This is a genomic window from Brucella rhizosphaerae (assembly GCF_002252475.1).
GTDB lineage: Bacteria > Pseudomonadota > Alphaproteobacteria > Rhizobiales > Rhizobiaceae > Brucella > Brucella rhizosphaerae.
In genome coordinates this window covers 173,015-230,685 of sequence record NZ_NNRK01000035.1, presented here as the reverse complement: position 1 = coordinate 230,685, position 57,671 = coordinate 173,015, and the positions used below count along the sequence as shown (strand labels likewise).

Here is a 57,671-nt window from a genome sequence, read left to right as displayed (position 1 = left end):
CGACATGCCTGCTGCGAAGTTACGGCCAGTCTGACCGATAACCACGACAACACCGCCGGTCATATATTCGCAGCCGTGGTCACCCACGCCTTCGACAACCGTAACAGCGCCGGAGTTACGCACCGCGAAACGCTCGCCTGCCACACCGCGGAAATAGCACTCGCCTTCAAGCGCACCGTAAAGCACGGTATTGCCTGCGATAATCGAGTCTTCAGCCACAATACGCGTATCTTCTGGCGGACGTATGACAATGCGGCCACCCGAAAGGCCTTTGCCGATATAATCGTTGCCATCGCCGATCAGATCAAACGAAATACCGCGGGCGAGGAACGCACCGAAGGACTGACCAGCCGTACCGCGAAGGGTAACGGCAATCGTATCTTCCGGCAGACCCTTGTGGCGAAAGCGCTTGGCCACCTCACCCGAGAGCATGGCACCTGCCGAACGGTCAACGTTCTTGATGTCGACATCGATTTTGACCGGCGTCTTGTTTTCGAGCGCAGGCAAGGCCTGAGCAATCAACGTGCGATCAAGAACGTGTTCAATCGGATGATGCTGACGTTCGGTCCAGTAGATTTCGTGCTTCTCGGCTTCTGGCTTGTAGAAGATACGGCTGAAGTCGAGACCCTTGGCCTTCCAATGATCAATCATGTCCTGCTTTTCCAGAAGATCGGTTTCACCGATAATCTGTTCAAGCTTGGTAAAGCCCATTTCAGCCAGCAATGCGCGCACTTCTTCAGCCAGATAGAAGAAGAAGTTGATGACATGTTCTGGTGTGCCCTTGAAGCGCTTGCGCAGAACCGGGTCCTGCGTAGCAACGCCCACAGGGCAGGTGTTGAGATGGCATTTGCGCATCATGATGCAGCCGGCAGCAATCAGCGGAGCCGTCGAGAAACCGAACTCGTCAGCACCAAGCAGTGCTCCGATAATCACGTCACGACCGGTACGAAGACCGCCATCGACCTGAAGGGCGACACGCGAACGAAGACCGTTCAGCACCAGTGTCTGGTGGGTTTCGGCAAGACCAATTTCCCATGGCGAACCGGCGTGCTTGAGCGAGGTCAGCGGAGACGCACCTGTGCCGCCATCATAGCCCGACACCGTGATATGATCAGCGCGTGCCTTGGCAACACCAGCCGCAACCGTACCAACACCCACTTCGGACACCAGCTTGACCGAAATATCGGCCGCCGGATTGACGTTCTTCAGATCGTAGATCAGCTGTGCCAGATCTTCGATCGAATAGATGTCATGGTGCGGCGGAGGCGAAATGAGACCAACACCCGGCGTCGAGTGACGCGTCTTGGCAATCGTCGCATCAACCTTATGGCCCGGCAGCTGACCGCCTTCACCGGGCTTTGCTCCCTGTGCGACCTTGATCTGGATCATGTCGGAATTAACGAGATATTCTGCCGTCACACCAAAGCGGCCCGAGGCTACCTGCTTGATTGCAGAGCGTTCAGGGTTTGGTGTGCCATCCGGCAACGGATAGAAACGGTCTGGCTCTTCACCGCCCTCACCCGTGTTGGACTTGCCGCCAATGCTGTTCATGGCACGCGCAAGTGTGGTGTGTGCTTCGCGCGAGATCGAGCCGAAAGACATGGCACCCGTCGAGAAGCGCTTGACGATATCAGCAGCCGATTCAACCTCGTCAATCGACACTGGCTCGATATCACGTCCCTTGGCGAAGCGGATATCGAACAGACCACGAATGGTTTTTGCCTGCGCCGACTTGGAGTCGAGCATGCTCGTATATTCGGTAAATGTATCCGGGTTTGACGTGCGAACGGCGTGCTGGAGCTTTGCAACGGCATCCGGCGACCAGAGATGCGCTTCGCCGCGCATACGGTAGGCATATTCGCCACCCACTTCGAGTGCGGTCAGCAGAACCGGGTCGTTACCGAATGCATCGGTATGACGACGCACGGTTTCTTCCGCGATTTCTTCCAGACCAACGCCTTCAATGCTCGTTGCCGTTCCGAAAAAGAACTGATCGACAAAGCGTGTCTGCAAGCCGACAGCATCAAAAATCTGCGCACCGCAATAGGACTGGTAGGTCGAGATGCCCATCTTGGACATGACCTTGAGAATGCCCTTGCCGATCGACTTGATGTAGCGCTTAACCACTTCATACTCATCGACTTCCGGCGGAAATTCACGGCGACGATGCATGTCGAGCAGCGTATCAAAAGCGAGATATGGGTTGATCGCTTCCGCACCATAGCCTGCAAGGCAAGCAAAGTGGTGTACTTCGCGCGGCTCGCCCGATTCAACAACCAGCCCAACAGACGTACGCAGACCCTTGCGGATCAGGTGATGGTGAACGGCAGCGGTCGCAAGCAATGCCGGGATCGGAATGCGATCCGGACCAACCTGACGATCCGACAGGATAACGATGTTGTAGCCGCCATGTACTGCCGCTTCCGCGCGGTCGCACAGACGCTCAATGGCTCCATGCATACCGCTCGCGCCTTCACCTGTGTTATAGGTAATGTCGAGCGTCTTCGTATCGAAGCGATCTTCCGTATGACCGATGGAGCGGATCTTTTCGAGATCACCATTGGTCAGGATAGGCTGACGCACTTCCAGACGCTTGCGGCGCGAGGTGCCAACCAGATCAAAAATGTTCGGGCGCGGGCCAATGAACGAGACAAGGCTCATCACCAGCTCTTCGCGGATCGGATCAATTGGCGGGTTCGTAACCTGTGCGAAGTTCTGCTTGAAGTATGTGTAAAGCAGCTTCGACTTGTCAGACATTGCCGAAATCGGCGTGTCCGTACCCATTGAACCAATGGCTTCCTGACCGGTGGTCGCCATAGGCGACATCAGAAGCTTGGTGTCTTCCTGGCTGTAGCCGAATGACTGCTGACGGTCGAGCAGGCTCACGTCCTTGCGCAGTGCACGTGGTTCGACCGGGTTCAGGTCTTCCAGAATGAGCTGTGTGTTTGCAAGCCACTGCTTGTAAGGATGCTTCTGCGCAATCTGAGACTTGATTTCCTCGTCAGAGACAATGCGGCCTTCTTCCATATCAATAAGCAGCATGCGGCCCGGCTGCAGACGCCACTTCTTGACAACCTTCTTTTCCTCGACCGGCAGAACACCCGCTTCCGAAGCCAGAATGACAAAGTCATCATCCGTCACAAGATAACGGGCCGGACGCAGACCGTTCCGATCAAGCGTAGCACCAATCTGACGACCGTCGGTGAAAGCAACAGCGGCAGGGCCATCCCATGGCTCCATGAGAGCTGCATGATATTCGTAGAACGCGCGGCGTTCGTCTGACATCAGCTTATTGCCCGACCATGCTTCAGGGATCAGCATCATCATTGCATGCGCAAGGCTGTAACCGCCCTGATGCAGAAATTCGAGCGCATTGTCGAAGCAAGCCGTATCCGACTGACCTTCATAAGAGATCGGCCAAAGCTTGGAAATGTCGTTGCCGAACAGTTCCGAGTCCACCGAAGCCTGACGCGCAGCCATCCAGTTGACGTTGCCGCGCAGCGTGTTGATTTCGCCGTTATGCGCAACCATGCGATATGGGTGCGCCAGACGCCATGAAGGGAACGTGTTGGTCGAGAAGCGCTGGTGAACGAGCGCCACAGCACTTTCAAAACGCGGGTCTTTCAGGTCGTTATAATAGCTGCCGACCTGATAGGCCAGGAACATGCCCTTATAAACAACCGTGCGCGCCGACATCGAAACGATGTAGAAGCCCTGATCGTCACCGTCGTTTTCCTGATAAATGCGGTTGGAAATGACTTTGCGCAGCACGAACAGGCGACGTTCAAAATCATCATCCGATTCAATCGTCGCGCTGCGGCCGATGAAAACCTGAACATGAAATGGCTCAGTCGCGGCAATATCGGGTGCCTTTGACAGCGAAGCGTTATCAACCGGCACTTCGCGGAAACCGATGAAGGTCTGACCTTCTGCAGCAATGACCTCCTTGACGATTTCCTCAATATGCGCGCGCAGTTCAGCATCGCGCGGCATGAAGAGATAGCCTACGGCATAATGGCCCGGCTGCGGCAGGTCGATGCCCTGACGCGCCATTTCTTCACGAAAGAAGCGATCCGGAATCTGGACAAGTATGCCCGCACCGTCCCCCATCAAAGGGTCGGCACCAACCGCACCACGATGGGTGAGGTTTTCAAGCATCTTAAGACCGTTCTCGACGATCTGATGCGACTTCTGGCCCTTCATATGCGCGATGAAGCCAACGCCACAGGCGTCACGCTCGTTGCGGGGATCATAGAGCCCCTGGGCGGGCGGGGTACCCGCGGAAGTTCGCGTTTTTCGGGTCGCAGCGGTGGAATTAGTCGCACCAGCTTTGACCGTTCCGTTCTGACCGTTGTGTAAATCCACATGCGATACAGATGGCGTCAAATGCGGCATCGTCATTCCCTCCAGTGAGCGCGCAACCCTGCGTGCGATACGATAATGAACCGGAACGGCTATTCGTTCCGTACTGATTTTCTCGCGCATCTGATCCGAAAACCGCTTCGCATTTTTCGGAATGCGCTTTAAACTTAGATATGTGGGAGCCTTATCGAAAAGGCGTTGGACGACGTTCCGTGGCCGACGGCTGAACCATCGAGAGGAATATTGTTTTGGCGCCTTAGTCTTTCAGGCTCGGACAAGCGACCTCAGCCCGCCATATGGCGCACCAAACTCCCCTGCCTCAAATGAATGCCGCCTGTTGCCGGGTTGTCCCGATCCGCACGGCACTCTCTTTCTGCGACTTTCGGAGACTCTGACCAGAAACCCAATCAGTCGCAGTGATGAATTGGACAGCAACGATGAATTAGTCAGCATTACTGTCCTAATCACGTATGACAGAATTCAAATTCGCTCACAAGATGGAAACATGATTTTTTCGACCCTATTGCGTAATAAAGTGTCGCAGACATTCATGATTTCATTATTTAATTGCGTTTACCGCCTGTTGCGTCAGTTTGGCGCGGCTGACGGCAGCTGTTGGAAGCTCCAAAAAGTCACAGCGCCTACGCGCTTTTTAACACCCGAAGGCCTTACACCTGTAACCGAGTCCGGTTATAGACCTCTCCTATAAGGTCATACTGCCAGCGGAGAACAACGTGCATTTTGCTTCAGACAACTGGGCAGGCGCCCACCCGAAAATCGCTGAAAGTCTTTCACTTCACGCCAATGGTTTTGCAGCGGCTTATGGTGCCAGCGAAATCGATAAGCGCGTGGAACAACGTTTCAACGAGCTTTTCGAACGTGAAGTGGCGGTCTTCTTCGTCGGCACAGGCACAGCGGCCAACTCATTGGCACTCGCAAGCGTCAACCGCCCGGGCGGTGTCTCGCTCGTCCATCGTGAAGCCCACGTGATCGAAGATGAATGCGGTGCACCCGAATATTTTACAGGTGGCGCACGCCTGCACCCGATTGATGGTGCAATGGGCCGCATCGATCCTGAATTACTCAAGCGCGAGCTCAAGCGTTTCAATCCTGCTTTCGTTCATGCTGGTCAGCCCATGGCTGTCAGCATCACACAGGCAACCGAAGTTGGTACGCTTTATCAGCCGGAGCATATTTCGACTATTTCGGAAATCTGTCGTGGTGCAGGTCTGCCATTGCATATGGATGGTGCACGCTTTGCCAATGCGCTTGTGTCGCTCGACATGACGCCCGCAGAAATGACGTGGAAGCAGGGTGTCGACATCGTCTCCTTTGGCGGCACCAAGAATGGTTGCTGGTGTGCAGAAGCGCTCGTCTTCATGGACCCCGCCCGCGCCAAGGACCTGCCCTTCATTCGCAAGCGTGCGGCACAGCTTTTTTCGAAAACACGTTTCATCGCAGCTCAGTTCGATGCTTATCTCGCAGATGATCTCTGGATTGATCTGGCGAAACACTCCAATGCGCTTTCGGCACGTCTCGCCCGCTATATTGATGCGTCGAGCCAGATGCGGCTTGCATGGAAGCCAGAAGCCAACGAGGTTTTCGCTATCATGAAGCAGTCTGTCTATGACCGCCTGCGCGACGCTGGCGCAATCTTCTACGACTGGAACCCGCCGCATTCCGAAGTCAATCGTATCAGCGAAGGCGAAATTTTCGCACGCTTCGTGACAAGCTTTGCCAATACTGAGGAAGAAGTCGACCAGTTCGGCAAGCTGATCGCTTAAGGATTTTCGGCATAAAGCGTGAGCTGGTTTTGCGCAGGAAAATGCGTAAAGACGCTCTCAAACAAAAGCGGCGCTGAATGCGCCGCTTTCTTTTTACACATCTCTCAGCAGTTAGTGGGCGGTCTTCGCCTCGATCTGCTGGGCATCAGCCGTCGATGCCTGGGTTACTTCAATCTTGCGCGGCTTCATCTGTTCAGGGATTTCGCGCTTGAGATCGATATGGAGCAAGCCATTTTTAAGGCTCGCACCGGCAACTTCGACAAAATCAGCAAGCTGGAAGCGACGCTCAAAAGCGCGCGAAGCAATGCCGCGATAAAGCACTTCACCGGCTTCCGAAGCGCCGTCTTCGGCCTTCTGGCCCTTGACAGTCAACTGATTGCGGTGGGCCTCGATCTCGATTTCGCTTTCTGAAAAACCTGCAACGGCCATGGTGATGCGATAGGCGTTCTCACCGGTCCGCTCGATATTGTATGGCGGATAAGAGGATTGCGACCCTTCCGGCGATGCAAGTGTATCAAGCATTGAGGAGAAGAGGCGGTCGAAACCAACGGTGGAACGATAGAGCGGGGAAAAATCAACGTGACGCATATGTAAGCCCTCCTTAAGAGCGACAAGAATGCATTATACTGGCGGCAGAACTCCCATTCTGGCGAATTCTTCATGCCGGCGGCCCCGTATTCGGCGACCGCAAAACTCATTTGGGAATGCTGGTTTTTCATTTCAAGGCCGGTTTGAAAGTGCTTTTCAGAAAACACCGCCAGCCTTGCTCGTGTAACAAGAGAATATAGTTACACGGCTTATCACCTGCCGTAACAACTCCTGATCGTTTGGGACCCGCAAATTGGGGGATTCGCTGTGCAATGAACCCAAAATGAACATCATCTTCGGCGAGCGTTCAGGTGCTTGGGGCTACACATAGGCCCAGAAATCACAATCGATTTCTGGGAAGCTCGATGTGTAGTTTCAAACATCAAAGCGTCCTTTGTGCGCCTGGAAGGACGCACGGCGCTCTGATGTCCCACTATGCCTGCTGAGAAGCGGGTTCATCAAAGGATTACGGTTATGAAAAAAGCTTTTCTTGCTTTTGCCGCACTTGCCACCGTCGCCACCGGGATCGCGACCACATCCCATGCAGCCGATAATGGGCTGCGTGTTCAGGTTCAGTATTACGACGATGACGGCTATCGCCCGCCGATGCCGCCGCGCGGTGGTCCACGCCCAGGCTGGGATGGCCCAGATCGCGGGCATGATCGTGGACCTGGCCGGGGACCCGGCCCAGGACAAGGCTGGGGTGATGATTATGGCCGCCGCGACACACTCGGACCGCGTCAGGTCGCTCGTTCGCTGCAACGCCGTGGTTACGATGTTGGCGATATCCGCCGTGATCGCGGCACCTACTTCGTGAGGGCCACCCGTCCGAATGGTCGTCGTGTGATCGTGGTCGTGGACGCTTTCAGCGGACGCATCATCGATGAGCGTCGTGCCGGGCGAGGCTGGTAGTTCAGCCAGCACCAACAGATCAACCCGTGTGACGTCCCTTGCACAGGTTGTTTCCTGAACCGGAAGTTTGCTCGCAAACTTCCGGTTACTTTTTATCATCCTTTATCCCATTATATGACTGTGTAGAATTTAACCTGGGACAACAGTTTGAATGCCAGATTTCCTTTTTGAGACCGATGCGAACCCCATACCGCCGGGAACGCAATCTGGCATGCTTGAAACCAGAGACGGCAAGCACTTACGTTATGCGCTCGTCAAGTCACAGACCAAGCCATCACGCGGCACAATCATACTGCTGCAAGGTCGCAACGAGTTCATCGAGAAATATTTTGAGACAATAACCGATCTTACCAGTCGCGGCTTCACTGTCGCCACGCTCGACTGGCGCGGACAGGGTGGCTCGCACAGGCTGCTTAAGGACCGCTTGCGTGGTTATGTCGGTCGTTTCAGCGATTACACCAATGATCTCGACCAGTTTCTGACAGATGTTGTCTTGCCTGACTGCCCCTCTCCCTTCTACGTATTTGCCCACTCTGCGGGGGCACTGATTGCCTATTCATCAATGCCTAAACTTGCCTCGCGCGTTACCCGCATGGTGCTTTGTGCGCCATTGATGGGGCTTGGAGGATCGCAATCAAGCGATGACAAGATGCGCCGCATCACAACCGGCTTGCGCTGGTTCGGCTTTGGCAGGCTGTATGCTGCCGCAGGGCGCAAAATGATTGACCGGCCTTTTGCAAACAATCCGCTGACCAGCGATGCAGCGCGTTTCACACGCAACATGGAAGTTGTCCGTAACAATCCTGATCTGGCACTTGGTGGGCCGACAGTGCGGTGGCTTGCCGGTGCACTCGAAACCGCTTCCCGCATCAACCGGCCCGATTTTTATCAGGGGCCAGCGATACCAGTCCTTATAATCGCCGCTGGGGCTGATCAGGTCGTTTCTACACCAGCGATTGAACGCTTTGCTGCTAGCACGCGCAATATATCACTGGTCGTCGTTGATGGCGGGCGCCACGAATTGTTGCAGGAAGCCGATTTCTATCGGGAGCAGGTTCTGGCGGCTTTCGATGCTTTCATCCCCGGAACCTCGGAAATCGATGCGCCAGCGCAAACCACAGAACCTGCTAATCCCGATCAGGCTTGAAGCATCTCGATCCGGCTGTACCGGATCGAGATGCTTTGACATTTTTCGGGATGGGTTTTGTTTAGCTATTTAGCAATTCAAGTGCTGCCTGATGCAAAGCAGGGGAAGCGGCGGCAACAATATCGCCGCCCTTTTCTGCCGGGCCGCCATCGCGCTGCGTTACAATACCACCCGCCTGCTCGATGATCGGGATCAGTGCCACGATGTCATACGGCTGGAGACCAGCTTCCACCACGATATCCGCGAAACCGCCCGCAAGCATGGCGAAGGCGTAACAGTCGACACCATAGCGTGACAGGCGCACAGCACTTTCCAGCCGATCAAAACCGTTGCGCAGATCACCCTTGAAGAGTGCAGGCGTTGTCGTGAACATGGTTGCGTCTTCAAGCTTGGCCTGAGACCGCACCGTCAGTCGACGTTGATCTCCACCATCGCGCACCAGATAAGAACCGTCACCGTCACTGTAGAACAGCTCACCCGTAAAAGGCTGTGACATCATCCCAGCCTTGGCATCACCATCGACTGTCAGGCCCACAAGCGTTCCCCATACCGGCAGACCCGATATGAAGGCACGTGTGCCGTCGACCGGATCGATAACCCAGACATGACTGCGATCAATGTTTTCCGGGCCGTATTCTTCCCCGAGAATGCCATGGTCTGGAAACTCACGTCCAATCACAGCACGAATCGCGCGTTCTGCTGCGCGATCAGCTTCCGTCACCGGGTCGAAGCCCGTGGTATATTTGTTGTCGATCGCCGTGAACTGGCGGAATCGCGGCAAGGTTTCAGCTGCAGCCACCGAAGCGACTTCGGAAAAAAATGCCCTATCGATCAGCAATCCCAATCTCCCGTTTCCATAAGATGATGCATTCGTATGCAACCTGTACTAATATTGCCTATAATTTGAGCCACATGTTTTTTAGCTCAAAAATTACGCGTAATTCCTTGACGCATAAGGCTTTGCAGCGTAGCTTAAAGGTCAGACAGGCTGTCCTGTCGGTGCCTTTCGGGGCATTTCCTCCCTAGTCTTTGGCCGCGCTTTCTTCATTGGAGCGCGGCTCTTTTTATCTGGTGATGAAGCGTTCGTAAGCGCGCGCTCCAATGAGCGCATTGCAAGTGGCTCGCACAAAATCAGCCACTATTCGGCCGCAAGCGGCGGCACGACGAGAAGCTCGTCCGGCAAGGATGTCAGATCGCTCAGGAATTGATAGAGGTCTGCACAAAGTGCCTCGAAGCCAGCCAGTTTCTGCAAGCTCTGCTCATTCATATAAAGGCTGCGATTGATCTCAATCTGCAAGGCATAGCAAGCCGCTGCCGGCCTGCCATAATGCTCCGTGATGAAACCGCCTGCATATGGCTTGTTATGTGCGACTGTATAGCCAAGCCCCTGAAGCAGCTCGATAGCTGCTTGCGTCAACTGCTCGCTGCAAGAGCGGCCAAAGCGATCACCAATGATGAAATCAGGTCGACCGCCAAGTTCACCCGATCGCGTGCCGCCCGGCATGGAGTGGCAATCAATAAGTACTGAATAGCCAAAACGCTCATGGGTCGACTGCAACAGACCGTCGAGCGTATTATGATACGGTTTGTAGAGGTCTTCGATACGATAGAAGGCCTCCTGCAGTGATATACGCCCGGGATAAATGAGCTGCCCTTCACCGACCAGACGCGGAACAGTCCCCAGACCGCCTGCCACACGAGCAGACTGGCTGTTGACGAAAGGAGGCAGAGGCTCCGCGAACATGCGTGGATCAAGTTCAAACGGCTCGCGATTCACATCAAGAAAAGCGCGCGGAAAATGCGCTTTGAGCAAAGGCGCGCCGAGGCGCGGCACATCTGCAAAAAGCTCATCAACATAGCAGTCTTCAGAGTGCCGGATCGCCAGTGAGTCGAGTCGCGATTCTTCAAGAAATGACTTCGGATAGGCCCGTCCACTGTGCGGAGAATTGAAAACGAAGGGAATTCGCTGCTGCGCAGGCGCACAGACCTCATAAGGGGGTATCAGATGAAAATCGCGTTCCAGACTCATACTTCAACCCGTCTCGACTGTCTTTTTTTGACCGGCCAGATGATAGTTCTGCTTTAAAAGCAGTACCTTATATCAATCCGGCCAGACACAATATCCGAAATTGCAGAGCCCGCCGCTCCCTCTATGGACCAGCCCGCAAAACTGTGAAAAGCTGTAACACATAACAGCTTGTTGCCAAACACTGGCCATAACAATTAACATTTGCGAGAGCATTCATTTCATATTTACCAAAAACGCGTTTTCTATTGCGAGAGCTGAGTCGTTACCTGTGCCGAAATGCGCGAACGAACGACATGAAATTCGGACGGACCAATGAAAAGAATTCTGCTAGCTGAAGACGACAACGATATGCGTCGCTTCCTCGTGAAAGCACTGGAAAAAGCGGGCTATCACGTCACCCATTTCGACAATGGCGCCAGTGCCTACGAAAGGCTGCGCGAAGAACCATTCTCGTTGCTGCTGACCGACATTGTCATGCCGGAGATGGATGGCATTGAGCTGGCGCGTCGTGCGACCGAGATCGATCCAGACCTCAAGATCATGTTCATCACAGGCTTTGCTGCAGTCGCGCTCAATCCCGATTCGGATGCGCCGCGCGATGCGAAAGTGCTTTCCAAGCCTTTCCACTTGCGTGATCTTGTAAATGAAATCGAAAAAATGCTGATCGCCGCTTAAGGCGACCAGCAGCTTTCCCGGCACTCGATAAGCTATTCAACAACAAAGACGAATAAACTTCGCAAAAGGGCATTGACGGGCGCAACGCGATATGGTGTATGCGCCACATCGAATGGGCGTATAGCTCAGCGGGAGAGCACTACATTGACATTGTAGGGGTCACAGGTTCAATCCCTGTTACGCCCACCATTCGAACCCCCAGCATTAAATAGCATCATATCTTCAAGCGCTTAGGCGCTGGTGCGTTTTCGCTTGTTTTTCATGACGGACTTTTCAAGCGCGCCAATTCTTTCTGCTCCGCGGCCTCAAAAACAGCAGACTAATTTTAGCTATCGCTTAAATATTTTGGAACAAATCCCAACCTGCTGCGTTATTGCGCGCGGAGGTATGCGCCGGAATATTGCTCATGCGTATGCTCCAATCTGAGGCGGAGTGAATTTCCTTAATGTTCCAAAAGACAATTTCAGGACGGTATTGGCGATTGAAATCGGCAACCGGTCCTCACCATAATCGAGTTGATATATTGTGCAGCGATCTGGCTATGCTGGGATCGGAAGCCTCATACAAAAGCTATCTGCAGGCAAGCCTCGCGAGCTGTCTCCTTTTGGAATCGATGCTGGAAGCAAGTCACATCGAAGCACTTGTGCCGGACTGGAATGAACGCAAGCTCGAACCGACACTGGCCAGCGACATGGACGACCTCGGTGGAGACCTGCCGTCCGATGTGCTGCGTTTCAGGCGGGCAACACAGCCCGTCGATCTGCCGTCCGTCATCGGAACGTTTTATGCCTTGGAGGCTTCTGCTATTCGCGCTCAGGAACGAGCCGATCAGGTGAACAAGCTCGGCTTCACCGGAGAGTTCGGCGCGCGGCATCTTGCCAGACAAATCAACAATTTGCGTTCGTGGCATCAGGCACTTAAGCTGATCGATATCACTCCCTTTGATGACGACGATGAAGAGCGTTGCACATTTGCAGCCATCGCCGCATTCGGTGCCTTTGAATATAATTATCAGAAGGTTTTCAACCATGTCGCCAGACAGCCCGCTTGATCAGACTGCCTGCGACCGCGAACCAATTCATATACCCGGATCCATCCAACCCCATGGGATGCTTCTGGTCGCGGACCTGACAAGCGGACAGATCGTCGGCGGGGCCGGACATCTCGAAAACTATTTCGGCGAGGCGTGGCCAGGTCAGAACATCGATTATCTGTTGCAATTTGACGTGCTGGCGATGACTGCCGAAGCCCCCCGGGCCGATGAAATCATTCTGGGCAAACTGATCATTGGCGAGGAATCCTTTGATCTGCTTGGCCATATTCTCAATCAATATCTGCTCGTTGAAATCGAACCTGCGTTACAGTCGTTTGTAACGCCCGAGCAATCGCTTTCAGGCCTTGAAACGATCGCCCATCGGTTTGAGGCCGCTCCGGATGTCCGGACCCTCTTTCAAAAATCCGTCGTGGCTTTCCGCAAGCTGACTGGCTTTGACCGTGTCATGATCTATCAATTTCTTGAAGATGGATCAGGCGTTGTTCTGGCTGAAGATGGCAACGATAATTATCCGACATTTCTCAATCATCATTTTCCAGCGAGCGACATACCCAAACAGGCCCGCGCGCTTTATTTGCGCAATCGTGTGCGCGTCATACCCGATTCCTCATACATACCTGCCCCGCTGAGATGGTACGAGGACGCGCCGCAACAGCCGCTTGATCTGAGTGATGTCGCATTGCGCAGCGTCTCTCCCATTCACCTGCAATATCTCCGGAACATGGGAGTGGCTGCGAGTGCATCGGTTTCGATCATCAGGGATGGGGTTCTTTGGGGCCTGATTGCCTGCCACAATGCAACCCCGCTCGCGATGCCCTTTGCAACGCGCACTGCGGCACGTGCGCTGGCTGCAAGCCTTGCCAGACAGATGAAGTCGAAAGACGATGCTGAGAACGCTCGTGAGCGGCTAAGGCTTCGCTCACACGAAGACCGTCTGGTAGCAGCACTCCTCATCAACGCGCCGTTGGAAGAGCGTTTCACCGAAACTGCCGATAATCTGCGACAGACGATGCTCGCGGATGGTTTTGCGGTTGTCTCCAACGGCAAACTGGTCGCGCAGTCAGGAACATCACCGGATATCGCTGATCTTCGTAGCATCCTTGCAATGATCCAGAACAGGTTCAGGGACGGCCTTTTCTACTCTCATGAATTTGGGCTTCAGAAAGAACTGCCTGCCCATATGATACCGCTTGCCAGCGGCATTGCTGTGCTCAAACTATATCTTGACGAGGATGTTTTTCTGGTCTGGTCACGCGCTGAAAAGGTGCAGATAGTCGAATGGGCTGGCAATCCGCATAAGGATAATTCCACTTCGGCCTCTGCGCCCTTGACGCCACGCGCATCGTTTGACGCATGGTCAGAAGAGGTGCGTGGCCGGTCACGCTACTGGAACTTCAACAAGATTGATGCGATGCACCGTATTGGCCGCATCATTCATGAGGCCTATCAACGCCGCCGGATCGACAAGCTGAACCGCGAGTTGCAGAGAACTCTGGAGCAACAGGACAAGCTTCTGGAACAGAAAGATTTTCTGATGAAGGAAATCAATCACCGGGTGCAAAACAGCCTTCAGCTCGTTTCGACATTTCTCGGCATGCAGATGCGCGAAACCGATGACCCATTGATCGTGCAATATCTCACAGACGCGCGCAGCCGCATTGCTGCAGTAGCGCTCGTGCATCGACGTCTCTATTCTGACAGCTATGTCGGATCTGTAGACCTTGCCCGTTATCTCGATGAGCTGTCGAACGAACTCTTTCAGTCGATGGGCGAGGAATGGCGTAGCCACCATACCAGTAAACTCTCGCACGTCCTGATCAATGCCGACCGTGCGATCAATATTGGCTTGGTTTACTCAGAGCTCGTAACGAATGCCAATAAATATGCTTATGACGGCGCGCCCGGACCAACAAGCGTGACGCTCGATCAGCATTTCAATCAGGCTCGTCTGGTGGTGGCTGACAGTGGCACAGGTAAGACCCGAAGCAGGGCAGGCTTCGGCAGTAAAATGCTCAAAGCGATTGTTCTGGGGCTTGGTGGAGAGATGGAAGAACTCGACAACAGTCCCGGCCTTAAGGTCGTGGTGACGGTGCCTATCGAGCTGTAGACTGAGATGGCTGGAATGTTCCAGCCACCTGAGTTTCACATTTGGATCAGATCAGAACTGAGTTGTGAGGCCGACCATAAAGGTACGCCCGCGCCCAGTCTTTGCAGCCATTTCCCCGGATACCGCCGGGCTATAAGCAACATCGGTCAGGTTTTCGACATTCATGAAAGCCGTGGCATGTTTGTTGAACTTGTAGGAAGCATAGAGGTTATAAAGCGTATAGGATTCCTTTTGCTCGGTATCGCCAAAGCCCACGGCATAGCGGCTGCCACCGACATAGTTCATAGTCCCACCGACAGTCAGGGCTTCTTCAAAGGCACGGACGCCGACATCGATACTGGCGTAATCTTCAGGCAGGAAGGTTGAATCGCCGTTACCGATACCTGCGCCCCAGCCAACCGGCTGGTCATTGCTTGTATGGGTGTAGGACAGGTTCACATAAGCAAACCGCGCATCATAACCACCCTCGATTTCAAAGCCGCGCGAATGTGTCGTGCCCGGTACGTTGACCCAGATTGCCCTTTCATAAGGATCACCTGGCAAGGTCAGAAGGTTGTTGACGATATAATTTTCGATATCATAGCGGAAATAATTGACCTTCAGTCGTAAAGCGTCGCCCGCCATCAGAAGATCATCTTTGATGACATTCGTGCCAAATTCCCATCCCTTCGATTTTTCGGGATCAAGATAGAAGTTGGAGAACTGCCCACCACCGATTCCCGCGCCAATCGGAACCAGCGCCCAGAGCGCTTCTCGCGCAGATGGTGGTCTGAATGTGTGAGCATAGGTGACATAGGGCTGCAACCAGTCGACCGGCTTTGCAGACAGAGTGATTTTCGGATTGAGAGCGTTTTCGTTGCGCGAAACGTCCACATTCCCACCCGTCGGCGGGCAGAAGCCAACATTGGCCGTACAAGGGCTTTGATGCCCGCTCAGCGTCCAGTAGTCGTAGTTCAGTCCCGTATTCAACTCGAAAATGCCCTGCGACAAGGTAATATCGGTAAAGGCACGCGCTTTCTGCATTCTGCCGGGAGGATTTGCACCGCGGTAGTTGTTGACCTTGTAGTCATCTGACGAATAGGCCGCGCCATATTCCCACCGGGCACTGAGTTCATCCGTAATGTCGAAGCGGCTCGTATTGGTGATGTCGAACCCATAACCGTTGTCCCGCGTCTGACGCTGACGATATGAGCCGCCCGTGGTCGGGTCATAAGACATATCCGTGCGATTATAATAGGCGTTGATCTTCAGGTCGATCCAATCGCTGTCGGGGTTATAGGCGTAGTTGGCGGTGTAAGTGGAATTCGTCACGCCCCACTCATAACCCGATACAAGAAAGTTGTTCTTGTACCAGCGCGCACCAAGTTTCAGATCATGCACATCGTCTGGCTGGAAATGGAACTTCAACAATCCTGAACCGGGCTTATTGCTCGCATCAGGCGTGTTATAGACGCCATCGCCTCTCCGATAATTGTCATGGTCACTATAGCTGAATGCGCCCACAATGGAGGCCGTTCCAGAACCCGGAATATTTGTCCGTGCGCCACCGGCAATCATCCCCGAAAGGCCATAGCCATTATTCCCGGCCTTCATGATGGTCTTGACGCCCTGATCCTGCCCTTCAAGAACGACATCATCAAAATCAATGGTTCGGAAGTTGACGGCACCCGCCAGTGCTCCCATGCCGTGAGCGCCATTGACAGCACCACGCTCTGCACCCACGCCTGCCAAAAGGTTCGTATCCATGTAAAGCAGCTCGCCACCCGTCGAAGCGTGGCCTGCCGTGTTTCTGAACATCTGCGGGACACCATCAATCATGGTGTTGACCCGCCCATCCGATTCAAAGCCACGAATATTGACCGCAACGCCCGGCTGGCTCGACGATATGCGTGTAAACGTGCCCGGCATGGAACGAACAATCGCATTGGCATCGCCGCCATATTTCTCCTGAACGATATTGCCATCGATAACGCTGACCCCGCCCGGTGTCAGGTATGGCGCGTCCATGTCGACGCCCGCACTGATGATAATCGGCTGAAGCTCAACAGCACCTGTCGTCTTCTTTGCCTGAGACTTTTCGCTCGCCTTTGCACTCTGTTCAGTATCATTGGCTGTCTGCGCATAGGACACGACAGTGCCCGCCATGAATGCGCTATAAGCCACGCCGATTAAAAGAATGCCGTAGTGTTTGGAGTGTATCTTCTTCACTGTTTCCTCGCAAAAGTGGAAATCAGTGGCTGGCTACCTGAGAACTATTGCTTGCTTCTGATATGCTTGGTCTGTCCGCAAAACAGTATTTGCTGTTTGCAGACGGACAATTTTCAAAGGTAAAGATTTGCAGCGATAACAATCACTGCAAATAAACCAGCATAGGCTACCCAGAATCCGTCTCCTTCGACAAACCGATGGAGCGCCGACTTCTGACTATCTTTGTTATACATGACATTACCCGCCGTCAGGGATTTCCCCCGCCGCAACTTCTAGTTAACATGATATTTTGAGTCAAGTTAAATTACTTAAATATTCCCCGCTAATTTCAGGTATCAAAACGGGCAAATATTTGGCCTCAGCGCACCACAAATAATACCCCGCTTTGTCAAAACTATTTGCGGCCCGCACCCCACTTATGAAAAGAGTTAGAAGTGCATCCCGAAAAGGGTGAAACGTTTTTCGAACAAGATGCGTGTTAAAAGCGCGTGGGAATTGATGCTTTGCAGCAGTCTCTCTCAAGGATATCCTGCCGCATGTCGCGACTGTTAAGGGCCAGTGAATGAAAGAGAATTTCGTGTCTGTCGATGAAGAGCAGGAACGCGCACGCGTGGCCTGGCTTTATTTCATCGGCGGGCAGACCCAGCAGGAAATCGCGCAGCGCCTCAACATTACCCGGCTCAAGGTCAACAAGATCATTGGGCAGGTGCGGGAATCGGGCCAGATACAGATCAGCGTCAGCCTGCCATTGTCGGATTGCGTCGAGTTGGCAGAAAAAGTTGCGACACGCTATGGCCTGGCGGATGCAGTGGTCGTCCCCGATCTTGATGATTTTCTGGAACAGAAGCGCGTTATCGGGGAAGCCGCCGGAACCATGGCGGGCGAGCTGATTGACGGGCGCGATATGGGTGTGGGGATAGCATCCGGGCGAACGCTGAGTTTTGCTGTGCGCAGTTTGCGCGCGAAGCCAAAGCCCGAAAGCTGGGTCGTCGGACTGACCGGTGGCGTCACCAGCGGCTCATCAACCAACACATTTGAAGTCGCGACAGATTTTGCCCGTGCGCTTGGTGTCGAGTGTCACTATCTGACCGCACCGATTTACTGCGCCAATCGCGAAAGCCGCAATGCGATCCTGTTGAGCGACGAGCTGACAGACGTGCTGGCAAGAACCGAAATCGCCGACATCGGCCTGGTATCCTGCGGGCCGCTGACCTCAGAAACCTCACTCACGCATATTCGCGTCGTGAAGGACAATCTCGATACGGTACTGAAACTTGGGGCTGTTGGAGAGTTTCTGGGCTATTTTCTCGATGCTCAGGGCCGTCCGATTGATCATTTTCTCAATGATTCAATTATTGCCCTGCCACCAGACAAGCTCAAACTCAAACCGGCATCCGTTCTCGTCTCAGGTGGGCTGAACAAGATCCCGATCATTCGCGCTATTTTGCGAGGCGGCTATGTCAATCGCCTCGTCACAAACGAAGGTGTGGCGCGTGCATTATTACAGGGGCCGCGTTAGAGCGCCGATCTGATTCTATCAGATTAAAACGCGCTCTGACTTCTTCTGGTTAAGCATAATCTTACCGATACTCGTTTCGTTCCGGTCGGATTATGCTCTGAAGCCCAGCCCCTGTAACACTAAGATTTAGGCCTTTGCCTGAAGGGCTTCGGCCATGGCGCGCAGCGTGACGAATGTCGAAGCCGCACCCGGATCGATATGACCTATGGAACGCTCGCCAAGCTTCGCTGAACGTCCGCGACGCGACTCCATTGCAGCTGTTGCCTTCATCCCGGCTTCTGCACCATCACGCGCAGCAATCAGCACGTCCAATGTCGACTTTCCGTTTCCGGCAGCCGCCATCGCAGCTTCAACTGCAGGTACCCATGCGTCGATCATGGTCTTGTCACCCGGATCGGCACGACCACGATCCCGAATGCCCTGCGAAGCTGCCGCCAGCCAATCAGCCATGCCTGTGCTGTCGAGATTGAGCCGATTGCCAACTGCCGTACCTGCCCGCAGGAATGCAGTCGCATAAAGAGGACCGGAAGATGCACCAACCGCATCAAGAAACGCCTTGGCCATGCGCTTGCAGATAGCCTCAATCGTCTCATCGCCCTGCTCATCTTCAAGAGCGTGCTGTACCGCTTTCCAGCCAATTTCCATGGTCACGCCATGATCGCCATCACCGATCACGCCATCAAGTTCAGACAGCCAGTCCTTTTCGGCGATAATCTGATTGCCGACATTCATCATCATCGCTTTGAAGAGTGCAGGCGTGACATCGCCATCGGTGATAAGATTGCGCGGTGCTTCCTGCGCTGCTTCCTTGTGCTCGGTTGCGCGAACTACTTTGCGATGGGTTGCAGGCTCCCTGTCACCTGCCTGCACCGCACCAACGGTCAGCGCAGGAGTGCGGCAAGGATGATCCAGCATGGTCTGCAACGTATCATCAAGCTTCATGAGCGTGATTGAAGCACCGGCCATCTCGAGCGAGGTGGCATATTCGCCAACCCATGAAGCGTGAATGAGAACGCCCCTGGCATCCAGCAACTGCTTCGCACGGCGGAATACGAGGTAAAGCTCGATCTGCGAGGTTGCGCCAAGCCCGTTGACGAGAACTGCAACGCGATCCCCAGCGTTAAGCGACAACTCGCCAATCAGCGCTGCCATCAACTCGTCGGTGACTTCGTCGGCAGGTGCCAACTTCTGGCGACGAATGCCCGGCTCACCATGCAGGCCCATGCCGATTTCCATCTCATCGTCACCGATGGTGAAATTCGGCTTACCCGTCTGCGGCAGCGAGCATGGGCTCAGCGCCACGCCCATCGAGCGGGTTGCTTCGTTAGCCGCCTGTGCCAGCGCTTCAACGCGCGAAAGAGATTCACCAAGATCAGCCGCAGCACCCGCTACCTTGAACACGAAGAAATCACCGGCAATACCGCGGCGTTCCGACTTACGATCAAGCGGCGCGGAAGCAACGTCATCAGCCACAGCGACATGGCGCACATCCATGCCGTCCTGCGCCAGTTCTTCTGCAGCCATGGTGAAATTAAGAACGTCGCCGGTGTAATTGCCGTAAAGCATAAGCACGCCAGCACCGCCATCAGCAGCACGTGCCGCTTCTGCGATGTGAGCTGGCGATGGCGAGGCAAAGACATTGCCCACGGCTGCAGCATCCGCAAGACCGCGTCCGACATAGCCCGCAAAGGCTGGTTCGTGACCTGAACCGCCACCCACCACAATACCGACCTTGCCTTCACGCGGGCCATCGACAGCAACGACCGCGCGACCGGTTTCGCCCTCAACACGCAGCATGTCCGGATGTGCACCAACCATACCTTCAATCATTTCTGCGATGATATTTTCAGGCGAATTGATCAGCTTCTTGGTTCTGACTTGTTCGTTCATATTTCCAGCTTTCTTAAACTCTTCGCGTGTTCAGGCGATTCAAATCTCTTGCTATTGATCAGTGGGCATCCCGGCGCAGATAACGACGCGAAATGGCATCGAACGAGATAGCCAGCACGACGATTGCACCCGAAACAATGCCCTGCCAATAAGGAGAGACACCGAACAGAACGATAATGTTTTCAATAATAGCGATGATACCAGCACCAAGGATAGCGCCAATCGGGCTGCCGATGCCGCCCGTGGTTGCAACACCGCCAATGACGGAAGCCGCAATTGGAGCCAGCACCCAGCTGTCACCAATGGATGGCTGAGCCGTGCCAAGACGGGCAACCATCAGCACACCAGCAAGACCGGCAATCGCACCCGCAGCACCAAACACCAGAAGACGCACACGATCCACCCGAATGCCCAACATGCGTGCGCCGTCGCGATTATTGCCGATGGCATACATGTAACGGCCAAATGGTGTTTTCAGCATCACGAAAGTCGCGATCAGCAGCACTGCAAACATGATTATGAAGGGCACTGGAATGCCGAAGAAATCGCCGCGTCCAAGGAAATGCACCTCACGCGGAATTCCCGTGATGGCGACACCACGCGTCAGCACCAGATTGGCACCGCCGAAAATGCCCGCAGTACCAATGGTCAGCACCAGCGAATGCAATCGCAGGAAGGTGACGAGAAAGCCATTGAACAGCCCAAGGCAAAGCCCGAGCAGAATGGCCAGCAACATCGCCGAATAAGGCTCTAACCCCATCCGCATCATCAGAATGCCGGATACGACACCGCTCAGTCCGCCAATCACGCCAAGCGAAAGATCAAGTTCGCCAAGTACCATCAGCATCGACTGGGCGATTGTGATGAGACCAACAAAGGCAAGCCCGCGCGCCACGACAGACAAATTATAGGGCGTCAGGAAGTAGGGCGACATGATCGCCGAAAGAGAAAATATCACCAGCAAGGCTACGAAAACGCCTGCCAGCGGTGTGCGGATGAGATTGGAAAAGGCTCTAGTTTGCATCGGCTTTTACCTCTGTTCCAAAGATCGCGCCCACGAGTGTTTCATTGTTGGTGTCGGTGGTTGAAAACTCACCGGTGATATGGCCGTTATGCATGGTGATGATCCGGCTCGCGCATTTCTGCAATTCGTTGATTTCCGAAGAAACGAGGATAACGCCCACGCCCTCCTCAGCGAGATTTTTCATGATGCGATAAATCTCGGATTTGGTTCTGATATCGATGCCCTTGGTCGGCTCATCAAAAATCAGCACGCGCGGGCGGGTGGCCATAGCGCGTCCGATAATCGCTTTCTGCTGATTGCCGCCAGAAAGTTGCGAGATCCGCTTGCCCATTCCGGAGGTGCGGATGCCGTAATCATCGATGATCTTCTGCACGATATTACGCTCGCGACTGTCGCTGATACCGAGTTTTCCACTGGTCAGAGACAAGACGGAAATACCGATATTTTCGCGCAACGACAGAAGCGGGAAAATACCGTGATGCTTCCGCTCTTCCGAAAGATAAAGCATACCGCCCGCAACTGAACGCGACGTGTCGTTAAGCGTCCAGCTTTCGCCTTCAACCTTCACTTCGCCGCCCTTGGCTTTAAGAAAGCCGAAGATTGTCTGCATCACTTCAGAGCGCCCTGCCCCGACCAGACCGGCAAAGCCCAAGATCTCGCCCTTGCGCAGATCGAAACTGATATCTTCAAACCGCGAGCCGGAAAGCCCGCGCACTTCCATGATGGTTTCAGCGGTGGGCGCGGACGGACGAAAATGCTCGTCAAAAGAAAGATCGCGACCAGACATGGCGCGGATCAGATTGGCTTCCGTAACGTCCTTGATGTTACCACTCTCAACCTTGGTGCCATTACGAAGAACCGTATAATCATCACCGATCTGGAAAACTTCTTCCATCTTGTGGCTGATGAAAACAATGGCATGGTCCCGATCGAGCAGACTACGGATAACCTTGAAGACGCGCTCTACTTCGACACGCGTCAAGGACGAGGTTGGCTCATCAAGAATAAGCACCTTCATCTGCTCATTGGTGCAGGCGCGCGCAATCTGCAAAAGCTGCTGATCAGACACCGAAATATTGGCAACCAGATCATCGGGCTGCGCTTCAATGCCGAAGCGGTTCAGATAGGATTTGGCCTCTTCCATCAACGCTTTGCGGTTGACGAGAAAGCCGCCATGCCCGGTCCGGCTGAATGGCATGAACAGGTTTTCCGCCACACTCATCTGCGGAAAAAGCGTCAGCTCCTGCGGAACATAGGCAACATTTTTATACAGAGCGGGCTCGGCTACCGGGTCGCGACCGTCAATCAGCACCTGACCGCGCGAGGCCTCGTCGGTTCCTGTGAGGATTTTAACCAGTGTGGATTTTCCGGCACCGTTTTCGCCAGCAAAAATGTGTGTGCGACCTAATTCAATTTTCAGGTCGACGCCGTCCAGCGCGGTCACGCCCGGAAAGTCCCGGCCTAATCCGCTTGTTTCAAGATAAGCCATGATGGACACCTTGCGTGCTTCTGGGTGCAGCCATCGAAGTCGTTCCGGTTAAAGCGATATCCGGACGCGTTTCGACAGAACAAGAAAGAATGGAGCACGGGAAAACCCGTGCCCCTGCAACATAATCGGAACGGATCAGTTGCCTACGTTTTCCTTGGTGAGGAATGCATTGCCAGTATCGATATAGCCCGGAACCGGCGCACCGGTTGCCTGTGCCCAAAGCACCATGACCGACCAGTAACCCTGAAGTTCAGGCTGCGAGGCGGACGAGCTGTCAGCAACACCATTGCGGATCATGTCGAGCATTTCTGGCAGATTATCGAGACCGACCAGCGTGACCTTGCCCTGCTTGCCTGCTTCTACGATAGCCTGACCGATGCCGATTGGACCAGCCGCATCCGATGCAACCCAGCCCTTGAGGTTTGGATTGGCCTGCATGATAGCTGCAGCCTGTTGCTGAGCAATTTCGATGCTGTCATTGTCGATGCCTTCAGCGACGACCTTGATGCCCGGATGTTCTTTGAAGACTTCGCGATGGCAATCAGCGCGGATAGAATGGTTTGGTGCGGTTGGCACGCCCATCATGATCGCGACTTCGCCTTCACCACCCAGAACTTCGACCAGACGACGAGCAGCAATCTTTGCCTGCTCGCAGAAATCCGATCCGATATGGGTGATAGTCATGCCTTCAGGCGGCACGGAATCGAACAGAACCAGTGGAATTTTCTGTCCCTGCGCTTCTTCAAGCGACGCACGGTTGCCTGACGGATCAAGCAAATCGAGTGCCAGGCCATCCGGACGTGTGGAAAGTGCGCTGTCGATAATCTGATTTTGCTGAACAACGTCTGCGCTCTGTGGAGCGGAGTAGACGATTTCAACATTCGCGCCGGTCTGAGCCTTGAGTGCAGCAGCGGCCTGCTGAGCACCGTCATTCACCTTGTCAAACCATGGATGAACGACCTTAGGAACGATCACGAAGCGATAGCTGTCCTTCTTCACCGTACCCGGCGCATCCTGTGCCATGGCGGAAACAGGCAGCGAAAAGGCAGCAAGAGCCGCCAGCGTAGCAAGCTTTTTCATAAATTCCTCCCTTGGAAACCAGACGAAACATCCTCCCGTCTGGCTGCTTGAAAGATCACCCGGGAAGGCTCCTCTGCCTCCAGCCCATAGCGAACTCGACTCTTGAATACATATGTATAATTAAAATTACAAGAGTAATTCTCGATGTGACGGCGAGCTGTGAACAGCTGCCTACGCAGCACTTCGGACAAAGCACTGACGGAATTGAATAATCGTGATGAGCAGACAGACGAACAAAATCGGCGGCAGACTTGCGCCCGCCGCCGATTGATTTTTATCGATTTCTATATGATCAGCTTGTGAAAGCGCCGGCTTTGGGAGCAGGCGTCTTTAAAGCAACGCTGGAATCACTTGCCCGCATAACCAGATTGGCACCCACCAGAATTTTGACCGGGGGCTGGGTTTCGGCCGTGTTGATCAGATCATCCAGTACGGTGACAGCCAGATTACCGATCTTGCGCTTGGAGACTTCAACCGTTGTCAGCCCCGGCTCCATGGTCGCACTTTGCGGCAAATTATCGAAGCCGATCACCGAAACATCGTCTGGAATGCGAATGCCTTTACCCTTCAGCGCCCGGATGAAGCCATAGGCAATAATATCGTTTGTGCAGAAATAGCATTCGGCCAGATCGAGCCCCGAATGCAGCATCGCGCACGTATCGCGATGCGCACCCTCATAGGTCGATTCAACCGAGAGTATGTCGCGCTCCTGAACGGCCAGGTCCAGACGCTGCATGTTCTTGAAAAACGCATCGCGGCGAAGACGGAAATTCGTCGTCTCTGTATGACTGGCGACGAAGCCGATGCGCGAAAAACCGAGCTGCTTGAAGCGCGACAATACCTTGAACACCGCATCTTCATTGTTCATGTCGACGAAGTTGGCTTCGATGACCTCATAGAACGTATCAATGAAAACAGTGGGCAGTCCGAGTCCCTGAATCATGTGGATATCTGCTGCCGACAATTCCGTGCCAAGCGCAATCACCCCACGGATCGGCGCACCAGCCAGCGATTCAGCGACCGCACTGATCGGCTGCCCTTCAAAGCTCACCACTTCAAGCGTGTAATTGCGGCGCGTCGCTTCCGACGACATGCCATCAATATAATCGGAAACGAAAACGCTGTGATCGCGATTGACCGTTAAACCATGCTTGGCAATTTTCAGAAAACGGATCGTCTCCCCACCGCCCGACCCGGTCTTGGCCGCGCGCGGCACGTAATTGAGACGGGACACCGACTCAAGAACCCGCGCACGCGTCTCCCCCGAAATCTCGCCTTTGCCATTCAGAACAAGCGAAACCGTTGCCGGCGAAACACCTGCATTCTCGGCAATATCTCTGATCGTAAAGGACTTTTTCTTTTTCATATTTTCCGAGCGGCACTTCGATATTAAGGGCGAATTGAACTGTCGTTTAGTAAACAGAAACACTGTGATTTAAAACGATTAGGGCAATTCCCTGTGTTAGGCAACCATAATTCCCCGATAATACGCTTGACAACCCCCAAGCTTGTGTTCATTTATTTAGTGAATAACAGTTTTGTTTACTAAACATGGTAGGAGGAGACCATGCAGAAGACAAGCAATCAGCTTGCTATGCTTGTTGTCATCAATCTCGGACTGCTCGCGCTTGGCGCGTATATTTCGGGAGGATCTTTCCTGTCGCTGTTCAACCTGCAATCGATGGCGGGTCAGGTGCCTGAAATTGGGCTTCTGGCGATCGGCGTCATGCTGGCCATGTGTGCGGGCAATGGTGGGATTGACCTTTCAGGTATTGCGCTGGCCAATCTTTCCGGCGTGCTTTCCGCAGTCATTGTTTCGATGTTCATCTCAAGTGCCGAGAACCAGCTTGGCTTCAGTCTCGCCTTCATGGGGCTGGCACTGGTGATTGGTCTCGCGGGCGGGATTATCAACGGAATCCTGATTGCCCGTTTCAACATCACCCCTATCCTTTGCACGCTTGGCACGCAGATGGCGTTTACGGGTCTTGCTGTTGTCGTTTCGAGTGGTCGCGCTGTCATGGTTGGCAGCCCCGATCTGTTGTCGCGTATCGGCAATGACATGTTTCTCGCCGTACCAATCAGCTTCCTGATCTTCATAGCGGTCGCTTTGCTGATCGCAGCGGTGGTGCGTTTTACCCCTTATGGCTATTGGCTGATGTTGATGGGCACCAACCCGAAAGCCGCAATCTTTGCGGGCTTTCCACGCAATGGCGTGCTGATTGCCACCTATGCAACGAGCGGATTTCTGGCAGCGATTGCAGGCATCATCATTGCTGCGCGCAACGTCAACGTGAAGTTCGACTATGGCAGCTCATATCTGCTGGTCGCAATTCTGATCGCCGTCATGGCCGGTGTTAAACCTGAAGGTGGCTATGGGCGCGTCATCTGCGTGGTGCTGAGCGCCGTAGCGTTGCAGCTGATGTCCAGCCTGCTCAACTTCGGCGGCCTTTCCAATTTCGTCCGCGACTTTGCCTGGGGCTTGCTGCTGCTCGCCTTCCTGGCAGTCGGCAAATACGACATCGCGGGATTCTTTACCCTCGGCAATCGCCGTCAGGGGACCATCGGTGCTCACCCCTCAGGCACCCGAACATAGACTCTGGGGGGATTGTAAGTGTGGAGGAAATCATGAAATCAATAACCAAGAAACTGCTCGCCGGCACCATCATTGGCGCAGCTATCGTCGCAGGTAGCGCAGGCACTCTCGTCGCGCAGGAAAAGCCGGTCATCGCAACAGTCGTCAAGATCAGCGGTATTCCCTGGTTCGACCGCATGAACACTGGCGTTGAAGCCTATCAGAAGGCCAACCCTGATGTGGTTGCAACCCAGAGCGGACCAGCAACTGCCGACGCAGCGCAGCAGCTTCAGATCGTACAGGACCTCGTTGCCAAGGGCGTTAACGCCCTTGCAGTCGTCCCAATGGATCCAGCTGTTCTCGAAGGTACTTTCAAGCGCGCCATCGAACGCGGCATCGTTGTTGTGACCCATGAAGCCGACAACCAGGTCAACACCATGGCCGACGTTGAAGCTTTTGATAATGCGGATTACGGCACGGCACTCAATGAGCGTCTCGCAGAATGCATGGGCAAGAGCGGCAAGTGGACGACTTTCGTCGGTTCGCTCGGCAGCCGTACCCACATGCAGTGGGTTGGTTCGGCTGAAGAAAATGCCAAGAAATATGCTGACATGCAGCTCGTTGATCCAAACAACGAATCCTTCGACGATGCCAACGGCACCTATGAAAAGGCCAAGGAAATTCTGCGCAAGCATCCTGACCTGAAGGGCTTCCAGACTTCTGCTGGCAACGACGTTCTCGGCGTTGGCCGTGCAATCGATGAAGCTGGTCTGAGCGGCAAGGTTTGCCTCGTCGGCACTGGCCTTCCGAACCCATCGGCTGATCTTCTTGAATCCGGCGCAATCACCGCAATCGGCTTCTGGGATCCGCAGAAGGCCGGCATGGCGATGAATGCGGTTGCCAAGCTTCTGCTCGAAAAGAAGGAAGTTACGGAAGGCACCGACCTCGGCGTTGAAGGCTATAACAAGGTCAGCGTTAAAAAGGGTGCCGGTGAAGGCCTTCTCGTCATCGGTAACGGCATGGTTATCGCTGACAAGAGCACTTACAAGGAACACCTGTTCTAGGCGTTTCTGCACAAGCTGACTGGCTCACAAGCTGACTGACTATCGTGCGGGGACATCGTTCAGCCTCGCGCGATAGTGTCAAAAGCCCGGATGCGCTCTGAATAGAGCTGCATCCGGGTGGCTGAACCCGGCTGATTGTCGATTAATTTATCACGGCAAATCATTTGCTCAGAGCGCATCTCAAAGCGTTAGCGCGGCAAGCCAAAGCCGACCGCTCCTACAGCTGTAGCGCCAATCGTAACCTCGCGCGACGGTGCAGCGACAAAGGAATTTAAAGTGTCAACTACGATGAACAATGCGATGGGCAATGTGACGAGCAATGACCGGTCTCCGGATCGCTTTCTCGAACTGCGCAACATCCATAAGCGGTTTGGTGGTGTTCACGCGCTGCGCGGCATTGATCTGACCATTGATCTTGGCCAAGCCTATCACCTTCTGGGCGAGAATGGCTGCGGCAAGAGCACCGTCATCAAGATCATGTCGGGCGCCCACGCACCCAGCGAAGGCGAGATCATTCTTGATGGAAAAACCTATACATCGCTGAACCCGATCCAGTCGCTCGCTGCTGGTATTGAAACTGTCTATCAGGATCTGTCACTTATCCCCAACCTGACCGTCGCCGAAAACGTAGCGCTGAATGAGCAGCTCGTTGAAGGCAATGGCCGACTGTTTCGCAGCGTCAAGCTTTCGCAGCTTCGTGAAACTGCAGAACGTGCGCTGAGCACCGTTGGTCTCCCGACAAACAAAGCTTTTCTCAACACAATCGTATCCGAATTGCCGCTTGCAATGCGCCAGCTGGTTGCGATTTCGCGCGCAATCGCGACACGCGCCAAGCTCGTCATCATGGATGAGCCGACTACATCGCTGACCCGCCGTGAAGTGGACAATCTGATTGAAGTGGTCGAGCGTTTGCGTGCTGAGCGCGTCGCCGTGCTGTTCGTCACCCACAAGCTTGATGAATGCTACCGCATCGGTGGCAATGCGGTGGTCTTCCGCGATGGCCAGTGCGTGGCACAGGGACCAATTGAAAACTACACCAAGAAACAGCTTTCAGAACTGATGATCGGCAGAGAAATCGATGCCGAGCGTTATCGCACGGGCCAACCGGGTGAAGCAGAACTTCTGACACTCGACAATCTGACGGCCTCCGGTTTCAAGAATATCGGGCTTAGCCTTCGCAAGGGTGAAATCCTTGGCATCACCGGCCTCGCCGATTCCGGGCGCAATGAACTTGCCATGGCGATTACCGGCGTCACTCCAGCCCATTCCGGCACGATCCGCCTTGAAGGCAAGACGACTGAGGTCAGAAGCCCCGCAGAGGCTATTAATCGCGGGATAGGCTATGTACCGGAAGATCGTCTGGCAGAAGGTCTTTTCCTCGACAAGTCGATCGTTGAAAATGAGATCGCACTGATCTTTAAGAAGCTCTGCAACAGTCTCGGCATTGTTGATCAGAAAAAGGGCCGGAATATCGCTGCATCGCTCATGCAGGAAATGCGGCTTAACACCACCAATCTTGACCTGCCGGTAGGCGCGCTTTCAGGCGGCAACCAGCAACGCGTGCTGATTGGCCGCTGGCTCAGCATCGGGCCGAAACTTCTGGTTCTTCACGGTCCGACCGTTGGCGTCGATGTGGGATCAAAAGATACGATCTATCGCGCAATTCAGGCGCTGGCTGAAGCTGGAATGGGCCTCATCATCGTCAGCGATGATCTGCCGGAGCTCCTGCAGAATGCAGACCGCATTCTCGTCATGAATGCCGGAAGTCTCGTTGCGGAATTCGATGCAGCACAGACAACCGAGGACCAGCTCTATCAAGCCATGATGTCGTCGCAGAAGGAACATGCCCAATGAGCGCGTCGCAATATGATCCAGATCTGGGCCGAGCCCAATCCTTCAAGCTGGGTGAGTTCATTCGCAAACGTCCGGAATCGATAACCTTCTTTCTGCTGGTCGCGATCTGCACGATTGTGTCCATCATCAATCCGGCCTTTCTGCAACCTTCGACACTGATCGATATTGGCCGTGCCAGTGTTGTGATGGGACTGTTCGCGCTTGGTGTATTCATCATCCTTGCGGCTGGTGGCATCGACGTTTCCTTCACCGCAATTGCTGCCTGCACGGTCTATTCGCTGACGCTATTGGTGCAGGCCTATATGCCGGAACTGCCAATTATCTTCATCATTCTGATGGCGATTGCCGGTGGTATTTTCCTTGGTATTCTCAATGGTTTGCTGGTGCATTACCTCAATGTGCCGTCACTGATCGTCACCATCGGCACGCAATATCTGTTCCGTGGCTTCCTGCTGGCTTTTGTCGGCACAGTCTGGATCATGTCCCTGCCGCCGACAATGGGCGCTTTTGGTCGCCTGCCGCTGTTCCAGCTTGAATCAGCAACAGGCGCCACCATCACCATGCCATTCTATTTTCTGGTGCTGCCTGCGGCTGCAATCCTGACATGGTGGATATTAAACCGCACATTGATGGGTCGCGCTATTTTCGCCATGGGCGGCAACAGCCAGATCGCCAGCCGTCTCGGATATAATCTGCGTACCATTCATATCTTCCTGTTTGGCTATGCAGGTGGTCTGGCAGGCCTTGCAGGTATCATCCATGTCTGCGCCAACCGTCAGTCGAGCCCGTTCGATTTTGTCGGAACTGAAATCAGTGTCATCGCAGCCGTTGTTCTCGGTGGTGCGCGCATCACTGGTGGTACCGGCACAGTGTTCGGCACCATCCTCGGCGTGCTTCTCATCGTCGTCATCAACAGTGTTCTGGTGCTCGTGGGCATCCCCAGCACGTGGCAGCGTCTCGTCGTCGGCTGCTTCATCCTGCTGGCTGCTGCCTTCTTCGTCACCCGCCAACGCAAGAAATAACCCGATACTCTCAAGAGGAAATCATGAAGAAATTCCTGAACGATCCCGTCAATTTCGTGGATGAGATGCTCGAAGGCATCTATCGGGCGCATCCCGAGCTTACTTTTGTCGATAACGACAAGCGCTGCATGGTCACAGCCAACATCAAATCCGGCAAGGTCGGCATTGCGACCGGCGGCGGCTCGGGCCATCTGCCACTGTTTCTGGGCTATATCGGCGAAGGCATGATCGATGGCGCGGCTGTCGGCGGCGTATTCCAGTCACCCAGCTCTGAACAGATGTATCAGGTGACCAAGGCTATCGATCAGGGTGCCGGCGTTCTTTACATCTACGGCAATTACAGCGGCGACATTATCAATTTCGATATGGCCGCAGAACTTGCTGATCTCGATGGCATCGCTGTCAAGCAGGTTGTTGGCAATGATGACGTCGCTTCATCTATTGTCGGCGAAGAACATAAGCGTCGCGGCGTTGCCGGTATCTTCTTTGTTTACAAGGCAGCTGGTGCAGCAGCGGCCAATGGCCTGTCGCTTGATGAAGTGACACGCCTTGCCGACAAGGCACGCCTGCGCACCCGCACCATGGGCGTCGCACTTTCGAGCTGCGTTGTGCCGGAAATTGGCCATGCAACCTTCTCCATTGGCGAAGACGAGATGGAAATCGGCATGGGCATCCATGGCGAACCAGGCATCAGCCGCAAGAAGCTTGCAAGCGCCGATGCAGTCATCGACGAGCTGATGGAGCGCATTTTCAATGAGCAGACCTATGCGAAGGGCGACGAAGTTGCCGTTCTGGTCAATGGCCTTGGCGGTACGCCGCTGGAAGAGCTTTACATCATGTTCCGTCGCGTTTCGCAGCTCTTTGATGAGCGTGGCGTAAAGGTCAAGCACGTCTGGATCGGCGAATTTGCCACTTCGATGGAAATGGCTGGCGCTTCGGTTTCCGTTCTGCATCTTGATGAAGAACTCGAGCCTCTCGTGGCCGCTTCCGCAAACACGCCATTCTTCAAGCACTTTGCCGGTTGAGGTCCGCTTATGAACGTCATTACAGCATCTGATCTGATTGATCTTTTCGACAGCTGGAAGCAGCTTTTCGCAGAACAGCGCGAATTCCTCATCGCGCTTGATGGAAAAGTTGGCGACAGCGATCTCGGCATCACCATGAGCAAGGCTTTTGCGGCGGCCTCTGAAGCCGCCCATGCAGAAGGCGAAGCCTCTGGCATCTCAAAACTGCTGCGTGTGGCCGGAACCACAATGGCACGCGTTGCGCCATCCACCATGGGTACATTGACTGCCACCGGCTTTTTGCGAGCAAGCAAGGCCTGCGACGGTGTCAACGAGCTGGGAACCGCAGAAATTGCGGCTTTCTGGCGCGCTTATCGCGATGGCATTGCCGAACGTGGCAAAGCCAAGGTCGGCGATAAGACACTTCTTGATGTGCTTGACCCGATTGCTGTCACGCTGGAAGCTCAGGCCGCCGCTGGTGCGTCCTTGACCGATGCACTGGCAGCAGCAGCAAAGGCTGCCGAAGATGCACTTGAAGCAACCAAAACCATGGTCGCCCAGCACGGCAAGGCTGCAGCCTTTCAGGAAAAGACCATCGGCCTTCAGGATGCAGGCGCAACAGTTGGAATGCTGCTGATTACCAGCATGTCGGCTTTCGTTTCGACGCACTAACAATAAAGCCGACAGTATTTGAGACAGAATGAGGCTCCGAGCTTACGAGTTCGGGGCTTCTTTCATTGCGTTGCGGATGCGTTTGACCACCGTAAGGATCAGAAGCGCGCAAAGGATGGGTTGCAACCAGAACATCCATTGAGGCAGCATACCGTCAATGGCGACCCAGGCACCAAGCACACCGAAGACCACAGCGCGGTCGCTCTTGCCCATAGGGCCGTCATAGCGACGGCTTGATCCGAGCGAAGCTGCAGTCACACCAATGAATTCGGTCAAAGTGGCGATAAAGATAATCGCGAAAATCCAAGCCGCAGAAAACGGTGCAATAATCGCAAAGGGCGCATAGAGTGCCGCGTCGGAAATCACATCACCAATTTCGTTGAGATAAGCACCCAGCACCGACTTCTGGCCATGCTCGCGCGCCAGCATTCCATCAACCGCATTCAGTGCCATGCGCAGGAAAAGCCAGATCGGCACCAGCGCAAACCAGATCGCATTTCCGCTCCAGCCAAGAAAAGCACCCAGAACGATGGACACTAAAGCAGCCGTCACAGTCACCTGATTGGCCGTTACGCCTGCCGATGCAAGCTTTACGACAAGAGGTCTCAATAAGTTCTGGAAGCGGGACTTAAGTTGATAAACTGACATAAGAAACTTTCGCGAAACTCATGGAAATGACGATTATGTAGAAATCAGCTATTTGCTACCGGCCTTAGCTCGTTTATTCAAACATTCTATTCTACTCAATAGTAATTGGGTTGAATAACTTGGAGTGCATCCCGAAAAGTGGGACAAGGCCTGTTGAGAGGAGAACTGATGAACCAGCGCGCAGAAATGCCGGGGCATGAAACGGCGTCACATCGTGAGCCGGAAGAATCCCAATTCATCACCCACGACGGTACATCACTGTTCTATCGCTTCTGGCCGGCACGGTCGCAAACGCCAAAAGGCGTGATTGTTCTCCTGCATCGTGGTCACGAACATAGCGGGCGTGTTGCGCACCTCGTCGATGAACTCGGCCTTGACGATTACGCTTTCTATGCGTGGGATGCGCGTGGCCATGGCCGCTCGCCCGGCGAACGTGGGTTTTCGCCATCGTTTGGTGCATCGATCCATGATCTCGATAGTTTTGTTGCACATATACGCGCTGAAACCGGCGTCCGAATAGAGGATGTGGCACTGATTGCACAAAGTGTCGGCGCGGTTCTCGCGAGCGCGTGGGTGCATGATTATGCGCCCAACATCCGCGCACTGGTGTTGGCATCACCTGCCTTTGACATCAAGCTTTACGTACCATTCGCCAAAGAGGGTATTGCGCTCTGGCAGAAGCTGAAGGGGACGTTTTATGTCAACTCCTATGTCAAACCACAGTTTCTGACCCATGATCCGGGGCGCATTGAATCCTATCGCACCGATCCGCTGATCACCCGCCCGATCGCCTCGCATATTCTGCTTCAGCTGCACGAGGCGGCACAACGTGTGGTGGATGACGCACGGGCCATTACAGTGCCAACGCAGTTGCTGATTTCCGGCAGCGATTTTGTCGTGCGTCCAACGCCGCAGCATCGCTTCTTTGAAAATCTTGGCAGCCGCATCAAAGAGCGCCATGTGCTCAAAGGATTCTATCACGACACGCTGGGCGAGAGAGATCGGAAACCTGCAATTGCATTGATCCATGATTTCATCGAAGCACGCTTTGCGGAAGAACCGCAGCGCGCTGATCTGACGGATGCCCATATTGCTGGCCATACGCGCGACGAGGCTGACAAATTGTCGAGCCCGCTGCCGCTGCTTTCTGCACGCGGTCTTTATTGGGCCTGGACACGCTCTTCAATCGGCTTTGGTGCGCTTTTGTCCGAAGGTTTGAAAGTTGGCCGCCGCACTGGCTTTGATTCCGGTTCGACGCTTGATTATGTGTATGAGAACGAAGCGCGCGGCCTGGGCCCGGGCGGCAAGCTCATCGACAAGCAGTTTCTTGAAGCCATCGGCTGGCGTGGTATTCGCCAGCGCAAGGTCCATCTTGAAGAGCTGATCGGCGCGGCCATCAAGCGGCTGAAAAGCGAAGGCCGCTCAACAAATATTCTCGACATCGCCTGCGGCCATGGCCGTTATGTCATTGATGCCGTGGCGCGCGCTGGCGAAATGCCGGACAGCATTCACTTGCGCGATTATTCGCCAATCAATGTGCTCGCTGGACGCAAACTGATCAAGGATCGTGGCCTTGATGCCATCGCCCACATGGAAGAAGGCGATGCGTTTGACGAAGAGAACCTCGCAGCAGTCACACCGCAACCCGATCTTGCGATCGTCTCCGGCCTTTACGAACTGTTTCCAGACAACGCGCTGATCGCCCGGTCTTTGTCAGGCCTCGCCCGCGTCCAGAAACCCGGCTCGCTGCTGATCTACACCAATCAACCATGGCATCCGCAGCTTGAAATGATTGCACGTGCGCTGACTTCCCACCGCGGCGGACAGGCATGGGTGATGCGTCGCCGCACACAAGGCGAAATGGATCAGCTTGTCGAAAAAGCTGGTTATCGAAAACTCGAACAGCGCATCGATCAATGGGGCATCTTCACCGTTTGCATCGCCGAACGGGTTGGAGAAACTCAAGCGTGACAGCGGCCATTGGGAGCATCGATGGGGTATCGCGGCGGCTTGTAATCCGCCGCGCGATCCTTTGGCTTCTGTTTCTCGGCCCGTTCTTTTATCTGACCTATGGTACATCCAATTGGCTGGCATCGCTGCGCCATGCGGTACCCAATCTTGCCTTTAACTGGGAAGGTCATATTCCCTTTATCGCGTGGAGCATTGTGCCTTATTGGTCGGTCAATCTGTTTTATGCGATTGCGCTTTTCATAAATGACAGCCCGGAGCAGGTTGATCGGTTGGCAAAGCGCTATCTCACGGCGCAGATCATTGCTGTTCTCTGCTTTGTCGCCTTTCCGCTGACGGCAACATTTGTGAAGCCTGAAACCTCCGGCCTGCCAGGCTTCATGTTTGAAGTGCTCGGCGGTTTCGACAAGCCGTTCAATCAGGCGCCGTCACTTCATATCGCGCTGCTGATTATCATCTGGGACCAGATGCGCCGAATGATGGGCGGTGCAATGCGCGTCGTCTGGCATGTCTGGTGTCTGTTGATCGGATTATCCGTACTGACCACCTATCAGCATCACGCCGTCGATATTCCTGCAGGCGCTTTGCTCGGGCTGTTCGCATTGTGGCTTTTCCCGCGTAACGGGTCGTCACCGCTTGCAGGTTTTCACTTGAATTCAAACCCAAAGGCACGCCGACTGGGTCTTTATTATCTCGCAGGCGCACTGCTTTTTCTGGCACTCGGCATCCATGGCCTTGGCACGACTGGCTATGCGATTTTCTGGTTCTGGCCTGGCGCTGCTTTGGCGATTGTTGCGCTCTGTTATCTGGGTACAGGTGTTGCGGTCTTTCAGAAACGCACAGATGGAACAGTCAGCCTGGCAAGTCGCTGGCTTCTGGCTCCCTATCGCTTCTTCGCGCGATTGAACATCCGGTTCTGGACACGCAAATTACCGCCGCATGTTGAACTTTCCGATGGCGTGTTTCTCGGCCGCTTTCCCAATGCCTCAGAACTCAATCAGTTTACGACCGTCATTGACCTGGCGGCCGAAATGGTTGCGCCACGCAATACGGTTGAATGGAAAAGCTTCAGCACAATGGATCTTATTGCCCCTGCACCTGACACAGTGCATCTGGCATCCAATGCGGTTGAAGCTGCACGACATCACGGCCCGGTTCTTATCTGCTGTGCGCTCGGTTTTCAACGCAGTGCAACAGTTGCCGTGGATTGGCTGATCGGAACAGGGCGCGTTGCCAACGCACGAGAAGCCGAAGCACTTGTTCGCTCCAAAGGCTGGCCTGTGCGCCTCCATAATCTCGAGGTGCCGGCATGAATTCGCAGGCGCTCGATATTGCAGGCCGTTTGCGGCGCAATGCATTTATCGGCATGGGTATTGCAGTGGCGATACTCGGTACTGTTCCATTCTTACGCTCAATCCATGATCTTGCATTCTGGCTCATCTGGCCTCTGCTGTTCGTGAGTGTTCTGATTGTTTTGGGCATCGCGACCCATCTGCTTTTTGATGCCGCACTTTTCCGATTGATCGCAGCCAGTGCAGATGAAAGGCAAGGGCTTACAGAAGTCGATAGCCTTCTTGTACGAATGGGATTGCGCGCCCAGCCTGAAACCTTGCGCCCGCTTATGGAGCGTATTGCAGGATCGAAGCGTATTCTTGGCCGTCTGCACTTTTTTCTGATTGCGGCAATCGTCTTATCAATCCTGATGGCCACATTGCCGCTTGGGGCGGAGCTTTGATATGCATGAATTGATCCGCCATCATGTGCAATCTACTTTCGGCTCGCTTCTCGCAATCTTGGCACGCGGGATCACCGGCGTTCGTCCGATCTGGAGCGGTACTGGGCCGTCGCTCAACCAGCGCATCTATTTTGCCAATCACACCAGCCATGGCGATTTCATTCTGCTCTCTTCGTGTCTCAATCAGGAAGAGCGTGCCCGCACTCGTGCCGTTGCCGGTGCAGATTACTGGCGCGGAAATCGCGTGCGGCAATTCATGGCGGAGGTGTTGCTGCGTACCGTGCTTGTTGAACGTAACTGGGTGGAGCGCACACAGGACCCGATGGAGGTCATGTTGAAGGCCTTGGCCGATGGCCATTCGCTCATCATCTTTCCTGAAGGCACCCGCAATATGACGGAGGAGGCACTGCTGCGCTTTCGTTCCGGTATCTACAATCTGGCGCTGACACGACCCGATGTGGAGCTCGTGCCGTGCTGGATAGAAAACATGTCGCGCGTGCTGCCCAAAGGCGCAATGCTGCCTGTGCCGCTTCTCTGCCGCGTCATTTTCGGTGCGCCGGTCCAGCTCCATGAGGGCGAAGACCGCAAGGAGTTTCTCATCCGCGCGCGCCAGAGCCTTCTCGATATTCAGCCCCATAATGGTAGTAACCCATGAGCGAAACGACCCAACTATTCCTTGGCCTCATGGGTGTTCTTGTAACCGCCAGCGCGGTTGCCGGGGTTCTTTCATGGCGTGCACCGAAGCCATTGTCCTCTACGCTCGTTAATCTCAATGCCCGCATCAAGGCATGGTGGATCATGGTCGGCGCCATGTGCATCGCTTTTTTGTTCGGCAAAGGTGGCGTTATCGTTCTGTTCGCGCTCATTTCATTCGCATCTTTGCGGGAATATGCAACGCTCACCCAGACACGCAGGGCCGACCACCGCGTGTTGCTGGGCATGTTCCTTCTGGTCATTCCGGTCCAGTATTATCTGATCTGGATTGACTGGTACGGGCTCTATTCGATTTTCATTCCGGTTTATTGCTTCCTGGCCATGCCGGTTCTGACCGCATTGTCTGGTGATACATCTCGGTTTCTCGAGCGCATCAGCGAACAGCAATGGGGCATTATGCTCTCGGTGTACTGCATCAGCCATGTGCCTGCGCTGATGACACTGGATATTCCGGGATTTGAAGGCAAAAAACTGCTGCTGATCGCATTTCTGGTCGCGACCGTTCAAGGTAGTGATGTGCTGCAATATGTTTTTGGCAAACTGTTCGGCAAACATCGCATTGCGCCCAATATATCGCCGTCCAAAACATGGGAAGGTTTTGTCGGCGGGGTTGCGGCTGCATCCTTGCTGGGTGCGAGCCTTGCATGGCTCACACCTTTTTCACCACTTCAGGCGGGAGCACTGGCCGCAACCGCTTGCGTCATGGGCTTTTTCGGTGGACTTGTTGCCTCTGCCATCAAGCGGGATCGCGGTGTCAAAGACTGGGGTCAGATGATTGAAGGTCATGGCGGAATGCTCGACCGCGCCGACAGTCTGGTCTTCTCGGCTCCCGTCTTCTTCCATATCGTGCGCTACTTCTGGGCGTAACTCTTCCAACCCGGAATGTGACGAAACAAAGCCTCTGAAACCCCATGTGCAGTAAAAACTTGTTACGCCGATTAGCAGGTCTTTATTTCGCGATGCCTTTTAAGCCTTTCAAAGCGGGTTCCGTTTTTCAGAACCTGCTCTATCTGTCCGTTCGGGCGGGAAATGCGATATTATTGAAAGGTTGAAACGATGAAAAATGCAGGTATCTGCGCTTTTATTCTGGCATCGGCCACCGCAGGCAGCGCCATGGCGCAAGGCCAGGCCACTCAGCAGATGACACCGGAAGCGCTCTATAAAGCAGCACAGAACCAGCTGGGCATCGTCGAATATTGCAAGGACAAAGGCTTCGCTACGCAGGAAGATATCGACAGCCAGCAGTCCATCATGAAGATTATGCAGGCGCCCGCCGACAAGTCTGGCCTTGAAGAGGCACAGGCAGCTGGCAAAAAGGGCGTTGTTCAGTCGATGGGTCAGGAGACCGACGTCGAGGATTACGCCAAAACCTCTGGCAAGAGCGTTGAGCCGTTCTGTCAACAGATCACATCGGCCATCAAGCAGGCCGCAGCTCAGCTGCCGAAGTAAAGCTTTACCCTCGTTCGCAACGGTGGAGTGCTCTCCATCGTTGCGAAGAGACGCGGGTTGTAGGCGAAATGCAACAGCAATCACATAAGATGAGTATTGCTCTCATATATTATTGCGTTTGAATAAGCGCATGCCTATGGTGCCGCCACAAAAATGTGGTGCCCGCCGTGAACCAATCTGACAAATCCAAGCTGACTTCGGCATTTCCTCTGCGGGAAATTGCTGACATCGATGCTGCCATTACAGATTATTATGACGAACTGTGTCGTGCAGTTCGTCGACGCGGACACGTATCTTCCAACGCCAATGAAATTGTCCATGATCTTTATGTGAGACTCAAGGACCGCAGGACTGATCTTGAAGGCAAGTCGTCGCTGCGTGCCTTCCTTACACGCGCGGCGATTAATCTCGGTCTCGACCGGTTCCGTCGCGAACGCTTTGAAGCAAAACTCTTTTCCGGCACCGAAGAAGAAGCCTCTAACATCATCTGCAAGGACGTAAATCCTGACATCGCGCTTGATACGCCGCGACGCCTCGCCTGCCTGCGCGATGCGATCATGGAGTTGCCATTGCGTCAGCGTCGCGTTTTCATCGCCAACCGGATTGGCAATCTGCCGCCAGATGAAATTGCCATCCGCTTCGGAATTACGCGCAATATGGTGGACAGACATCTTCGCAAAGCACTCATGCATTGCCTCATCAGGCTCGATGAACTGGATCAGGTATGATGCGCACAACAGCGAAGACACAAGACAAGGCCGAGCGTCTCATTCAGGAACAGGCTGTCGATTGGCTGATGCAGCTTCAGGCTTCGCCCAAAGACATGGCCATTGTCGAAGCCTGTGCATTCTGGCGCGCAAGCGACACAAGGCATGAATTGGCTTTTGACAAAGCTTCGCGTGTTTTCAGCGACACTCGCTTTCTTCTCCTGCAGGATGCGGATTTCGCCCGAACGGCTGCGAGAAAGCCGGGCTATCCGGTGCGGGCCGCTGTCAGTTCCATGGTGTTATTCGGGGCTCTCGCGGGTGGCTTTATTGCTTTCGACGGTCCGATGCGGATGCGCGCAGATGCCATGTCAGCAAGCGGCGAAATGCCGATCATCAAACTTGAAGATGGTTCGACCGTCCAGCTCAACGCAGGCTCGGCAATTGCTTTCGACATCACAACGAATAAACGTCAGGTTCAGCTTCTTCGTGGTGAAGCCTATTTCACCGTTGCGCCAGATCCTCAGAGGCCATTCACAGTCAGCGCGGCTTATGGCGAAGTAATCGCACTCGGTACGGAATTCGACGTGAAGCTGAAAGATGGCGGTGCGGATGTGGTTGTCACCGAACATGCCGTTCAGGTGCAGACCAGCGCCACGTCATCGGCCTTCAGTCCACGCGAAACGCTGCGTCTGGAACAGGGACAGAGTGTTTTCTACGATAATATTGCCGGTATCGGACAAGTCGCTATGGTCGATCCCGAACTCGCCGCATCGTGGCGCAGTGGCCGCTTGATCTTTGAAGATCAGCCGCTTGGTCATGTGGTCGAGGAGATTGCCCGCCATCTCCCCGGTGAGGTGGTGATTGCAAGCAGCGCTCTCGCCGAACGCAGGATAACCGGCACCTTCGATTTGTCTGCCCCATCAACAGCGCTTGATGATTTTATCAAAGCTTTCGAACTGAAAGCCGTGCGAGTGGGCTCATTACTCACAGTGCTACATAATTAATTTCCTGCCGAATGTCCCAAAGCCTCAATTTCATTCGTCCAGTCTATGAAAGGCAGTTTGTGCGCCACGCGCAAGTGCTTAAGCAACCGAACTCCCAACGCCTTGAACGTTGAGACTGGAAACGACATGAAAAGCCCCTCCTCACGCGTTTTAAACGCCTGCGCACGTCCCTTGTTTGCTTCGCTGCTTTTGAGTGGCACGATTTTAAGCCCCGTCCTGACCACACCCGCATTTGCACAGGCTGAAGCGCAATCCGTCGCTGTCAAAGTTCCGGCTGGTTCGCTTGCAACCGCTCTTAATCGCCTTGCCGTTCAAACGGGCCTGCAAATCGCATTTGATGCATCTGTAACCAGCGGGCTCAACACATCAGGCGTCAGCGGAACCATGGCGCCCGCAGAAGCGCTTTCCGCTTTGCTGCGCAACACAGATATCCAGTACCGCTTCACGGGTAATCGCACGGTGCGGCTGGAGCGTGAAGCAGCTGGAAACAACGCGACTTTACCTGCTGTCGAAGGTGCAGTGCAGCTCGATACGATCAGCTTTTCACAGATAACCGGCGTGAATTTTGTTGATCTCGACCCGCGCGTCTCTCAGATTACATCGGAACAGTTGCAGCAGGCACAGGCCTCGACAATTCCGGAACTTATCAAGAAGACCCCCGGCGTCGCAATGCTGGGCGGCGTTCGCACCGAAGGCCAGTCTATTTCGATCCGCGGTTTCTCACGCCAGACCGATGTGCGTATTTTGCTCGACGGAGCGCCCAAGAACTTTGAGAAATATGATCAGGGCACGATCTTTGTTGAACCTGAACTGCTCAAGCGCGTCGAGATCGAAAAAGGGGCAACTTCCGTTCGTTACGGGAATGGCGGCTTTGGCGGTACGATCAAGCTCGAAAGCAAGGACGCGGCTGATATGCTGCGTGAGGGCGAAAGCTGGGGTGCATGGGGCAAGACCGCCTATCAGACGGCCAACAAGCAGTTTCTTGAAACAGGCGCTGTCTATGGCCGCTCCAATCTCGGTACGGGCATGATTTTCGACGGGCTTGCAAGCCTCACCTGGCGCAAGGGCGACAACATGCGCATCGGTGGTGGCGAGACCTATAACTACTCAAGCTCTGAACTGACATCCTTCTCCGGCAAACTCTCCGGCGAATATGGCGGTCACAAGGTGAGGGCTTCGGTTCTTTACGGTGAAAGTGCCAATTGGGGACCACTCGCGGCAATTCGAGGCCAGCTTCAGCCCTCGAGCAACAGCCTTGTGCCCGGAACGCCTGCCTATAAGGAAGCAATGCGCAGGCTTCTTGCCTGGCGTGAGCTAAAGGATTTCACCTCCGTTTTCGAGCACACCTATGATGGCGACAGCGATCTCGTGAATACCCGCATCATGGCAAGCTATTCCTCGACAGACATGCATGCTGAACGCGCGACCGGCGTGAACGGTACAGCCTCTCTTGGCGGCACCGAAAATGATGCGAAATACTCGGATTTTCATATTGAGGCCGAAAACACCTCCAACTTTGAACTCGGCGGCATCGACCACAGCTTGAATTACGGCGTGCAATATAATCATCACGTTCGTGATGTGACGATGTTCGATATCACCAAAAAGAACGATAAGAGCTACAATTACGGCTATTACGCACCATGGATTATGCCTGCCGGCAAACAGGATGTTACGTCTTTCTTCATTCGTGACCGTATGGCTATCACTGACAAGCTGACGATCACTCCCGGTATTCGCTATGACTATGTGCGGTCCGAAGGCGTGCCAAACAGAGCCACGATCTATAACGATCCGAAAGCCGGACACGACTATTCGGCGACCTCACATCACGGTTTCACACCAGCACTCAGCGCTTCATACCAGATTACGCCAACCACACGGCTCTTCGCCGATTGGGCTTATGCCATGCGCGCGCCCAACATTGATGAAATCTATTCCGTGCAGAGTGGGCGCACCCAAACATCAGGAACCAGCCCCGATCTTAAAGTCGAGCGCAACAACACGATTAACATCGGTGCGGATACTTCATTCAGCGGTATCTTCACCGAGAGCGACGTATTGATGGTGCGTGGTTCCTTCTTTAACAACCATGTCACCAATCCTGTGGCGCGGCGTGTGGGCAGTGCGAACAAGGTCGGCCTGAAAGACGGCGAAGTTCCGTTTTACTGGAATATGCCTTCCTATTATTCGCGTGGCGTGGAGCTGGAAGCGCATTATGAGAACAGCTTCATGTTCGCAGATGCCAGTCTCACTTACATGATCGGCAGACGTCAGGGCACGCTCAACAACATCTACGGACCTGACAGCTACATCAATGACATCATGCCGACGACGGTTGTAACGACCCTCGGCTATAAGCTTCCCGATCAGGATATCAATTTTGGTTGGACGGGGACCTTTGTCGACAAGCAGGACAGAACCTCATATGTCAAAGGTGATTTGAGCTATAATCGGCCCAAGACCCCCGGCTATGCCGTGCATGATCTGTTCTTCAACTGGACGCCGACACAAGGCTTTATGAAGGATTCTGAACTGCGTCTGGCACTGGAAAACGTATTCGACAAGAACTACGAGCCTTATCTCAGCGATGGTATCTCAGCCATGCCGGGCCGTAACCTGAAAGTCTCTTTCAGCCGCAAATTCTAACATGAAGATACGCCGGAAATTTTTTTCGGCGTATCTGCTTATCGTCTGCTGAATTTGACTGGCGCCGTGATTGTTTTATTCACATCAGGCGGCGGGGCTGGCACAGGTGACGCGCGCTTTACAAGCGAGAGCACTTCTTCATCGAGCTCCGGCCAACCTGACGATCGTGCAAGTGCAGCCGACAGTACTTTGCCGGTATCGTCGATGCGGAAGCGAACATAAACCACCCCCTCTTCCCGACGCGATTTTGCACCGGAAGGATACTTCTTGCGACGCTCCAGATGCGCCATCAGGCGCGACTGCCAACGCGCTGGCGTCATGGATGAAGCAAACAGGCCGGAAGCCGTTTGTCGTGCCGCAGTACGGTTGGATTGTGCCACTTGCGCCTGTGCCTTGACGGCTTGCCTGGATGATGCCTGCTCCTGCTGGCGCTGCTTGACCGGCTTCTTCTTTGGCTCTTCCTTCCTGACGATTTCTTTCCTGGGTTCCGGTGGTTTTGGCTTTGCGACCGGCAGCGGAACCTCGACCTTGTCGAGCTGAGTCATTTCTTCTTGCGGCTCTTCTTCGACAGGCTCCGGCTCGTCCTGAACCAATTCCTGCTCGACCTCAGGCTCGTCAACCGCCTCTTCAACTTTCTCAGCCGCAGCACTTGCGTCGGACATCACCTCGTCGGGTGTTATCTCGTTTTCTTCGGTCTCAGATGCTTCCGGTGTTTCAGCGAGTTCAATCATGATCGCGGCTGGTGGTGCATTGTCGGCCGCCATCATTTCCGGCTTACGCAGAAGCCACATCGCAGCCCCCATATGCAAAGATAGCACGAGCACGCTCGCCCCCGCCCAAAGTGCAAGCTCCCTTGCGCCTCCGCGCAGACCCTTGCTATCGGTAGCCCCGTTCATGATACGCCAGCCCAGGCAGGCGCATCGGTGTAATCGCCTCTGCGCCGCAGCTCAGACAGCATCTGCCCGTGATTGATCAGCGTTCGCAGATCGCAATCAAGACAGGCCAGCCGTCCGTCGCTGCTTTCAATCGCAAGATCGGCAATGGTGAAATCGTCAAATGCTGCCACAAAGGAGCGCATCGCCGCTTGCAGCAGCATGCCGAATGCAGAGCCTGATGCGCTCTCCTTTGCTGCCTGCTCATCAAAGCCCGGCTGCATCAGACGCAGCACCGTGCCTACATTGATCGACCTGGGCAGTCGCGCCAGCCGAATACCGCCACCCCGCCCTCGCGTACCAACCAGAAACCCGTGATGAATAAGCTCGGATACGATCTGGGCTGCATGATCTTTCGTCGTGCCGGTTGCTTCTGCCGCCGTGCGCGTGGTGACGGCACTTCCGGCAGATGCCCGAGCGCAAAGAACGAGAAATTCTATCGAAAGCTCAGCCTGTCGGGTAAATCGCATCACAACAATCTTTATTTAGTCACGTGTTTTGTCTGACGGCGTTGAGGCCCCACAAAGAGCAACAGGCCCGCACACAGTATTCCGTTGATGACAAACTCCAGACACAGCGCACGAGGTCCGAATGCCAGCGCTGCCAGACAGATCACAGCAGGAACAGCGAGCAGGTAGAGCCTGAACAACCGAGGCCACGTGCCAAGCCTGCGCCACGTATCGATAAGACGGCGCGTGATCCTGTTTGTCTCCAGCCAGCACAGGGCTTTGGATGAGAGCTGCAAAAAACAAAGCAACGCAACGAAGACAAACAAGGCTGAAGGCATCAGCCGGACATGTGAGCCGACCAAGGCCGCAGCAACCAACAAAAGCCCCAGTGCGAGATAGCCAGCTCGCTGACGTTCATCGGGATAGGTGGCGTGGCGACAGGACATAGCAGCCTCACGCCCCGCAGATATCTGATCAGAGCCGGTCATGAAAGATTGTCCGCACCAGTTCGTGAACGCGGCGAAAGGCGGTTTCCGCCCCCGCAACAACACGCTCCTCTTCCGCATCGGTTAGCTCAATCTCGTCGAGAGCTGCGGTGAAGCTGCGCCAATGCAAACCTCGACCTTCCGGCGCACCAGCCAGATGACGGGCGCCAAGTTGGTCCGACAAACCAAGCTTCAAGGCTTCCTTGAGCAAAAATGCCGCGCCAAGGTTGGAGCCTTCAGCGACATAAAGCCAGCCCAGAGCAGTCGGCAGATCGACATCCTCGCCTGCTGAAAAAGCAAGAGAACCGTCAGCTGCCGGGAGGTCTGCGCCAAGATCAATCAAGTCCTGCCCCACAAGCCCGCAACGACGACGACCTTGCAAATCCGGCAGCAACGCATCGAGCGCCGCAACATCGTAGAGTGCATCTATATCGCGATGGAACTGATACTGAACCTCTACAAACAACGCATAACGTTCACGGCTGGCAAATGGATCGCCTGCCATAATGCTCTGATCAAGGCGTTCATGCGTCCCCGTCGTGCGCGCCTTCAGGCGTTTCGAACGAGGAAGAGCAATCGGTTGCTCAAGGACGTTGGCGTCAGTCATGTGGTATATCCCTGTTGGCAGGCGAGGTCTGGCCAATATGCAGCAGACGCAAGCCTTTCTCATTACTAAGACGATTGAGGGAGCTGTTTTTTGCAATGGAAAGGCAAAAAAATCTGCCTTTGCACAAAATGACGCACTTCAAATCAATCAGAAGTGGAAGTTGAGCCCCAGCTTGACCGTATGAGTGTCGAGAGAATTGGAAGCTTTGCGGCCATTTACGACATTCGAGCTGCCAGTGTGCTCCGTATACTTGTAGACGGGTGTTTCAGTTGGTTCGCAGAAGGAACCTCCCAAAATTTCGCACAGGAATGGTTCAGGCGGTGTAACTTCCACGCCCGTCTGCTCTCTGATTGTATAGTTACCACCAGTGCCCGCACGCGCATTTTCGAAATTGAAACTGCGATTGCCGAAGCGGCTGTAGGTATAATCGGCGTTCACCGACCAGCGGTCGTTGATTGCATATTCCACGCCACCGCCAACTGTAACGCCTGCCCGTGTTCCAGACTGCTTATCGACAAAAAACAGGCTCGAGTTCGGCTTACCCAGAATATCTTCCGCATAACGATACTGGTCGCGGGTCTGCTTTTCATGTGCGAACGCAACACCTGCCGTGCCGTAGACAAGCCAGCGGTTATCGAGCGCATAGCCAAGGCGCCCACGAATAGACCCCGTCCAGTCGATTTCATAATGGGTATTGGCTTGAATACCGGCAATGTCTTGCTGTGCAGCGATCCAGTCTTCCTGCATATAAGCTGCCTGTGTGCCCTTCAGACGGGTCTTGCTCACGTCAGCTTCGATGCCGATGACCACGCGGTTGTTGAACTGATAATTATAGCCAGCCTGTACACCGAAAAGCGCTGAGTTTCCAAAGCCACGATCCGCAGATTCACTACCAGAAATCGGATCAGCCGTGCCGTCAAATGCCGTCGTGGTTCCCCATGTACGCCCGGATGTCATACCAGCGTGAACACCGCCATAGAAGCCAGTCCAGTCGATGCCCGGCGCGCCGCCTTGCGAGCGCGAAAATGGCGAAAGCTGCGGCAAACGCTGATCGCCACCGAAATTGCTCGTAAGCCCTGCATAGAAAGTGCGGCCCGGTCCCGGCTGGTTCACCAGACCCAGCGGATCAACATAATACTGATCCGTCAGATTTTCGATGCGAGCCGTCGCTGTCAGACTGTTATTGATCTTATATTCAGCAAACACATCGATCAGCGTGTAAGGCTTCCAGCGCGTCTGCGAAATGAACTCACTTGCACCGACTGCCGTGACATCGCCATGACCGATAGCACGTGGACCAACATAGGAAACGCGGCCACCAAGGGTCAGTCTGTCTTCCAGCATTTTCTGGGAAACGGTAAGATCGACCGTATATTTTGGCGGTACCTGATTGGTGGCATAATCACCATAGAGCGACTTGTTTCCGCATGTGTCGGATGTGCGGCAAAACTCTACATCGAGATAATAGTTTGCCGCGAAATCAGCGGTAAATCCACCGGCCTCATAGCGGCTTGAGAATTCAAGGCCTGAGAAGCGTGCACGGTCGATATTGTAGACCTGCATACCGGAGAAGGAAAAATTACCGCCATCGTCGTAGAAATCGCGGAATGCGCGCGCCACATAATCTTTGACGTCCCAGTTGAAGTAACCGAACTTAACCATGCCTCGGTCGTCATCATTGAGCAGACCATCCTTGGTGAAGTTGGCACCCACTTCCCAATTGCTGGAGCGTTCCGGCTGCAAGCTGGTATTCGGAATGATGGTGAATGCCGACACAGATTCAAACAGGCTCGGATACCGCAGCGCATTGGAATAGTTCACATAAAGCTGACTGCCATCGAACGGCTCGACCGTGACGCCAATCGATGGGCTGAAGCCACCTGAATCACGGTTTGGTTCGGTATTGATCTGTGCGTCACTATTGGCCTCTGTGCGCCGGTCATGCGACCAATAATGCGAATAGCGCAGGCCGGCATTCAGTGTCAGCCAGTCCACTGGCTTATAGGCTGCCTTGGTGAAGATACCAAGTTCATCGCGATAGGCATCGCGCAGATTAAGCCAGCCTTCAAGCTCGTTGGTATAGTTGCTCGGACGTGTATCCTCCCTGATATAAGAGACGCCGTAATTCAGATCGAGATCACCATAATCCCCAAACGAGAACTTGGATTTATTGTTAACATCTCCGCCCCACATAATCGTATTCGATCCCGTGCGGAAATCTGGCGAAAGACCGAGCGACTCCGATGTCGGTATCATGTTGCCGCGCCGCGGATTACGCAGTTCCAGCTTCGTTACCCAGAGATTGGCCTTCAGATCGATGAGCTCATTGTCATCAGGGTTCCAATAATAACGCATGGTGCCTGTATCGAGCTTCGTGCCGGACGTAAGGTCCTGCTGCACCGGCTGAGAGCGGTCCCCTGTAAAGCGGGATGCCAACAAATCGCCAGCCTCGCCACGGAAACCCGTATAGCCAAGTTTCAGCGTGTGACCGCCATCAAAACGAAGCGTCGCTTTTGTCAGGAAGGATTTTGTTTCAAGCTGCGTATTGAGAATTTCTTCGCCTGCACGATAATTCGTAAGTCCGCCATTTTCGATATATTCGGGCCAGTTCTGGCACCAGGAACCGGACGAATTACAGGTCGTGGCAGGACCGATATTCACTGGATTTGCTGCAGGGCCATGTTTGCCTGCGTGATAATTGCCGCGCTTGCGGTAGGCATAGCCCGCGAAGATGTCGTAGTTCTCTTCCTTTATCGCAGCAACAACACTGGCAGAACCGTTGGTCGGGGTGAGGAACGACGGTCGATCCATTCCGTCTGGCGACCCAACCACCTCCGGAACATTGCTCGGCGAATACGGCCATGCATATCCACCTTTGGCACCCGCATGAGGCGAGGAGGAATTTGATCCGTACTCACCCTTCACACGCATTCCCCAACTATCGCCTTCCTTAACGATATCGTCAGCATCAAGGGTTCGGATAGCGACGTTGCCTGCGATACCGCGCGATGATGCATCCGACCCCTTGTTGATATCGATGCCTGCGATCAGATCAGGATCGATATAAGTGCGGTTGGAAAGTCCCTGATAACCCTGATAGACCGTCACGCTGTTTTCCGCGCCATCGATGGTAGTTGCAACACGACCCATGCCCTGCATACCGCGAATGTTGACGTCTACGGAACCCGCACCATTACGCGCTTCGCCGGACATCACACCCGGTGTGCCCCGGAAAATATCAGCCGGGCTTGAGCCGCGAAAACGTTCGATGGTTTCAGATGCAATATAAGATGTCGGTGCGGCGGTGTAATATGGAGCATCGGCTGCGACCGCACCGCTTCCACCCGTGACGGTGATCGTATCAAGCAAAGTCGTACCGTCGGCTGCCAGAGGGGCTTGCACTGCTGCCGACCGTTCGGAAAGAGCGACCGTATTGCTCCCGGTGAAACGATAGGAAAGGCTCGACCCGGACAGGACGCGTGACAAAGCATCTTGCGGTGACATGCTTCCTGATACAGCCGGTGCCTGCCTGGAAGCGGCAATTTGCGGCTGATAAGTGACCTGCATACCGGCCTGACGACCAAAACTTGCCAGCGCCGCAGAGAGCGAACCCGCAGGAATATTGAACGAAACCTGCCGTTGAGCCTGCGCCTGAGCGTTTGCCGTTACAGAAAGGGATAAGGCATAAATGCATGTCGACCCCAAAAGCGTGGCCGTCAAAACTCGCATTCCCAGCCGCCGCACAACACTATTACCGACACGAAGCCCCATCGCTCAACCACTCCATCAATTGGTGAAAAGGCGGTTGCATGGCAGCAGCTAACTTCCGACCCTGTTGCTTAAAACGAGTGGGGTTCGCCGATTTTCTCCCCCTGAGCAAAAAAATCTACATAAAAATGCAATCATCAAATCGATGAAATGACAGTCAGCCAAGGTGAAATCTGGCGGACCTTTCCTCCATAGGGCTCGACAACCGCCTCAAGCGCGGAGACAGGGTTATTAAGATCAAAAACGCCACTGATCCTTTGCGCTCCGAAACCCGGTTGAGCGAGAAGCACTCGGCCCGACTGCCAGCGCGCAATGCGTGCCACAACAGAAGAAATGGTATCGCGTTCAGCAATAATGATACCCTGACGCCATGCGGCGATCTGCGATATATCGCGATTGCCACGTTCAAAATCGTGGTTCTGTCCATTGAAAGTGAGCCAGTCTCCCTCGCCAAGCGGTGTCAGCGTATCGCGCGTACCGGTTGGCCTGACTGCAACCAGCCCATGGTTCACCGAAACCGTGAGATAGCCCGCATCACTGCTCACATCGAAGGCCGTTCCCAAAGCTGTCGCTACCAGATTACCAGTTTCAACGCTGAAAGGGCGCGCAGAATCAGGCTTAACGTCGAAAAATGCCATCCCTGAAAGAAGCTCGACACGGCGGGCACTTGCATCGAACTTCAGGCGGATCGCGCTATCAGGGCCAAGCGTTACCTTGCTGCCGTCAGAGAGTGAAACGTCCTGTAATTGAGCAGAAGCCGTCATATAGTCGGCTTGCGCCTGCAATATGAGCTGCGGCCCGAAAAGCGCTCCGCTTGCAACAACGGCGAGTCCCGCTGCCCCGCCTGTCAAAATCGAGCGTCGCGACATCTTGGGGCCACGGCTCGCACGGCGTTGATCCTGCATGACTTTACCGGCCATGCCGTAGATCTCCATAGCCTCGCGCCACGCTACTTCATGTTCGGGACCGCGTGCGCGCCAGCGGTTGACAAGATCGTGCGCGACCGGATTGTCCGGGTCATCCTGAATGCGGATGACAATATCCAGAGCCTCCTCGAACAGCTTTTCGCTTTTCGACAGTTTGTCATCCATGCAGCGTCAGTCCTCCCAGTTCAACCGCTTCACGCAGCCGAACAGCTTCTCATAAAACAGCTCTTATTGATTGTAACGAATGAAAGGCGAGAATTTTCTCTCCCGCGCGCGGACAAGATGCGCACTTAAACAAAGAACCTGGGTCCCGATCATACTCGTTCAGATCGCAGCTCCACGACTATACATCTTCATTCAAGCAGGCTCTCAAATGCACGTAGCCTCGTTTGATGAGCGTCCAGGTCCGGGATACAGACAGGCCCAATTCTCCCGCCACCTGGGCAATCGTCTTTTCATCGAGGCGATGGAGTTCAAAGGCCCGACGGGTCTGTTCGGGCAGCTCAAGAAGAGCTTTCTCAATAATCATAAGGCGCTGCCTGTCATAGACGATCGTCTCTGGCGTTGGCGTCACATCGGCAATGCGGCGCCATTCTTCATCCGGCATGTTTACATATTCGACAACACGCTCACGACGATAAAGATCAATTGAAAGATTGCGAGCCACCTGATGGAGATAGGCACGAGGATTGTTATCTTTGCCCGATTGCCCGGATGAACCAGAGGAGGATGCAGACATCACACGGACAAACGTGTCCTGCGTAAGATCAGCAGCTGTTTCTGCATTGTGTCCCCTGCGCCGGAAAAAGCGGTTCAATTCCCGCGCATGGTTCTGGAAAAGGCGTTGCAGATTCCACATCAGATCGAAACTCATTCGAAAAGCGCAAATTTCACGGCATCGGTCCGGCATGGGCCGATTACAAAATCCCCTGGCACGCCTGCTGTAGCAGCGTTATCTCTTACTGTTATATATGATTAAACTAGTCAACTTAAAATTGCTATGTTTCCGCTGGCAAACGCCCGAGCAAGGCCCAGGCAGGCACCGGCCGGCCAAAATACCAACCCTGCCCCACCGCATCAGAATGCAATGCAAGAACGTATTCCGCCTGCTCCCGGGTTTCCACACCTTCAACAATCAGCTTGAGTTCCAGTCGCCGGGCTATGTTGCAAATGTTCTCAACAATCTCGGCACTAACCGCTTCGGTTCCGATAGCCTGCGTAAACATACGATCTATTTTAATACCGCTGATCGGCAGTTTTGCCAGATAGGCAAGATTGGAATATCCCGTTCCGAAATCATCAATGAAGAACTCGTAGCCCCGCGCCCGAAAGGATTTCATGCTTTCAATAAGGTGCTCATGATGGGCTGTGGACCGCTCAGTGATCTCAAGCACGATTTGCTGTGCCGAAAGCCCATGCCGCCTGACTTCTTCATCCAAAAACTCAAGCGTGTTTGGATCAATGACATCATCGACCGAGAAATTCAGGCTGAGATAAAAGTCGGCATCGTTCCGCAGACAAGCCTGCATTTCATCGAGCGCCTTGCGCACCACGATACGTGTAAGATCTTTAATAATGCCGTGTTGCTCTGCGATCATAATGAACACATCAGGCGCAATCGGAGCCCCATGATTATCCGACAGGCGAGCCAGCACTTCGGCACCATTTACGTGCCCATCGCGCAATCGCACCAATGGCTGGTAAACAACATTCACCCGCCCCTCCGCTATCGACCGCTTTACCTGCTGAATGAGAGAAGAATGCCCGCGCCGCCATTGCACGGCGGCCACCCCCAACCCGCTGCCCGCGAGCCCGCCGAACGCAACAAGCGCCAACAGGACACCCGGCGACTGATGCAATATGCTGACACCCGTAAGCGCAGCAATCACACATATATCGACATCGCTGGAGCACCGGGATGCAAGCCGGTGGGAGCGCAAATCATACCAGGCGAGTTTTTCCGGCCGGTGGGTGGTCAATTGAGCAGCATCGCCAAATGTCCTGTAGATATATTGACCATCCTGACTGATGATGTGGGCACTCAGATTGGGTTGCGCGCGTTCATATAGGGCAAAGGCGACTGGTGATGTGAAAACAATGGCTGTGCCGTGCATGACCATATCGACTTTGGTCAGATGACTTCCGATATCTGCGGCCTGCCCCCACAATCGATGGCCACCGTCCACTTCCCTGTCTGCTGTGGGTAATTCAGCGGGCGGAGAAAGACGCCCCCAGAGCGCGGTACAGACAATGCGGTTGTTCAGAACCCGACCGATATCGCGCAGGTAATGCGCTTTGAATGTAAGAAGTCGCAATTCTTTCAGATTGTCATCGGAACATAACGTCTGACTGGTGTTATTGACGATCAACAGAGTATCGCGACCAGATTTCGCAACATTCAACGAATGGGACAGAAGGTTATCCCGATAGTCATTCAGACGAACATATGCAAGTCGGACCAGCTCCAGCTGTCCTAAGAGAATAGTTATTACGACGCCAACACACGCGACGAGCGCAACAAACCACCGATCCCCGTTGGTACGCAGCTTTATCATCAGGATAAATGTCCCCAAGCAGCAAATCAACGCCCCCGTTGTTTCGTCGAAGCTACACAAGTCCTGGCGTGAAGCCAATGCTTGCTGTGTTGAATTTATCAAGAAAATCAGACCAATCGTCAAACCTGTCACAAGAATGTTTCCGGCCCGGCTTCAGGATTTTACTTTAAATCCATGTGCACGGTTGACGTTGAATATCCGGACCGTAGATTAACTCACCATGACAAATATTGCGATTGATCAGAACTACCTACTCGAAAAACTAGGCGCCCTGTTGGCAATTCCAAGCCCAACGGGCTTCACAGATGAAGCGGTGCACTATGTTGCACGCGAACTGGAGAGGCTGGGCCTTGAGGTTATGCTGACGCGGCGCGGGGCAATTCGTGCCCGCCGTAACGGCAACTCCAGAAAACCAGCGCGTGGTATCGTTTCTCATCTCGATACGCTTGGCGCACAGGTCAAATATCTCAAATCGAACGGGCGGCTTGAGCTTGTTTCCATTGGCAACTGGTCAGCACGCTTTGCCGAAGGTGCACGCGTTTCGATATTTTCGTCCAAAGGCACCTATCGCGGTTCGATCCTGCCGCTCAAAGCCTCCGGACATACATTTAACGACGAAGTGGACACACTTCCCATCGGCTGGACCTATATCGAGTTACGCGTCGATGCTCTGGCTCGCAACAGGGAAGACCTGATTGAGCTGGGCATTGATGTCGGCGATATCGTCGCCGTCGATCCAATGCCGGAATTTATCGATAACGGTTTCATCGTTTCCCGGCATCTCGATGACAAGGCAGGGGTGGCCATCATGCTGGCTTCTCTTGAAGCAATGCAACGCCTTAAGGTCGAAACACCGGTCGATACATACTGGCTTTTCACCATCGGCGAGGAAGTCGGCGTCGGCGCTTCTGCGGTTGTGGTGCCAGACATAGCCTCATTGGTTGCTATCGATAATGGCACCACGGCGCCCGGGCAGAATTCGTCCGAATTTGGCGTCACTCTTGCCATGGCGGACCAGACCGGCCCTTTCGATTATCACCTGACCAAGAAGCTTTATGAGCTCTGCGGTGAGCATGAAATACCCGTCCAGAAAGACGTTTTCCGCTATTACCGCTCCGATGCTGCCTCTGCAGTGGAAGCCGGTCACGATGTTCGCACGGCACTTCTCACGTTCGGCGTCGATGCCTCACATGGCTATGAGCGTATTCACTTAAGTGCACTCACATCCATTGCAAAACTCACTGTTCACTATGCAATGAGCGACGTTGAGATCAAGCGCGACGCAGAGGAAACAGCCAAGGGAATCAAGGGGTTCACGCATCAGAAATCGACAACTGCCGAGCAGGATCTGAAGCCGCACGATACACCGACGGAATAGCACATAAACGCACATTAAACGAAGGCGGGGTTCACTCCGCCTTTTCTATGCGCACAAATTAATTATGATAATTTATTGATATACGTCATTTTCTCCCTATAAATTAAAGTCTGACAGATTTGGCCTACTGCATAATTTAATCTGTTAGAGCGACCTTTGTGCGCCCAGGAGGGCGCACGGCGCTCTAAACGAAAGGAACCGCTGATGAAGAGGTTATTTCGCGCCGTTTTAACAGCGGCAACTCTGGTTCTGGGCACAGCGACTTTTCAAGCCGCCGCACAGACACCACCCGATGTACTGATCGTCGGGCAGATCGCCGAACCGCAATCGCTTGACCCGCACACGGTCACGGCGACCAACGATTTCCGTATTCTCGTCAATATCTATGACGGTCTCGTTCGCTATAAGGACGGTACACTCGAAATAGAACCTGCCCTTGCGGAAAGCTGGACCATCTCAGACGATGGCAAGACTTATACGTTCAAGCTGAGACAGGGCGTGAAGTTCCACGATGGTTCCGATTTCAACGCGGAAGCGGTCAAGTTCAACTTCGAGCGTATGTTGAACAAGGATCACCCTTTCTACAATACCGGCCCCTTTCCGCTTTCCTTCAATTTTGAATCCATTGAGAGCGTTAACGCCATCAATGCGAACACGGTCGAGTTCAAGCTGAAAGAGCCATTTGCGCCCTTCCTTTCAAACCTTGCCTATCCGACGGGCCTCATCGTTTCGCCAGCCGCTGTCGAGCAATATGGCGCTGAATTTGGCCGCCATCCATCAGGCACCGGCCCATTCAAATTCGCGGAATGGCAGTCGGGACAACGTGTGGTAGTCGAGCGTAATCCCGATTACTGGGACACGGCCCCTATATTGAATGCCGTCGTTTTCCGTCCAATCACCGATGCCAACACGCGGGTTGCTGAAATGATGGCAGGCGGCATCGACATTATGGTCGAAGTGCCACCAGACAATCTCGTAAGTTTCAAACAGGATGCGAATTTCGCAGTTGCAGAACAGGCCGGACCGCATGTCTGGTTCAGTATTCTCAACACCAGGAGCGGGCCGTTCGCGGACAAGAAAGTACGTCAGGCTGCAAACTACGCAGTCAACAAGCAAGGCCTTGTCGATAATGTTCTGCAAGGTTCGGCCACTGTCGCAGCCGGTCCTGTGCCACCCGCATTCAACTGGGTTGAGGACAAAACAGAGCCTTATCCCTATGACCCTGAAAAAGCCAAAGCGCTGCTGCAGGAGGCTGGTGCTACCAATCCAGAACTCACATTCTATGTGACGGAAGGCGGTTCCGGGATGCTGGACCCGATCAATATGGGTGCTGCCATTCAGGCTGACCTTCAGGCCGTCGGCTTCAAGGTGAAAATCGAAACCTATGAGTGGAACACCTTCCTTGGTCGGGTGAACTCGGGCCTCGATGGCAAAGCCGATATGGCAGAAATGGCCTGGATGACCAATGATCCCGACACGGTTCCGTTCCTGACGCTGCGCACCGAAGCGCTGCCGGACAAAGGCGGTTTCAATTCCGGCTATTATTCCAATCCGAAGGTAGATGAGTTGCTGACCAAGGCCCGCACATCGACCGATCAGTCGGAACGCGGCAAGCTCTATGGCGAAATCCAGTCGATTGTCCACGACGATGCGCCATGGCTCTTCGTTGCCAACTGGAAGCAGAATGCAGTCACAACAGCAGCCGTGCAAGGCTTCAAACTCCAGCCGTCATTTCTGCTCAACCTCAGGGAAGTGACGAAACAATAAAGCTTTGCGCCAGCACTCAAAGCCGTTGGCGCAACTTTGCCAGTGGATTGAATTTGACGTTTGAATCCCGACTGCCATACACGCCGTTTTAAACGTCAGATTCGAAAAATCCAATAGATTCATATAGTTGCTAGTGTCTTTGCGACGCCGACATTTGTTTAACGTCAGTAACCGAGGGATGCAAATGTCGGAATCGGACCACCAGAGCACACCCCGAAAAGTGGGAACCGGTTTTCGGAACAAGATGTGCGTAAAAACAAAAAGGGTCAGAGCGCTGATGTGATTCCGTCAGATCGAAACGCGCTCTGAACAAAGCGGAGGAGGGCCAATGCCAGCCTATATCTTCAAGCGGCTCATCGCGGTCATTCCGGTGCTTTTCGGGCTATCCATCATCGTCTTTCTGGTGATGGCATCTATACCCGGCGACACCGCTACGGCCCTGCTCGGTTCTTATGCGACACCAGAAAATGTCGAACGCATCAACCGCGATCTTGGCCTCGACAAGCCACTGGTGCAGCAATATTTCATATGGATCGGCAATCTGTTACACGGCGATTTCGGCCGTTCCTTCGTGCTGAACCGTCCCGTTCTCGATGAAGTGCTGGAACGGTTTCAGGCCACGCTCATTCTGGCGGGTGTTGCCCTCGTGCTTTGCTCGATCTTCGGGCTTTTTGCGGGCATTATTTCCGCTGTTCGCCAGTTTGGCTGGGCGGACCGCACAATCACCTTCATTGTGTTGGCTGGCATTTCGATCCCGTCTTTCTGGCTTGGCCTTTTGCTGATTTATCTCTTTGCCGTTCATTGGCGTATTCTTCCAGCATCGGGCATGTATGCGGTCTATGGTGGCGGTGATCTCAAAGACCTCATCTGGCATCTGATCCTGCCCGCATCGACGCTCGCCGTGGTCGCAGCCGGTGTGATTGCCCGGCTGACACGTGCTGCGATGCTTGAAGTGCTGCGTCAGGATTATATCCGCACCGCTCGCGCCAAAGGGCTGAACGAGCGGCGCGTGATTTACGGCCACGCCTTCCGCGCAGCCCTTGTGAGCGTCATTCCGGTGATTGGTATACAGGCAGGTTTCGTGCTGGGTGGTGCGGTCTATATCGAAACGGTGTTTCAGTGGCCTGGTATCGGCGCCATGCTGGTAAAGGCCATTTCCACCCGCGACATCCTGCTTGTACAGGGTGGTGTGCTGATCGTGGCGGCCAGCTATGTGCTGTTCAATCTGCTCGCCGATGTTCTTCAAACCATGCTTGATCCGAGGATACGCACATGAGCGCCCTTTCGGAAACCTATACGCCCGCAACGCCTGCACGCCTTTCTTCGTGGCGCCTTCTGATGAGCAATCGGCTTGCAGCTTTCGGCTTTTTTCTGCTCGCTCTGATCTGCGTGCTGATCCTCATCGTGCCGATCCTGCCATTGCCAAACCCGGATGCAACGGCACCGGCAAGCAGGCTGCAACCCGTCTTCTCTGCTGGTCATCTGCTTGGCACCGACCAGCTCGGGCGGGATATTCTGAGCCGTCTTCTTTGGGGCGCACGTGTCTCGGTTGCGGTCGGCTTTGCAGCCACGCTGATTGCCGCTGTCATCGGCTCGGCCATCGGCCTTGTCTCAGGTTATGCGGGTGGACGCACGGATAATCTGATGATGCGCGGCATCGATATGCTGATGGCCTTTCCCTATATCCTGTTGGCCCTGGCAATCGTCGCGGCCCTTGGTCCGGGGCTGATGAATGCGCTTTATGCAATCGCCGTCGTCAATATTCCGTTCTTTGCACGTAATGTACGCGGCACAGCACTCGGCCTTGCCAATCGCGAATTTGTCGATGCCGCCCGGCTTTCGGGCAAAGGACATATTTCAATCCTGCTGAGCGA

45 protein-coding genes and 1 tRNA gene (2 of these 46 running past the window's edge) are annotated in these 57,671 nt (G+C 54.1%); 27 read left to right on the top strand and 19 right to left on the bottom strand.

The window, feature by feature from the left end; all coding sequences use genetic code 11:
* A protein-coding gene (gene gltB, locus CEV32_RS22685; protein ID WP_143128865.1) for a glutamate synthase large subunit crosses the window boundary here: on the bottom strand, window positions 1-4,395 show its 5' portion. Its footprint begins 402 nt before the window's first position; only the first 4,395 of its 4,797 coding nucleotides appear in the window; it begins with the start codon at window positions 4,393-4,395; the stop codon falls past the left edge of the window.
* Between the two features lie 701 nt (window positions 4,396-5,096).
* Between gltB and CEV32_RS22680 the strand changes: the two genes are divergently transcribed.
* Window positions 5,097-6,146 (top strand): threonine aldolase family protein, encoded by a 1,050-nt coding sequence (locus CEV32_RS22680; protein WP_094579388.1) that lies wholly within the window; start codon window positions 5,097-5,099, stop codon window positions 6,144-6,146.
* Window positions 6,147-6,257: 111 nt separating this feature from the next.
* On the opposite strand, the gene CEV32_RS22675 is transcribed toward CEV32_RS22680, so the two are convergent.
* A complete protein-coding gene (locus tag CEV32_RS22675; protein WP_094579387.1) occupies window positions 6,258-6,734 on the bottom strand; it encodes an Hsp20 family protein in 477 nt (158 codons plus the stop codon).
* A gap of 474 nt (window positions 6,735-7,208) precedes the next feature.
* On the opposite strand from CEV32_RS22675, the gene CEV32_RS22670 reads away from it, so the two are divergent.
* Window positions 7,209-7,646, top strand: a complete 438-nt coding sequence (locus tag CEV32_RS22670) for a PepSY domain-containing protein (RefSeq protein ID WP_094579386.1) — start codon at window positions 7,209-7,211, stop codon at window positions 7,644-7,646.
* Window positions 7,647-7,797: 151 nt separating this feature from the next.
* The gene (locus CEV32_RS22665; RefSeq protein WP_094579385.1) at window positions 7,798-8,793 is read left to right on the top strand and encodes an alpha/beta fold hydrolase; all 996 of its coding nucleotides are present in this window, start codon (window positions 7,798-7,800) and stop codon (window positions 8,791-8,793) included.
* A 61-nt stretch (window positions 8,794-8,854) separates the two neighbouring features.
* Here the strand turns inward: CEV32_RS22665 and hisN are convergent, their stop codons facing one another.
* Together hisN and CEV32_RS22655 are read right to left on the bottom strand one after the other, a co-directional pair.
* Complete coding sequence (hisN, locus tag CEV32_RS22660) at window positions 8,855-9,631, bottom strand: histidinol-phosphatase (RefSeq protein ID WP_094579384.1); 777 nt, start codon at window positions 9,629-9,631, stop codon at window positions 8,855-8,857.
* Between the two features lie 300 nt (window positions 9,632-9,931).
* Complete coding sequence (locus CEV32_RS22655) at window positions 9,932-10,822, bottom strand: N-formylglutamate amidohydrolase (protein ID WP_094579383.1); 891 nt, start codon at window positions 10,820-10,822, stop codon at window positions 9,932-9,934.
* 312 nt (window positions 10,823-11,134) lie between these two features.
* Between CEV32_RS22655 and cpdR the strand changes: the two genes are divergently transcribed.
* From cpdR to CEV32_RS22635, 4 genes are all read left to right on the top strand, one after another.
* Window positions 11,135-11,497, top strand: a complete 363-nt coding sequence (gene cpdR, locus CEV32_RS22650; protein WP_007877205.1) for a cell cycle two-component system response regulator CpdR — start codon at window positions 11,135-11,137, stop codon at window positions 11,495-11,497.
* A 114-nt stretch (window positions 11,498-11,611) separates the two neighbouring features.
* A tRNA-Val gene (locus CEV32_RS22645) sits at window positions 11,612-11,686 on the top strand.
* Window positions 11,687-12,110: 424 nt separating this feature from the next.
* Window positions 12,111-12,548 carry a biliverdin-producing heme oxygenase gene (locus CEV32_RS22640; protein ID WP_167382845.1) on the top strand — a complete coding sequence of 146 codons (438 nt, stop codon included), beginning with the start codon at window positions 12,111-12,113 and terminating at the stop codon, window positions 12,546-12,548.
* Window positions 12,526-14,658, top strand: a complete 2,133-nt coding sequence (locus CEV32_RS22635) for a histidine kinase dimerization/phosphoacceptor domain -containing protein (RefSeq protein WP_208620888.1) — start codon at window positions 12,526-12,528, stop codon at window positions 14,656-14,658. The genes CEV32_RS22640 and CEV32_RS22635 overlap by 23 nt, the downstream gene beginning before the upstream one ends.
* A 51-nt stretch (window positions 14,659-14,709) precedes the next feature.
* Here the strand turns inward: CEV32_RS22635 and CEV32_RS22630 are convergent, their stop codons facing one another.
* A complete protein-coding gene (locus tag CEV32_RS22630; RefSeq protein WP_094579380.1) occupies window positions 14,710-16,866 on the bottom strand; it encodes a TonB-dependent receptor domain-containing protein in 2,157 nt (718 codons plus the stop codon).
* Between the two features lie 562 nt (window positions 16,867-17,428).
* Between CEV32_RS22630 and CEV32_RS22625 the strand changes: the two genes are divergently transcribed.
* Entirely contained in the window at window positions 17,429-18,385 is a 957-nt protein-coding gene (locus CEV32_RS22625) for a sugar-binding transcriptional regulator (protein WP_094579379.1), read from the top strand.
* Window positions 18,386-18,511: 126 nt separating this feature from the next.
* On the opposite strand, the gene dhaL is transcribed toward CEV32_RS22625, so the two are convergent.
* The 5 genes from dhaL to CEV32_RS22600 form a co-directional block, all read right to left on the bottom strand.
* The gene (gene dhaL / locus CEV32_RS22620) at window positions 18,512-20,275 is read right to left on the bottom strand and encodes a dihydroxyacetone kinase subunit DhaL (RefSeq protein ID WP_094579378.1); all 1,764 of its coding nucleotides are present in this window, start codon (window positions 20,273-20,275) and stop codon (window positions 18,512-18,514) included.
* A gap of 58 nt (window positions 20,276-20,333) precedes the next feature.
* Window positions 20,334-21,299, bottom strand: a complete 966-nt coding sequence (locus CEV32_RS22615) for an ABC transporter permease (protein ID WP_094579377.1) — start codon at window positions 21,297-21,299, stop codon at window positions 20,334-20,336.
* Entirely contained in the window at window positions 21,289-22,788 is a 1,500-nt protein-coding gene (locus tag CEV32_RS22610) for a sugar ABC transporter ATP-binding protein (protein ID WP_094579376.1), read from the bottom strand. The genes CEV32_RS22615 and CEV32_RS22610 overlap by 11 nt, the downstream gene beginning before the upstream one ends.
* A gap of 135 nt (window positions 22,789-22,923) precedes the next feature.
* On the bottom strand, window positions 22,924-23,868 hold the full coding sequence (locus CEV32_RS22605; protein ID WP_094579375.1) for a substrate-binding domain-containing protein: 945 nt from the start codon (window positions 23,866-23,868) through the stop codon (window positions 22,924-22,926).
* A gap of 292 nt (window positions 23,869-24,160) precedes the next feature.
* On the bottom strand, window positions 24,161-25,234 hold the full coding sequence (locus CEV32_RS22600) for a LacI family DNA-binding transcriptional regulator (RefSeq protein ID WP_094579374.1): 1,074 nt from the start codon (window positions 25,232-25,234) through the stop codon (window positions 24,161-24,163).
* 201 nt (window positions 25,235-25,435) lie between these two features.
* On the opposite strand from CEV32_RS22600, the gene CEV32_RS22595 reads away from it, so the two are divergent.
* From CEV32_RS22595 to CEV32_RS22570, 6 genes are all read left to right on the top strand, one after another.
* Entirely contained in the window at window positions 25,436-26,461 is a 1,026-nt protein-coding gene (locus CEV32_RS22595; RefSeq protein WP_094579373.1) for an ABC transporter permease, read from the top strand.
* Window positions 26,462-26,493: 32 nt separating this feature from the next.
* Window positions 26,494-27,504, top strand: coding sequence for a substrate-binding domain-containing protein (locus tag CEV32_RS22590; protein WP_094579372.1), 1,011 nt, complete (start codon window positions 26,494-26,496; stop codon window positions 27,502-27,504).
* 288 nt (window positions 27,505-27,792) lie between these two features.
* Window positions 27,793-29,358: a sugar ABC transporter ATP-binding protein gene (locus CEV32_RS22585; protein WP_094579371.1), complete on the top strand. Its 1,566-nt coding sequence runs from the start codon at window positions 27,793-27,795 to the stop codon at window positions 29,356-29,358.
* The gene (locus tag CEV32_RS22580; RefSeq protein WP_094579370.1) at window positions 29,355-30,380 is read left to right on the top strand and encodes an ABC transporter permease; all 1,026 of its coding nucleotides are present in this window, start codon (window positions 29,355-29,357) and stop codon (window positions 30,378-30,380) included. Before CEV32_RS22585 ends, CEV32_RS22580 begins: the two co-directional genes overlap by 4 nt.
* A gap of 23 nt (window positions 30,381-30,403) precedes the next feature.
* Entirely contained in the window at window positions 30,404-31,405 is a 1,002-nt protein-coding gene (locus CEV32_RS22575) for a dihydroxyacetone kinase subunit DhaK (RefSeq protein ID WP_094579369.1), read from the top strand.
* A gap of 9 nt (window positions 31,406-31,414) precedes the next feature.
* Window positions 31,415-32,056 (top strand): dihydroxyacetone kinase family protein, encoded by a 642-nt coding sequence (locus tag CEV32_RS22570; RefSeq protein ID WP_094579368.1) that lies wholly within the window; start codon window positions 31,415-31,417, stop codon window positions 32,054-32,056.
* Window positions 32,057-32,098: 42 nt separating this feature from the next.
* Here the strand turns inward: CEV32_RS22570 and CEV32_RS22565 are convergent, their stop codons facing one another.
* A complete protein-coding gene (locus CEV32_RS22565; protein WP_094579367.1) occupies window positions 32,099-32,704 on the bottom strand; it encodes a CDP-alcohol phosphatidyltransferase family protein in 606 nt (201 codons plus the stop codon).
* 168 nt (window positions 32,705-32,872) lie between these two features.
* On the opposite strand from CEV32_RS22565, the gene CEV32_RS22560 reads away from it, so the two are divergent.
* From CEV32_RS22560 to CEV32_RS22520, 9 genes are all read left to right on the top strand, one after another.
* Window positions 32,873-34,675: a bifunctional alpha/beta hydrolase/class I SAM-dependent methyltransferase gene (locus CEV32_RS22560; RefSeq protein WP_094579366.1), complete on the top strand. Its 1,803-nt coding sequence runs from the start codon at window positions 32,873-32,875 to the stop codon at window positions 34,673-34,675.
* Window positions 34,672-35,985 (top strand): phosphatase PAP2/dual specificity phosphatase family protein, encoded by a 1,314-nt coding sequence (locus CEV32_RS22555; protein ID WP_235818868.1) that lies wholly within the window; start codon window positions 34,672-34,674, stop codon window positions 35,983-35,985. The genes CEV32_RS22560 and CEV32_RS22555 overlap by 4 nt, the downstream gene beginning before the upstream one ends.
* Window positions 35,982-36,407, top strand: coding sequence for a hypothetical protein (locus tag CEV32_RS22550; RefSeq protein WP_094579364.1), 426 nt, complete (start codon window positions 35,982-35,984; stop codon window positions 36,405-36,407). Before CEV32_RS22555 ends, CEV32_RS22550 begins: the two co-directional genes overlap by 4 nt.
* 1 nt (window position 36,408) lies before the next feature.
* A complete protein-coding gene (locus CEV32_RS22545) occupies window positions 36,409-37,062 on the top strand; it encodes a lysophospholipid acyltransferase family protein (protein WP_094579363.1) in 654 nt (217 codons plus the stop codon).
* Window positions 37,059-37,988: a phosphatidate cytidylyltransferase gene (locus tag CEV32_RS22540; RefSeq protein WP_094579362.1), complete on the top strand. Its 930-nt coding sequence runs from the start codon at window positions 37,059-37,061 to the stop codon at window positions 37,986-37,988. Before CEV32_RS22545 ends, CEV32_RS22540 begins: the two co-directional genes overlap by 4 nt.
* Window positions 37,989-38,177: 189 nt before the next feature.
* Window positions 38,178-38,570, top strand: coding sequence for a hypothetical protein (locus tag CEV32_RS22535; RefSeq protein WP_094579361.1), 393 nt, complete (start codon window positions 38,178-38,180; stop codon window positions 38,568-38,570).
* A 167-nt stretch (window positions 38,571-38,737) separates the two neighbouring features.
* Window positions 38,738-39,298 carry an RNA polymerase sigma factor gene (locus tag CEV32_RS22530; RefSeq protein ID WP_328587933.1) on the top strand — a complete coding sequence of 187 codons (561 nt, stop codon included), beginning with the start codon at window positions 38,738-38,740 and terminating at the stop codon, window positions 39,296-39,298.
* Entirely contained in the window at window positions 39,295-40,281 is a 987-nt protein-coding gene (locus CEV32_RS22525; protein WP_094579360.1) for a FecR family protein, read from the top strand. The genes CEV32_RS22530 and CEV32_RS22525 overlap by 4 nt, the downstream gene beginning before the upstream one ends.
* Before the next feature lie 126 nt (window positions 40,282-40,407).
* Window positions 40,408-42,930, top strand: coding sequence for a TonB-dependent receptor (locus tag CEV32_RS22520; protein WP_094579359.1), 2,523 nt, complete (start codon window positions 40,408-40,410; stop codon window positions 42,928-42,930).
* Window positions 42,931-42,968: 38 nt separating this feature from the next.
* On the opposite strand, the gene CEV32_RS22515 is transcribed toward CEV32_RS22520, so the two are convergent.
* The 8 genes from CEV32_RS22515 to CEV32_RS22475 form a co-directional block, all read right to left on the bottom strand.
* Window positions 42,969-43,826, bottom strand: coding sequence for an energy transducer TonB family protein (locus CEV32_RS22515; RefSeq protein ID WP_094579358.1), 858 nt, complete (start codon window positions 43,824-43,826; stop codon window positions 42,969-42,971).
* On the bottom strand, window positions 43,823-44,332 hold the full coding sequence (locus CEV32_RS22510; RefSeq protein WP_094579357.1) for an Rrf2 family transcriptional regulator: 510 nt from the start codon (window positions 44,330-44,332) through the stop codon (window positions 43,823-43,825). The genes CEV32_RS22515 and CEV32_RS22510 overlap by 4 nt, the downstream gene beginning before the upstream one ends.
* A gap of 11 nt (window positions 44,333-44,343) precedes the next feature.
* On the bottom strand, window positions 44,344-44,799 hold the full coding sequence (locus CEV32_RS22505) for a DUF454 family protein (RefSeq protein WP_094579356.1): 456 nt from the start codon (window positions 44,797-44,799) through the stop codon (window positions 44,344-44,346).
* On the bottom strand, window positions 44,786-45,403 hold the full coding sequence (locus tag CEV32_RS22500; RefSeq protein WP_094579355.1) for a biliverdin-producing heme oxygenase: 618 nt from the start codon (window positions 45,401-45,403) through the stop codon (window positions 44,786-44,788). The genes CEV32_RS22505 and CEV32_RS22500 overlap by 14 nt, the downstream gene beginning before the upstream one ends.
* Before the next feature lie 147 nt (window positions 45,404-45,550).
* Window positions 45,551-49,132: a TonB-dependent receptor domain-containing protein gene (locus tag CEV32_RS22490; RefSeq protein WP_235818867.1), complete on the bottom strand. Its 3,582-nt coding sequence runs from the start codon at window positions 49,130-49,132 to the stop codon at window positions 45,551-45,553.
* A gap of 176 nt (window positions 49,133-49,308) precedes the next feature.
* The gene (locus CEV32_RS22485) at window positions 49,309-50,262 is read right to left on the bottom strand and encodes a FecR family protein (protein ID WP_094579352.1); all 954 of its coding nucleotides are present in this window, start codon (window positions 50,260-50,262) and stop codon (window positions 49,309-49,311) included.
* Window positions 50,263-50,440: 178 nt separating this feature from the next.
* Window positions 50,441-50,971: an RNA polymerase sigma factor gene (locus CEV32_RS22480; RefSeq protein ID WP_328587932.1), complete on the bottom strand. Its 531-nt coding sequence runs from the start codon at window positions 50,969-50,971 to the stop codon at window positions 50,441-50,443.
* Between the two features lie 124 nt (window positions 50,972-51,095).
* Window positions 51,096-52,652: an EAL domain-containing protein gene (locus CEV32_RS22475; RefSeq protein ID WP_143128863.1), complete on the bottom strand. Its 1,557-nt coding sequence runs from the start codon at window positions 52,650-52,652 to the stop codon at window positions 51,096-51,098.
* A gap of 220 nt (window positions 52,653-52,872) precedes the next feature.
* Between CEV32_RS22475 and CEV32_RS22470 the strand changes: the two genes are divergently transcribed.
* The 4 genes from CEV32_RS22470 to CEV32_RS22455 all read left to right on the top strand — a co-directional run.
* The gene (locus CEV32_RS22470) at window positions 52,873-54,030 is read left to right on the top strand and encodes an osmoprotectant NAGGN system M42 family peptidase (RefSeq protein WP_094579350.1); all 1,158 of its coding nucleotides are present in this window, start codon (window positions 52,873-52,875) and stop codon (window positions 54,028-54,030) included.
* Window positions 54,031-54,234: 204 nt separating this feature from the next.
* Window positions 54,235-55,797 carry an ABC transporter substrate-binding protein gene (locus CEV32_RS22465; RefSeq protein WP_094579349.1) on the top strand — a complete coding sequence of 521 codons (1,563 nt, stop codon included), beginning with the start codon at window positions 54,235-54,237 and terminating at the stop codon, window positions 55,795-55,797.
* 328 nt (window positions 55,798-56,125) lie between these two features.
* Entirely contained in the window at window positions 56,126-57,073 is a 948-nt protein-coding gene (locus CEV32_RS22460) for an ABC transporter permease (RefSeq protein WP_094579348.1), read from the top strand.
* On the top strand, window positions 57,070-57,671 hold the start of the coding sequence (locus CEV32_RS22455) for a dipeptide/oligopeptide/nickel ABC transporter permease/ATP-binding protein (protein WP_094579347.1). 1,198 nt of this gene lie beyond the right edge of the window; only the first 602 of its 1,800 coding nucleotides appear in the window; it begins with the start codon at window positions 57,070-57,072; its stop codon lies off the right edge, out of view. Before CEV32_RS22460 ends, CEV32_RS22455 begins: the two co-directional genes overlap by 4 nt.

Coding starts and splice junctions, on each gene's coding strand:
- CEV32_RS22675 (WP_094579387.1), bottom strand. CDS start 6,734: ATGCGTCACGTTGATTTTTCCCCGCTCTATCGTTCCACCGTTGGTTTC.
- CEV32_RS22670 (WP_094579386.1), top strand. CDS start 7,209: ATGAAAAAAGCTTTTCTTGCTTTTGCCGCACTTGCCACCGTCGCCACC.
- CEV32_RS22665 (WP_094579385.1), top strand. CDS start 7,798: ATGCCAGATTTCCTTTTTGAGACCGATGCGAACCCCATACCGCCGGGA.
- CEV32_RS22655 (WP_094579383.1), bottom strand. CDS start 10,822: ATGAGTCTGGAACGCGATTTTCATCTGATACCCCCTTATGAGGTCTGT.
- cpdR (WP_007877205.1), top strand. CDS start 11,135: ATGAAAAGAATTCTGCTAGCTGAAGACGACAACGATATGCGTCGCTTC.
- CEV32_RS22640 (WP_167382845.1), top strand. CDS start 12,111: ATGCTGGAAGCAAGTCACATCGAAGCACTTGTGCCGGACTGGAATGAA.
- CEV32_RS22635 (WP_208620888.1), top strand. CDS start 12,526: ATGTCGCCAGACAGCCCGCTTGATCAGACTGCCTGCGACCGCGAACCA.
- CEV32_RS22625 (WP_094579379.1), top strand. CDS start 17,429: ATGAAAGAGAATTTCGTGTCTGTCGATGAAGAGCAGGAACGCGCACGC.
- dhaL (WP_094579378.1), bottom strand. CDS start 20,275: ATGAACGAACAAGTCAGAACCAAGAAGCTGATCAATTCGCCTGAAAAT.
- CEV32_RS22615 (WP_094579377.1), bottom strand. CDS start 21,299: ATGCAAACTAGAGCCTTTTCCAATCTCATCCGCACACCGCTGGCAGGC.
- CEV32_RS22610 (WP_094579376.1), bottom strand. CDS start 22,788: ATGGCTTATCTTGAAACAAGCGGATTAGGCCGGGACTTTCCGGGCGTG.
- CEV32_RS22605 (WP_094579375.1), bottom strand. CDS start 23,868: ATGAAAAAGCTTGCTACGCTGGCGGCTCTTGCTGCCTTTTCGCTGCCT.
- CEV32_RS22600 (WP_094579374.1), bottom strand. CDS start 25,234: ATGAAAAAGAAAAAGTCCTTTACGATCAGAGATATTGCCGAGAATGCA.
- CEV32_RS22595 (WP_094579373.1), top strand. CDS start 25,436: ATGCAGAAGACAAGCAATCAGCTTGCTATGCTTGTTGTCATCAATCTC.
- CEV32_RS22590 (WP_094579372.1), top strand. CDS start 26,494: ATGAAATCAATAACCAAGAAACTGCTCGCCGGCACCATCATTGGCGCA.
- CEV32_RS22585 (WP_094579371.1), top strand. CDS start 27,793: ATGAACAATGCGATGGGCAATGTGACGAGCAATGACCGGTCTCCGGAT.
- CEV32_RS22580 (WP_094579370.1), top strand. CDS start 29,355: ATGAGCGCGTCGCAATATGATCCAGATCTGGGCCGAGCCCAATCCTTC.
- CEV32_RS22575 (WP_094579369.1), top strand. CDS start 30,404: ATGAAGAAATTCCTGAACGATCCCGTCAATTTCGTGGATGAGATGCTC.
- CEV32_RS22570 (WP_094579368.1), top strand. CDS start 31,415: ATGAACGTCATTACAGCATCTGATCTGATTGATCTTTTCGACAGCTGG.
- CEV32_RS22565 (WP_094579367.1), bottom strand. CDS start 32,704: ATGTCAGTTTATCAACTTAAGTCCCGCTTCCAGAACTTATTGAGACCT.
- CEV32_RS22560 (WP_094579366.1), top strand. CDS start 32,873: ATGAACCAGCGCGCAGAAATGCCGGGGCATGAAACGGCGTCACATCGT.
- CEV32_RS22550 (WP_094579364.1), top strand. CDS start 35,982: ATGAATTCGCAGGCGCTCGATATTGCAGGCCGTTTGCGGCGCAATGCA.
- CEV32_RS22545 (WP_094579363.1), top strand. CDS start 36,409: ATGCATGAATTGATCCGCCATCATGTGCAATCTACTTTCGGCTCGCTT.
- CEV32_RS22540 (WP_094579362.1), top strand. CDS start 37,059: ATGAGCGAAACGACCCAACTATTCCTTGGCCTCATGGGTGTTCTTGTA.
- CEV32_RS22535 (WP_094579361.1), top strand. CDS start 38,178: ATGAAAAATGCAGGTATCTGCGCTTTTATTCTGGCATCGGCCACCGCA.
- CEV32_RS22525 (WP_094579360.1), top strand. CDS start 39,295: ATGATGCGCACAACAGCGAAGACACAAGACAAGGCCGAGCGTCTCATT.
- CEV32_RS22520 (WP_094579359.1), top strand. CDS start 40,408: ATGAAAAGCCCCTCCTCACGCGTTTTAAACGCCTGCGCACGTCCCTTG.
- CEV32_RS22515 (WP_094579358.1), bottom strand. CDS start 43,826: ATGAACGGGGCTACCGATAGCAAGGGTCTGCGCGGAGGCGCAAGGGAG.
- CEV32_RS22510 (WP_094579357.1), bottom strand. CDS start 44,332: ATGCGATTTACCCGACAGGCTGAGCTTTCGATAGAATTTCTCGTTCTT.
- CEV32_RS22505 (WP_094579356.1), bottom strand. CDS start 44,799: ATGACCGGCTCTGATCAGATATCTGCGGGGCGTGAGGCTGCTATGTCC.
- CEV32_RS22500 (WP_094579355.1), bottom strand. CDS start 45,403: ATGACTGACGCCAACGTCCTTGAGCAACCGATTGCTCTTCCTCGTTCG.
- CEV32_RS22490 (WP_235818867.1), bottom strand. CDS start 49,132: ATGCGAGTTTTGACGGCCACGCTTTTGGGGTCGACATGCATTTATGCC.
- CEV32_RS22485 (WP_094579352.1), bottom strand. CDS start 50,262: ATGGATGACAAACTGTCGAAAAGCGAAAAGCTGTTCGAGGAGGCTCTG.
- CEV32_RS22480 (WP_328587932.1), bottom strand. CDS start 50,971: ATGAGTTTCGATCTGATGTGGAATCTGCAACGCCTTTTCCAGAACCAT.
- CEV32_RS22475 (WP_143128863.1), bottom strand. CDS start 52,652: ATGATAAAGCTGCGTACCAACGGGGATCGGTGGTTTGTTGCGCTCGTC.
- CEV32_RS22470 (WP_094579350.1), top strand. CDS start 52,873: ATGACAAATATTGCGATTGATCAGAACTACCTACTCGAAAAACTAGGC.
- CEV32_RS22465 (WP_094579349.1), top strand. CDS start 54,235: ATGAAGAGGTTATTTCGCGCCGTTTTAACAGCGGCAACTCTGGTTCTG.
- CEV32_RS22460 (WP_094579348.1), top strand. CDS start 56,126: ATGCCAGCCTATATCTTCAAGCGGCTCATCGCGGTCATTCCGGTGCTT.